Origin of the sequence: Rhizobium sp. BK049 (genome assembly GCF_014193135.1) — a bacterium.
In the GTDB taxonomy this organism is placed as follows: domain Bacteria; phylum Pseudomonadota; class Alphaproteobacteria; order Rhizobiales; family Rhizobiaceae; genus Rhizobium.
Genome location: NZ_JACHYV010000009.1, coordinates 54,698 through 111,807 on the forward strand (window position 1 = coordinate 54,698; position 57,110 = coordinate 111,807).

Sequence of the window (57,110 nt, forward strand, 5' to 3'; positions counted from 1 at the left end):
ATGGGTGACTGCTTCCACGACCTTGTCGAAGGGCATGCCGACGCTCAGCAGCTTCGACATCGTCGTCGCCAGGTCCCAGACCGGAAAGTTCATCGAATGGCCGTGCAGGTCGGTCGAGATCGAGAACGGCAGAAGCCCGCGCGCGATCGCCGCTTCGGCGACTTTGAAGGAGAAGGAGGCGCCGCCATGGCCGATGTCGAGGCGGATGCCTTCGGAGGCGCAGCGCTCGGCGAGATTGAAAAGATCCTCGTCCTCCATGATGCTCGAACCGGCCTTCCCGTTGAAGCAATGGGTGACGACGTCACCGGGGCCGAGAATTTCAAGCACTTCGTCATAAAGCGCCGGCGGCTCGCCGACATGGACCATCATCGGCACTTTCAGGATCTTGGCGATCTTCTTGCCGAGCTTGACGGGAGTGACACCCCAGGAGCCGGTGATGACGTGGCTGGCGCGCACCTTGATGCCGACGATGTGCTCGCTGTTTTCAGCGTAGACTTGGAGAATGCGGTCGAGATCGATATCTCTGATATCCCTGAGCTCGGCGACGCGGTTGCAGGCGACGAGACCGATCGAGCCCAGGTTCAGGAAGGCCTTGATGCGCTCGCGCGAGGACTCGATGATATACTCGCGGAAGCCATGGAAATTCGCCTCGCCGGCCGAACCGGCGTCGACCAGGGTGGTGACGCCGCGCTCGAGACCGCATTCGGACGGGCGGATGGAGATGTCGGTGCCGCCATGCCAGATGTGGACGTGCAGATCGATCCAGCCCGGCGAAATGAAAGCCCCCTTGCCGTCGATGCGTGTCACATCCTCAGCGGCTGGAAGCGATGGACCGATCCGGGCGATGCGGCCGTCGGCATTGACGAGAATGTCGATCACCCCCTCGGATGCGCCCGCACCGAAAGCCGTCGGCCTGACATTGGTGAGGAGAAGCGGCTTTTTCGCCTGGTCGCCCGACATGATCATATTTCAAATTCCATAGTTATGGTATAAGAAGCCTTATAATAGAATAAAGTCGAAGAGACTGCTGTCAAGAGAAATGAAGCGCAGCTAGCCGCACGGGAACGGCGGCAGGGCGCTCGTTCTCAGCCGCACTCGCCGTCAAGGAACGGCAAATTTTTCCAGCGATTTCAATCCCGCAGGATTGAATATTCAAGCCGTTCGAGGTGGTCTGGATCGGCGATAGCTTCGATTGCCGCAATCCTGTCGCCGGCGATGGTGAACGCCACCACGACGCGGATCTGACCCGCGATGCGCACGACGAAGCCAAGCTCGCCGTCGACGATGGCGATCTCTGCCGCCTGCGCCCGGCCCTTGAACAACTCTGCCACTTCGGATGCGCCGCGTCTTTCGCTGAAGGCGCCGAAACGCGCCGCCGTCGCATCCAGGCGAAACACAACATCTGGGGCGAGCACGGCAATCAGCGCCTGCAGATCGCCGTTGCGCGAAGCCGTCAGAAAGGCCTCCGCAATCGTTCGTTTCCGGCCGAGATCGACATCCGGCGTCTCGTCCGCGCCCTGCACCCGGCGGCGGGCACGGCTCGCGAGCTGACGGGCGGCGGCGGATGACCGGCCGATAATCGGCGCAATTTCGTCGAAGGGAAGATCGAACATGTCGTGCAGCACGAAGGCAACTCGTTCGGCAGGCGCCAGCGTCTGCAACACGACGAGCAGCGCCACGCCCACCGAATCGGCGAAGGCGGCGTCGCGTTCCGGATCCTTGGCCGGATCGGCGATCGCTGCATGGACCGATGTCTCCAGCCGCTCCTCGCGCCGGGTCTTGCGGGCACGCAGCATATCGAGGCAGATGCGCGCCACCACCGTCGTCAGCCAGCCGGCGAGATTGCCGACGTCAGTCCTATCCGCGCGGGTGAGCCGCAGCCAGGCCTCCTGAACCGCGTCTTCGGCCTCGCTGCGCGACCCCAGCATGCGATAGGCGGCAGCCTTCAGATGCGCCCGGTTGGCTTCGAATTGATCGGCCAGCCAATTATTCTCGTTCATCCGTCACATTCCTTCGCTGCGTTCCGTCACATCAATGACGAATGAAACCGGGCCGGTGTGACAGCGCCGGCGGATCGTCGCACCCTAAACCCATCAAGGAGACCTATCATGCCGGAGAGAATGGGAAATCCCGCCCTCGTGCTTCCAGAAGCCATGCAGGCGCTCAATGCGCTCAGCAAGGTGCCGACCGAAACAGGCCTTTCGCCAAGGCTGCTCGAACTCGTCAATCTGCGCGCCAGCCAGATCAACGGCTGCAGCGTCTGCATCGATGGTCATTGGCGCATTGCCCGCAAACACGGCGAAACGGATGAGCGGCTCTTTGCCGTCGCCGGCTGGCGCGACGCTCCCTATTATAGCGAGGCTGAACGCGCCGCTCTCGCCTTGACCGAGGCGGTGACCCGCACCAGCGACCGCGCCGACCCGGTGCCTGACGAGATCTGGGACGAGGCGACCCGGCATTATGACGGCCGCAGCCTTGCGGCTCTCGTCATCGCCATCGCCAACATCAATGTCTGGAACCGGCTGAACATCGCCACCCGCCAGCTCGCCGGCGCCTGGAAACCCTGAGCGATTGCCGGCAGCGTTTCACTCCACGTTGCCGGCGACCACACTTTTATTCAGCCCGGCAGCTCAGATGATGCCGCCGCCGCCGGCAACCGACGCCGGACGCTCGGCCGCCACCTTTTTGCGGTAGCCGCTGACGCGGTAGGCGGCAATCGGATCGATCGCGCCGCCGGCGCGGCGGCGGGCCTCGGCAAGGATCGGCTCGACATCGGCGCGATAGGCGCGCTTCAGCGTTTCTGACGCCATCAGCGCATCATTTTCCTGCTGATAGCCCTCGAGCGCCTTGCGGTCGACGATGAGCGCCTGCACATAGGCGCGGCGGATTTCGTTGGCGCTGTTGATCAGGCTTTCGATCGGGTCGGTGACATTGTGCGACTGGTCGATCATGTGGGCCGGATTGAAATCGTTGACGCCGCGCTGTTCGGCATCCACCAGCTCGTTGAACACCAGGAACAGCCGGTAGGGATCGATGACGCCGGCATCGAGATCATCGTCGCCATATTTCGAATCGTTGAAGTGGAAACCGCCGAGTTTGCCGAACTGGATCAGGCGGGCGACAATCATCTCGATATTGGTGTTGGGCGCATGGTGGCCGAGATCGACGAGGCACTGGGCTTTGGGGCCGAGGGTCTGGGCGATCAGATAATTGGTGCCCCAGTCCTGAACGATCGTCGAATAGAAGGCCGGCTCGTACATCTTGTGCTCGGAGAAAAGCTTCCAGTCGTCGGGCAGCGCCTTGTAAATGTCAGCCATCGAGGCGAGGTAACGCTCGAATGCCTTGATGAAATTGCTCTGGCCGGGGAAGTTCGACCCATCGCCGATCCAGACGGTCAGTGCCTTGGAGCCGATCGCTTTGCCGATCTCGATGCATTCGAGATTGTGCTCGACCGCCTGCGCGCGTGTTGCCGCGTCGGTGTGGCTAAGCGAGCCGTATTTGTAGGAATAACCCTGCCCGGGCGCGTCGGAAAAGGTGTTCGAATTCATTGCGTCGAAGCCGAGGCCGAGCGCATCACCCTTGGCCTTCAACTCCCGTGCATCCGCCTTGTCCCAGGGAATATGCAGCGACACATTCGGCGTTGCCTGCGTCAGCTGATTGATGACGGCGCAATCGTCGAGCTTGTCGAAGATGCCGCGCGGTTCGCCGGTGCCGGGAAAGCGGGCGAAACGCGTGCCGCCGGTGCCCACGCCCCAGGAAGGAACGGCGACGAAGAACTCCGCCACCTTGCGTGTCACCGCCTCTATATCGACGCCGCGGCGATCAAGCGTCGCCCCCAGTGCCCCGTAATCGGCTTTCAGCGCGGCTGCCCGCTTGTCGTTTTCGCTCGCGACCAGATCCTGCGCGATCCTGAACTCGGCCATTTTTTCCTCCCGGTTCTGCAATTTCTACATTGGAACTGCCGTGCGGCCGCCCCTCATCCGCCTGCCGGCACCTTCTCTCCGTTCAGACGGGGAGAAGGGGATATGCCGCGCCGTCTCCGTCTCACTCCGACATTTCGTTGGGCAAGTCCCCTCTCCCCGTCTGAACGGAGAGGGTTAGGGTGAGGGGCAGACGCATCCGCCCCCAGTCAAAAATCAGCGCGTAAAACTGTGAACGTTGCCGGCGTCGACGTTGATGATGTTGCCGGTCGATTTCGCCGATAGATCTGACGCCAGGAAGTAGACCGCCTCGGCGATATCTTCCGGGAAGACGTTGAGCTTCAGCATCGACCGCTTGCGGTAATGTTCCTCCAGCTCGTCGACCTCGATCTTCGAGGAGGCCGCACGCTGCTCGCGCCACTCGCCGCTCCAGATCTTCGAGCCACGCAGGACGGCATCGGGATTGACGGTGTTGACGCGGATGCCGGCATCGGCGCCTTCCAGCGCCAGGCAGCGGGCAAGATGGATTTCAGCCGCCTTCGCCGTGCAATAGGCGGACGCGTTCGGCGAAGCGGCAAGACCGTTCTTCGATGCAATGAAGACGATATTGCCGCCGAGCGCCTGACGGCGGAACAGCCGGAAGGCTTCACGCGAGACGAGGAAATAACCGGTCGCCAGAATGTCGATATTGCGGTTCCACGTCGACAGTTCCGTCGCTTCAATCGGCGCCGACGAGGCGATACCGGCATTCGAAATGAGGATGTCGATGCCGCCGAATTCCACGCAGGATTCGGCGAAGGACGCGATAACGGCATCTTCCTTGGTGACGTCGAGCTTGGTGGTGCGCACGGCGTCCGAGCCGTACTTCTTCACGAACTCGGCTTCAGTCGATTCAAGTGCCGCCTGATCGATATCGGCGAGCACCACACAGGCGCCCTCGCCGACGAGGCGCGCCGCCGTCGCCCGGCCGATGCCGCCGGCGCCGCCGGTGACGAAGGCGACCTTGCCGGCAAGGCTCTTCGGCTTCGGCATGCGCTGCAGCTTGGCCTCTTCGAGTAGCCAATATTCGATGTCAAAGGCTTCCTGCTCCGGCAGTCCCTGATATTCCGAGACCGTCGAGGCGCCGCGCATGACGTTGATGGCGTTGACGTAGAATTCGCTGGCGATGCGGGCCGTCGCCTTGTCGCGGGCGAAGGACAACATGCCGACACCCGGCACCAGGAAAATGACGGGATTGGCGTCGCGCATGGCGGGCGAATTGTCATGTTTGCAGTCGTTGTAATAGCGGGCATAGTCGGCGCGATAATCCTCCAGCGCCTGGTCGAGACCCGCGACGATCGCGTCGACATCCGGTTTGGCCGGGTCGAAATCGATGATCAGCGGCCGAATCTTGGTGCGCAGGAAATGATCGGGGCAGCTGGTGCCGAGCGCGCCGAGCGGCCGCAGGTCGCGGGAGTTGACGAATTCGAGCACGGCGTCCTGATCGTCGAAATGGCCGAGCTTGCGCTCCTGCTTGCCGATGCGACCGCGAATTTCGGGCATCAGGCGAGCGGCGATAGCCCGGCGTTCGGCAACCGGCAGACTCTGCACGACCGCGCCGCCGAAGATCGTCTTGCCCTCGGTCTGAGCGGCGAACCATTCGATCGCCTTGTTGATGATATCGAGCGTCAGCTCGTAGCAGGCCTTGGCTTCGTTGGCCCAGGTGAAGAGACCATGGCTTTCGAGTACGACGCCCTTGGCGTTCGGGTTCGCCTTGACGAAGGCTTCGAGATCGAGGCCGAGCTGGAAGCCCGGACGGCGCCAGGGCAGCCAGCCGATCTCGTCACCGAAGATTTGCTTGGTCAGCTCCCTGGAATTCTTCGACGCGGCGATTGCGATGATCGCGTCGGGATGCATATGGTCGACATGGGTAAAAGGCACGAAACCGTGCAGCGGCGTATCGATCGAGGCGGCGCGGCCATTCAGGTTGAAGGTGCAGTGCGGCAGGAACCCGACCATGCGGTCCTCGTCCTCGACACCTTTGTAGATGCCCTTCAGCGATTCCAGCTTGTCCTGGTAGAGTGTGGCGAAGCCGTCGAGCTTGATGGTGCCGACGTCGCCGCCCGAGCCCTTGACCCAGAGAACCTTGACCTTCTCGCCGGTCAGCGGATCGGTCTCCATGACCTTGGCCGAGGTATTGCCGCCACCGTAATTGGTGATGCGCTTGTCGGCGCCGAGCAGATTTGAGCGATAGAGCAGCTTGCCGGGCTCATTGAGACCTGCCGCGTAACCCTCGTCCCACCGGTTTTCCAGAAGCCGGACGTTCGCCGCCATGTCATCCTCCCATATGAAATCATTATCGGGACGCGATAGTTCGCGCCCCTTTTCGCTGACCGGTATCGCTCATGAAAATGGGGTTTGTCAATCGAAAACGATCAAATTCGATTATTGTGCAGCGCAATATGAAAATTTATGATCGTTTATGATTGACAGCTTTTAACGGATACGAAATAAATACGACAAGAGGAGGAGCCCAATGCACGAACGCGAACGTCATCGCATCATCTTGAGCGCCGTTCAGGAAAAATCCGTCGTCACGATCCAGGACATTTCCGAATTGACGGAAGCTTCTGAAGCGACAATCAGGCGCGACATTGCGGCTCTTCATGTGCAGGGCAAGATCCGTCGTGTCCGCGGCGGAGCGGAGGCGGTGCACCCGCCGCAGCTCGGCAATCTCGCCGGCCGCCCATTCCGGGTTTCAGAATCGGTCAACATCGATAAAAAACGCGCAATTGCACGCGCCGCGGTCGATCTCTGCGAGGCCGGCGACGCCATCATTATCAATGGTGGCACCACAACCTTCCAGATGGTGCACTACATGGCCGGCCATCGCATGCAGGTGATGACCAACTCTTTTGCCATCGCCGAACATCTGGTGAAGCATTCCAAGAACACGGTGACGGTGCCGGGCGGCGCGATCTATCGTGAACAGAGCCTCATCCTGTCGCCTTTCGACAATGACGCGATCCGCAATTTTTATGCGCGGCGGATGTTCATCGGCGCGCAGGGCGTCGGCCCGCTCGGCATCATGGAGGCGGATGCCCTCATCATCCAGAGCGAGCAGAAGCTGATGCACCAGGCCGACGAACTCGTCGTCATGGTGGATTCAAGCAAATTCAATCGCCGGTCGAGCCTCATTCTCTGCGCGCTCGACCGCGTTTCTGTGGTCATCACCGATGACGGGATTACCGACGAGGCGGCTCGCATGGTCGAGAATGCCGGCGTTCGGCTCGTCGTCGCCAGCCCGGTGACCCAGCTTGTGAAGGAGGATTCCTCGTCGGTCGCATGAGGCGCCGCCGAGGTGTGGAAGTCTAATCTTAATGGGAGGAAAGTGACATGAAATTCGCAAAGACACTGGCGCTCGGCGTAGCGCTCGCCGTCGCCATGATGGCCGGCACCGCCAGCGCCAAGGACATCAAGATCGGCCTCGTCGTCAAGTCGCTCGGCAACGGCTTCTTCGACGCCGCCAACAAGGGCGCGCAAGAAGCAGCCAAGGAACTCGGCGGCGTGGAGGTTATCTACACCGGCCCGACCTCGACGACGGCCGAGGGCCAGATCGAAGTCATCAATTCGCTGATCGCTCAGGGCGTCGACGCCATCGCCGTGTCGGCCAACGATCCGGACGCGCTCGTTCCGGCGCTGAAGAAGGCTACCCAGCGCGGCATCAAGGTGATTTCCTGGGATTCCGGCGTGGCACCAGAGGGCCGCATCCTGCAGCTTAACCCGTCCTCCAACGAGCTGATCGGCAAGATGTGCTTGACGCTCGCCAAGGACCACCTCGAAGGCGGCAAGGGCGACTTCGCCATCCTGTCGGCCACGACCACCTCGACCAACCAGAACATCTGGATCGACCAGATGAAGAAGCAGCTCAAGGATTTCCCGGGCCTCAACCTCGTCACCACGGTTTACGGCGACGACCTCTCGGACAAGTCCTATCGTGAAGCCGAAGGCCTGCTGAAGTCGTACCCGAACGTCAAGGTCATCGTCGCTCCGACGACGGTCGGCGTTCTCGCTGCTTCGAAGGTCGTCGAAGACAAGGGTCTGATTGGCAAGGTCTACGTCACCGGTCTCGGCCTGCCGTCCGAAATGGCCGGCGCCATCAAGTCGGGCGCCACGAAGGAATTCGCCATCTGGAACCCGATCGATCTCGGCTACTCCGCCACCCAGATCGCCTATCGCCTCGTCAAGGGTGAGACCGACGGCAAGCCGGGCAGCGAAATCGAAGCCGGCCGCATGGGCAAGATCAAGGTCGGCGACAACGGCGAAGCCGCCATGGCCGATCCCTTCGTCTACAATGCCTCGAACATCGACCAGTTCTCCAAGGTCTTCTGATCCGAAGCAGCCGTATAAAGCCCGGCGGCCTGATAGCCGCCGGGATTGCTCATTCGACATTGGTAGAAGCTGATGAACGCTGCCTTTCAACAACCCGCCACGGACAGCAAAACCCGCGAAGCGCCCGCCATTCTGGAAATGCGCGGCATCTCCCAGATCTTTCCCGGGGTGAAGGCGCTCGACAATGTCAGCATCGCGCTCCATCCCGGTACAGTGACGGCGCTGATCGGCGAAAACGGCGCCGGCAAATCGACGCTCGTCAAGATCCTGACCGGCATCTACAGGCCGAACGAGGGCGAGATCCTGGTCGACGGGCGGCCGACGAGCTTTGCCAGCGCCCAGGCCGCGATCGACGCCGGAGTCACCGCCATCCATCAGGAAACCGTGCTGTTCGACGAGCTGACCGTTGCCGAAAACATCTTCCTCGGCCATGCGCCGCGCACGCGCTTTCGCACCATCGACTGGCAGGTGATGAACAGCCGCTCGAAGACGCTGCTGACCGCACTTGAAAGCAATATCGACCCGACGATCCGGCTGAAGGACCTCTCGATCGCGCAGCGCCACCTGGTAGCGATTGCCCGCGCTTTGTCGATCGAGGCCCGCATCGTCATCATGGACGAGCCGACGGCCGCCCTTTCCCGCAAGGAGATCGACGATCTCTTCCGCATCATCAAGGGTCTGAAGGAACAGGGCAAGGCGATCCTGTTCATCAGCCATAAGTTCGACGAGCTTTACGAAATCGCCGACGATTTCGCTGTCTTCCGCGACGGCCGCGCCGTCGGCCAGGGGCGGCTGAAGGAAACGCCGCAGGACGAAATCGTCCGCATGATGGTCGGCCGCGACGTCAAAAACGTTTTTCCGAAGATCGAGGTTGCCATCGGCGGCCCGGTGCTCGAAGTCGAAAAATACAGCCACCGCACCGAGTTCCGCGACATTTCGCTGACGCTGCGCAAGGGCGAGATCCTCGGCATTTACGGCCTGATCGGCGCCGGCCGCTCGGAATTGGCGCAATCGCTCTTCGGCGTCACGAAGCCGCTCTCGGGGCGGCTGACGCTCGAGGGCCGGGAAATTTCGATCCATTCGCCGCATGATGCCATCAAGGCCGGCATCGTCTATGTGCCGGAGGAGCGCGGCCGCCACGGCCTGGCGCTGCCGATGCCGATCTACCAGAACATGACGCTGCCGTCGCTGACACGGACCTCGCGCAAAGGTTTCCTGCAGGCGGCGGAGGAATTCGCGCTCGCCCGCAAATATGCCGAGCGGCTGGATCTGCGCGCCGCAGCCCTCTCCGTCCCGGTCGGCACCTTGTCAGGCGGCAATCAGCAGAAGGTCGTCATCGGCAAGTGGCTCGCCACCATGCCCAAGGTCATCATCCTCGACGAGCCGACCAAAGGCATCGACATCGGCTCGAAGGCTGCCGTGCACGGCTTCATCAGCGAGCTTGCCGCAGAGGGCCTCTCGATCATCATGATCTCTTCCGAACTGCCCGAGATCATCGGCATGTCGGACCGGGTGCTTGTCATGAAGGAAGGTCTGTCCGCCGGGCTCTTCGAGCGCGATCAGCTTTCGCCGGAAGCGCTGGTGCGCGCGGCGACCGGAAATGCATGAGGTGATGAGCATGGCCAAACTGATCAAAAAACGCGAAAACCTGCTCTTTGCCATCATCGTGGTGATGATTGCCATCTTCTCGGCGCGGGCCGCCGATTTCGCCACACCGGACAATCTCGCCGGGATCTTCAACGACACCGCGATCCTCATTATCTTGGCGCTTGCCCAGATGACGGTGATCCTGACGAAATCAATCGATCTCTCGGTTGCCGCCAACCTTGCCTTTACCGGCATGGCAATCGCGATGATGAACGCGGCCTTTCCGGGCCTGCCGCTGATCGTGCTGATCCTTGCGGCGGTGGTGATCGGCGGGGCCCTCGGCACTATCAACGGCTTCCTCGTCTGGCGCCTCGAAATCCCGCCGATCGTCGTCACCCTCGGCACCCTCACCATCTATCGCGGCATGGCCTTCGTGCTGTCGGGCGGCGCCTGGGTGAACGCACACCAGATGACGCCGACCTTCCTCGCCGTTCCCCGCACGCCGGTCCTCGGCCTGCCGGTGCTGAGCTGGGTTGCGATCGTCATCGTCGCGCTGATGTATATGCTGCTGCGCTACAGCCAATTCGGCCGCGCGGCCTATGCGACCGGCGGCAATCCAACAGCGGCCGTCTATGCCGGCATCGATACCGGCCGGACGAAGTTCCTTGCCTTCGTGCTGTCGGGCGCGCTTGCCGGCCTCTCCAGCTATCTCTGGGTGTCGCGTTACGCGGTCGCCTATGTCGATATCGCCAACGGCTTCGAACTCGACAGCGTCGCGGCCTGCGTCATCGGCGGCATTTCGATTGCCGGCGGCGTCGGCTCGGTCGCCGGCACGGTGCTCGGCGCACTCTTCCTCGGCGTCATCAAGAACGCCCTGCCGGTCATCGGCATTTCGCCCTTCACGCAGATGGCGATCTCCGGCACCGTCATCATTCTCGCCGTCGCCTTCAACGCCCGGCGTGAGCGCAACCGGGGCCGCATCATCCTGCGCGACCGCGCCGCAGCCGAAATCAGAACGGAGGCCGCAGCATGAGCACCGTATCCACCCACGAAAAGCGCGTCATCCCCGACCGCCTCGGCACGCCCTTCCGCCGCATCGTCGCAAGCTGGGAAGTGCTGCTCTTCGGTGTCGCCGTCCTGATCTTCATCTTCAATTCCCTGGCCTCGCCCTATTTCCTCGATGCCTGGAACCTATCGGATGCCACCTTCAACTTCACCGAAAAGGCGATGATCGCCTTCGCCATGGCGCTGCTCGTCATCTCGGGCGAAATCGATCTTTCGGTCGCCGCCATCATCGCGCTCGCCTCAACGGCGATGGGCGCGGCAGCACAGGCCGGCGTCGGCACGCCGGGCCTGGTGCTGATCGGCATCGGCACCGGCCTTGCCTGCGGCATCTTCAACGGCGTGCTCGTTTCGGTGCTGAAACTGCCGTCGATCGTCGTCACCATCGGCACGATGAGCCTGTTCCGCGGCATTTCCTATATCGTGCTCGGCGACCAGGCCTACGGCAAGTATCCGGCCGACTTCGCCTATTTCGGCCAGGGTTATGTCGTCTGGGTGTTCTCGTTCGAATTCGTGCTGTTCATCGTGCTGGCGATCCTCTTCGCCATCCTGCTGCATGCGACGAATTTCGGCCGGCAGGTCTATGCGATCGGCAACAACGATTTCGCCGCCCGCTTCTCCGGCATTCCGGTCGAACGCGTCAAATTCATTCTCTTCCTGCTGACCGGCATCATGAGCGGCATTGCTGCCGTTTGCCTGACCTCGCGCCTCGGCTCGACCCGGCCGTCGATCGCGCAGGGCTGGGAACTCGAAGTCGTCACCATGGTCGTTCTCGGCGGCATCTCGATCCTCGGCGGCTCCGGCACGATCGGCGGCGTCGTCATCGCCGCCTTCGTCATGGGCCTCGTCACCTTCGGCCTCGGCCTGTTGAACGTGCCCGGCATCGTCATGTCGATTTTCATCGGCCTGCTTCTGATCATCACCATCGCCATCCCGATCCTCGCCCGCCGCATCAAGCTCATGAGCTCCCGATGACCCTGGAAAAACACGCCTTCAAGATGCAGCTCAATCCCGGAATGGAAGCCGAATACCGCAAGCGGCATGACGAGATCTGGCCGGAACTGGTCGATCTCCTGCATCAGTCGGGCGCCAGCGACTATTCCATCCATCTCGACCGCGAGACCAATACGCTGTTCGGCGTTCTGACACGGCCAACCGGTCACACGATGGCGAGCTTGCCGGACCATCCGGTCATGAAGAAATGGTGGGCTCATATGGCCGATATCATGGCGACCAATCCGGATAATTCGCCTGTTCAAAGCGACCTCGTCACCCTCTTCCATATGCCATGACCGCCAGCTCCTACCGCCGCATCGCCGTCCTCGACATCGGCAAGACCAATGCCAAGGTCGTCGTGCTCGACAGCGCGACCGGTGCCGAAATTGCCGTCCTGAAGCGGCCGAACATTGCGGTCAAGCAAGGTCCCTACCCGCATTACGACATAGAGGCGCTCTGGGCTTTCGCGCTCGATGCGCTGAAGAGCCTGGCGCGGGAACCCGGCTACGACGCCATTTCGATCACCACCCACGGCGCCGCCGCCGCACTGCTCGACTGCAATGGCGCGCTCGCCATGCCTGTGATCGATTACGAGCACGAATATCCTGAGGCGATCCGCGATGCCTATACCGCTTTGCGTCCCACCTTCGCCGAAACCTTCTCGCCGCGCCTGGCGATGGGCCTCAATGTCGGCGCGCAGTTGCACTATCAGAAGAGCGTCTTTCCGCAGCAGTTTGCCGCGGTCGAGACAATTCTCACCTATGCGCAATATTGGGCGGCGCGCTTGACGGGTGTCGCCGCAAATGAACTGACGTCGCTCGGCTGCCATACCGATCTCTGGAATCCGAGAAGCGGCACCTACTCTTCGCTCGTCGACCGGCTCGGCATCCGCGCGCTGATGGCGCCGATCCGCTCGGCCTTCGACGCGCTCGGCCCTGTTCTGCCCGAGGTCGCCGCCGAACTCGGCCTTTCAGCACCTGTCCCGGTCTATTGCGGCATTCACGATTCCAACGCCTCGCTGCTGCCGCACCTCCTACATCGGGAGGCCCCCTTCGCCGTCGTCTCCACCGGCACGTGGGTCATCAGTTTCGGCGTTGGCGGCGATCTCGATCATCTCGATGCGAACCGCGATACGCTTGCCAATGTCGACGCCTACGGCCGCGCCGTTCCATCGTCGCGCTTCATGGGCGGGCGGGAATTCGAAATTCTTTCGGCCGAGATCGGTCCGGTGGATGACGAGGCCGCCTGGGCTGCGATCGGTGCGGTAATCGGCAAGGGCATGATGCTGCTGCCCAACGTCGCCCCAGGCTCCGGACCCTTCCCGGGAAAGGCAAGCCGCTGGGTCGGCGCCGAGGCGGCGAGCCGCGAGAAGCGTTTTGCCGCCGTCTGCCTCTATCTCGCACTGATGACCGACGCATGCCTCGGACTGATCGGCGCCAAGGGTCCTGTCATCGTTGAAGGGCCGTTTGCCCTGAACGACACCTATCTTAAGCTGCTCGCCGCCCTCACCGGCCGTGTTGTCGTCGCCCATCCAGGCTCGACCGGCACCAGCCAGGGGGCTGCACTTCTGACTGGCATCCGGCCAGTCTCCGGTGCAGAGACACATGTTCCGCCGTCCGAAATTGCCGGGTTGAAGGTCTATCGGGATCGCTGGTTCGCGGAAATCGAATAGGAGCTTTTCCTGTAACGCCCCCTTGTTCCTCACCGGCTTGCGGTTAGTGTGACGCCTCGAAACGCAGGTCGGGGAGACAGCATGACAGAAGCATTCGATCCGCGCGCCCTCGCAGCCAAGCTTTACAGTCTGCGGCGGGCCGGCAGACAGGAGGCGACCAGCGCCTTCCTGTCGCCGGCCAATCTACATCAAGCGATGGAAGCGCAGCACTTTCTCGCCGCGGCCGACGGCATTTCCGGCAATGCATGGAAGGTGACGGTTTCGCCGCAGGGCCACGCCGTCAGCGGTCCGCTGCATCCCTATGCCGAAGCCGTCTCAGGTGCTGAAATCCCCTGGTATCCAGGGCTGAAATTCGAAACCGAGATCGCCGTGCGCCTCGGCAAGGACCTGCCGATCCGCGCGGGCAAGCCGTACAGCCGCGCCGACGTGGTCGAGGCGATCTCCGCCGTCCATCTCGGCGCCGAACTGCTGATCAGCGCCGTCAGGGAAAGCGGCAGCGTTTCCTTCCTGCTGTTTGCCGCCGACCGCCTCGGCAACAGCGGCTATGTGCTCGGCCCGAGGCTCGACAACAGCCTTGTTGATACCGCCGGCGGCACCCCGCTCAAGGTCACGCATGCCGGACGCACCATCTATGACGGCCCTGCCCAGCATCCGAAGGGCGACGTTCTCACTTGGCTCGTCGACTACGCCAATGACGGCTTGCGTCCGCAAACATCGCTTAAGGCAGGCGCGCTGATCACAACGGGCACGTTGAGCGGCGCGATCGAACTGGCCGAACCCGGTGAGATCGACATCCTTTTCGGCGATGCCAGGCTAAGTTTTTCGGTATCGAAGACATGATGAACGTTGGTTATACCCGCGGCCGCGGCAATTCCCCGCGGTCTCACCTTCTCCAGAGAAAAGGTAAGTTGACAATCCAGGTTTAGTTTTGCAGGAACCGGGTGTGGATGGGAGGCCGATGCATGTCAGAGGCACTCCCCAACCTGCAGCGCCGAACCCGGAGCAGACCATGCCGTCGTCTTTCCTTGCCCTGTCGGGAATCACCTATGCCATCGGCCCGAAGCCAATCCTCTGCGGCATCGACCTGACCCTTGAAGCAGGCCGCATCTACGGGCTGGTGGGGCCGAACGGGTCCGGCAAAAGCACGCTTTTGAAGATCATCGCCCGCCAGATCGGGCCGCAATCCGGCGCCATTGCCTTCGACGGCAGGGCGGCGGCTGACTGGGGGGCGCGGGAATTTGCCAGGCACGTCGCCTATATGCCGCAATTCACGCCGGCGACCGAGGGGATGACCGTGCGCGAACTCGTGGCACTCGGCCGTTTCCCCTGGCACGGCACGCTCGGCCGCTTCACCGCAGCGGACCGCGGCAAGGTCGAGGAGGCAATTGGCCGCACCCGTCTTGAGGATTTTGCCGATCGCCTCGTTGCCGACATGTCAGGCGGCGAACGCCAGCGCGCCTGGATTGCCATGATGCTCGCCCAGGATGCCCGCTGCCTGTTGCTCGATGAACCGACATCGGCGCTCGACCTCGCCCATCAGGCCAGCGTCCTCTCCCTGGTACAGCAACTCAGCCACGAACTCGGGCTGACCGTCATCATCGTGTTGCATGATATCAATCTCGCCGCCCGCTACTGCGACGCGATCGTCGCACTGAACCGCGGCCGGATCACGGCCGAAGGCACGCCCGGCGAGATCATGCAGGCCGAGAAGCTGCATTCGATTTTCGGCGTCGGCATGGGCGTCTTCGCGCATCCGGTGCGAAACGAGCCGGTCAGCTATCTCTTATAGGCCGCCGCCTCACACCTTTTCGCGGAACATCTCGATGATGGCGGAGAAATCCCGACCGCCGTTACCCTGCTTTTCGAAGAGCGAATAAAGCTGCGCTGCCTCCGCGCCGAGCGGCGTCGAGGCGCCGCTTGCCAGCGCCGCCTCCTGCGAGAGCTTGAGATCCTTTAGCATCAGCGCCGCGGCGAAACCCGGCTTGTAGCCGTTGTTGGCGGGCGAAGTCGGCACCGGCCCCGGCACTGGGCAATAGGTATTGATCGACCAGCACTGGCCTGATGAGGTCGAGGCGACGTCGAACAGAGCCTGGTGCGAGAGGCCGAGTTTTTCGGCCAGCACGAAGGCCTCGCAGACGCCGACCATCGAGATGCCGAGGATCATATTGTTGCAGATCTTCGCCGCCTGGCCAGCGCCGGCCTCGCCGCAATGGACGATCCTCTTCCCCATCGCCTCGAGGATCGGCTTCGCCCGCGCGAAGGCTTCGTCCGAGCCGCCCGCCATGAACGTCAGCGTGCCCGCGCTCGCCCCACCCGTACCGCCGGAGACGGGCGCGTCGAGCGACAGGCAGCCTGCGGCCTTGGCCATCTCATGCGCCTTGCGGCTGCTTTCCACATCGATTGTGGAGCAATCAATGACCAGCGTGCCCTGCGCAGCGGTCTGCAGGATGTCGGTCCACGCCGTCAGCACATGCCGGCCCTGCGGCAGCATCGTGATGATGATCTCCGCGTCCTTGACCGCTTGGCTGGCATGGCTTGCCGGCTTGACGCCGCTTGCCTCGGCCGCCTTCAGCACCGAAGCAGCAAGATCGAAGCCAAGGACCTCGTGGCCTGCCTTGACGAGATTGGCCGCCATCGGGCCGCCCATATTGCCGAGGCCGATGAATGCAATCTTTGCCATGGTCTCCTCCTATCGATTGTCTTCGAGGATCATCGCCGCCGCCTTTTCGGCGATCATGATGGTCGGCGAATTGGTGTTGCCCGAGGTGATCGACGGCATCACCGAGGCGTCCGCGATCCTGAGCTTGCCGAGCGCCCTTAGTTTCAGCCTGGGATCGACGACGCTGTCCCGGTCGGCGCCCATACGGCAGGTACCAACCGGATGAAAGATCGTCGTGCCGATATCGCCCGCCGCCCGCTCCAGATCGGCCTCCGTCCGGTAGTTCGGCCCGGGCTTGAATTCTTCCGGCCTAAAACGGGCGAAGGACGGCTGCGCCACGATCCTGCGCGTCAACCGTATTGAACGGACAGCTATGTCACGGTCGCGCTGCGTCGAGAGGTACTTCGGGCTGATGGTCGGCTGGGCGGCGAAATCCGGGCTCGACAGGTGCACCGAACCGCGGCTTTCGGGCCTCAGATTGCAGACGCTGGCGGTGATCGCCGGGAAAGGATGGACCGGATCGCCGAACTTCTCCAGCGACACCGGCTGCACATGATATTGCAGATCCGGCGTTTCCCGGTCCGGGCCTGACCGGGTGAAGATGCCGAGCTGGCTCGGCGCCATCGCCATCGGGCCGGAGCGGCGGACGAGATATTCGAGCCCGATCGCCGCCTTGCCGATCAGCTTCGTCGCCTTCTCATTCAGCGTCGGAACCCCGGTCACCTTATAAGCCAAGCGCAGTTGCAAATGATCCTGCAGGTTCTCGCCGACCGCCTTTACCTCGGTGACCACATCGACACCCGCCTGCCGCAGAACTTCGCCCCTGCCAATGCCCGATAGCTCGAGAATATGCGGCGAACCGATCGAGCCGGCCGAAAGCACTGTCTCTTTCGCCGCGTAGGCACGCTTGGCCACGCCTTGATGCTGAAATTCTACACCGGAGACCGCCCCCTCCTCGACCAGCAGCCGCCGCACCTGCGCCTTGGTCAGGACCGTCAGGTTGGAGCGCCGCATTGCCGGGCGCAGAAAGGCTTTCGACGTGTTCCAGCGAATGCCGGAGCGCTGATTGACGTCGAAATAGCCGGAGCCTTCGTTGTTGCCGCGGTTGAAATCCTCTGTCTCCGGAATGCCGGCTTCCCTCGCCGCCTGCTGAAAAGCGTCGAGCACGGCCCAGCGCACACGCGCCTTCTCGATGCGCCATTCGCCGCCAGCCCCATGCATCTCGTCTTCGCCGCGGTAAAAATCCTCTGACTTGCGGAAGAAGGGCAGAACATCGTCCCATCCCCAGCCGGTGCAGCCCATCTGCCGCCAGAGATCGTAATCGCGCGCCTGCCCGCGCATATAGATCATGCCATTGATCGAAGAGCAGCCGCCGAGCACTTTTCCGCGGGGATAGCTCAGCGCCCGGCCGTTCAGCCCGGCTTCCGGCGCGGTGGTGAAGCACCAGTCGGTGCGCGGATTGTTGATGCAATAGAGATAACCGACGGGAATATGGATCCAATGGTAATTGTCGCTGCCGCCGGCTTCCAATAGCAGCACGCGACTCCTGCCGTCGGCGGATAGACGATTGGCGAGCACGCAACCTGCGCTGCCTGCCCCGATGATGATGTAGTCGTAACGATCCATGTGCGCCCTGCACGAAATTCCAATGCCTGCCGCTTCCGCCGTCCGCTACGGAAGAGGAGCTAGCGGCGATAGACGAAGCCCAGCTTCCGCCCCAGTCGCGAAGCGTAGAATTCGCCGATAATGCCGCGGCGGAAGATCAGCACGCAGACCATGAAGACGACGCCGGTGATGATCGTGACCGGGAATTCCGATGTGGCGAGGTAGTTTTCCAGCGCCACCACCAACCCAGCACCGAAAAGCGGGCCGATCAACGTGCCGATACCGCCGAGCAGTGTCATCAGGATCACCTCGCCCGACATCTGCCAGGCAACGTCGGTGAGCGTCGCGAACTGGAAGACGATCGATTTCACCGCGCCCGCCAGCCCGGCCAGCGCCGCCGACATGACGAAAGCGCCGAGCTTGTAGCGCGCAACCGAATAGCCGAGCGAGATCGCCCTTTGCTCGTTTTCGCGGATCGATTTCAGGATCATGCCGAAGGGCGAATTGATGAAACGCCAGATAATCAGCACGCCGATAATGAACACGGCGAGCACGAAATAATACATGTTGGTCGAGCTGTTGAGATCGATGACGCCGAAGAGATGGCCGCGCGGCACCGACTGGATGCCGTCTTCGCCCTCGGTGAACTTCGCCTGCAGGCAGAAGAAGAAGAACATCTGCGACAGCGCCAGCGTGATCATCGCGAAATAGATGCCCTGGCGGCGGATGGCGAAGAAACCCATGACGAGGCCGAGAAAGGCCGCCCCCGCTACTCCGATCAGAATGCCGAGCTCCGGCGGCAGGCCCCATGATTTCACCGTATAGGCGGTGAAATAGGCCGCACCGCCGAAGAAGGTGGCATGGCCGAAGGAGAGTAGGCCGGTATAGCCGAGCAGCAGGTTGAAGGCGCAGGCAAACAGCGCGAAGCACAGGAGCTTCATCAGGAAGATCGGATAGAAGAAGAACGGCGCCAGCAGCAGGAGCAGCAGTCCCACGAGAAGGAAGCCGGCCTGGACCGAAAGGGCGGTCCGGCTTTTTTCCGTTCGGATGGTTTCGGTGAAGTCAGCCATGTCAAGCATCCCGGCCGAAGAGGCCCGCGGGCCTGATGAGAAGCACGATCGCCATGATGACGAAGATCACGATGTTGGAAGCCTCGGGATAGAAGACCTTGGTTAGGCCCTCGGCGATGCCAAGCACATAACCGGTGATGATCGCGCCCATGATCGATCCCATGCCGCCGACGACGACCACGGCGAAGACGACGATGATCATATTCGAGCCCATCAGCGGCGAGACCTGGTAGATCGGTGCGGCCAGGACGCCCGCAAAGGCTGCAAGTCCGGCGCCAAGCGCATAAGTGAGCGTCAGGAGCACTGGCACGTTCACACCGAAGACCTGCACCAGCACGGCATTTTCGGTCGCGGCGCGAAGATAGGCCCCGAGTTTGGTCTTCTCGATCAGAAGCCATGTGCCGAGACAGGCGACGAGCGAGACGACGACCACCCAGCCGCGATAGATGGGCAAGAACATGAAGCCGAGATTGGCGCCGCCGGCAAGGGCTGGGGGCGTCGCATAGGGCTGGCCGGACGAGCCATAGAGATAGCGGAAGGTGCCCTCGACGGCGAGCGCCAGCCCGAAAGTGAAAAGCAGGCCGTAGAGCGGATCGAGATCGTAGAGCCGGCGCAGAAACAGCCGCTCGATGATCGCGCCGGCAAGTCCGACGATGATGGGCGCCAGGATCAGCGACGGCCAGTAGCCGATGCCGGCATAGGTCAACAACAGATAGGCGACGAAGGCGCCGAGCATATATTGGGCGCCATGGGCGAAGTTGATCACCCTTAGAAGGCCGAAAATGATCGCGAGGCCGAGGCTGAGCAGCGCATAAAACGAGCCGTTGATCAGGCCGATCAGAAGCTGGCCGAGCAGCGCCTGCAGGGGAATGCCGAAGATCATCGTCATCTGGTCACACTCCCAGAACCTTGTGCAGCGTATCCATGCGCTGCGGCAGTTCGCCGACCGGGAATTCCGACACCATCTGCCCATGATCCATCAGATAGAAGCGATCGGCAATACGGCTGGCGAAGCGGAAGTTCTGCTCGACCAGCAGGATCGTCATGCCGCGCTCCTTGAGTTTCTTCAGCACCTCGCCGATGCGCTGGACGATGACCGGAGCAAGCCCTTCCGTCGGTTCGTCGAGGATCAGCAGCCGCACACCGGTGCGCAGGATACGCGCGATCGCCAGCATCTGCTGCTCGCCGCCTGATAGTTTGGTGCCCGGGCTGCCGCGGCGCTCGTAGAGATTGGGGAAGAGCTCGTAGATCTCCTCGAGCGTCATGCCACCGCTGGCAACGACCGGCGGCAGCAGCAGATTTTCCGAAACGGTGAGCGTCGAAAAGATACCGCGCTCCTCCGGCACGAAGCCGATGCCGCGGTGCGCCGTCTTGTGCAGCGGCACATGCATCATGTCGCTGCCGGCAAAGCTGATCCTTCCCTTGCGGGTTCGCACGATGCCGGTGATGGTGCGCAGCGTCGTCGTCTTTCCGACGCCGTTGCGGCCGAGAATCGTGATCGTCTCGCCCTCGCCGACATGCATGTCGACGCCGTGCAATATATGGCTTTCGCCGTACCAGGCGTTGAGGCCCTGAACCTCGAGGAGAGCGGCCATCAGTGCTCCTCCGTGCCCATGTAGGCCTCGCGCACGCGCTCATCCTGACTGACCGTGGCATAATCGCCCTCGGCAAGGATCTCGCCGCGCTGAAGCACGGTGACGTGCTGGCAGATATTGGCGACGACGGAGAGATTGTGCTCCACCATCAGCACCGCCCGGTCGCGGGCGACATCGCGGATGATCGCCGAGACGACGCCGACATCCTCATACCCCATGCCGGCCATCGGCTCGTCGAGTAGCAGCACTTTCGGCTCCAGCGCCAGCGTCGTGGCGATCTCCAGCACGCGCTTGCGGCCATAGGAAAGATCGGCGGCGAAATGGTCGCGCTCCTTGGAAAGGCCGACGCTCGCAAGCAGCTGTTCGGCGCGTTCGTTCAGCCGGTCGAGTGCCGACAGCGGCCGCCAGAATTGCGTCGACAGATGGTTCGGCCGCTGCAGCGCCACACGCACATTGTCGAGGACGGAAAGGTGCGGGAAGACCGCCGAAATCTGGAAGGAGCGCACCAGCCCCATGCGCGCCACCCTGTCGGGCGGCGTGTCGGTGATATCGGTGTCCAACAGGGTGATGGTGCCAGCCGTCGGCTGCAGGAACTTCGTCAGCAGGTTGAAGACCGTGGTCTTGCCGGCGCCGTTCGGGCCGATCAGCGCATGCACGCTTGCGTCGTGCACGTCGAGATCGACATTCTTGACGGCGGTGAAGCCGCCGAAATCGCGGCGCAGGCCGCGGGCGGACAATACCACCCGCGGCTTTTCCTGAGTTTCAATCGCGGAAACCGCCATCGTGCTTACTTCACCAGATCGCAGCCGCTCTTGGCGGGATCGATATAGGCGTCCTTGCCGGGAATGGTCGCGAGAACGTTGAAGTAATCCCACGGCTCCTTGCTGTCGGCCGGCTTCTTGACCTGCAGCAGATACATGTCGTGAATCATGCGCCCGTTGGCGCCGACCGTGCCGCCGCGGCCGAAGACGTCGTCAACAGGCATCTCATGCAACTGCTTGGCGACGGCTTCTGTCTCGTCGGTGCCGGCTTTCTGCACCGCCTTCAGATACTGCGTCACCGCCGAATAGGTGCCAGTATGGACCATGTTCGGCATCTTGCCGGTGCGGTCGAAGAACTTCTTGGCGAAGGCGCGGCTTTCGTCGTCGCGGTTCCAGTAAAAGCCCTCTGTCAGCGTCAGCCCCTGCGCCGCCTCAAGGCCGAGACCATGGACTTCGGCGAGTGTGAAGAGCAGCGCCGCCAGATGCTGGCCACCCTGGGTGATGCCGAACTCGGCCGCCTGCTTGATGGCGTTCGAAGTGTCCAGGCCGGCATTGGCAAGACCGATCACCTTGGCGCCGGATGATTGCGCCTGCAGCAGGAAGGAGGAGAAGTCCTGGCTCGACAGCGGATGGCGGACGGCGCCGACGACCGTACCGCCACTCGCCTTGACATATTCACTGGTCTGCTGCTCCAGCGAGTAACCGAAGGCGTAGTCGGCGGTCAGGAAGAACCAGCTGTCGCCGCCCTGCTTGACGAGCGCACCGCCGGTGCCGACAGCGAGCGCGTGGGTGTCATACGCCCAGTGGAAGCCGTAGGGCGAGCAGGCCTTGCCGGTGAGATCCGTCGTCGCAGCACCGGTGACGATATCGATCTTCTTCTTCTCCTTGGCGATCGCCTGCACGGCGAGCGCTACGGACGAGGTCGTCAGTTCCATGATCGCATCCACCTGCTCGGTGTCATACCATTGGCGGGCGATGTTGGAGGCGATATCCGGCTTGTTCTGGTGGTCGGCATCGACGATCTCGACCGGAACGCCGAGCACCTTGCCGCCGAAATCCTCGACCGCCATCTTGGCGGCCTCGACGGAAGACTTGCCGCCGAAGTCGGCATAGACGCCCGATTGGTCGTTCAGGATGCCGATCTTGACCTTGCCGTCAGTCGCGCTCTGCGCGAGCACCGCCGTGCTGCTCGCAAGCAGAAATGCTACCGATGCAACGAGATTCTTACGCATATTCTCTCCTCCCAGAGATGAGCCAGATTGCGGGTCTGTTCAGATTTGGCCAGCCGCACTCCTCAGAGCGGCCGAGCCTTGGCCTACGATCACGGAAATTCCGCATTGAAGCAACGGGTGGTTTACAACTAATTCCAAACAGTATCTGTTCGTTTTTGAACAGATAGGGACGGCGATGACCAATCCACCGCAGTTTACTTGGGATGATCTTCAGTTTTTTCTAGCGGTCGCCCGTACCGGACAGCTCTCGACGGCGGCCCGGCAGTTGCGCTCCAGCCATGCCACCGTTTCGCGACGTATCGACCGGCTGGAATTTACCCTCAAGGTCAAGCTGTTCGAGCGCAATCCGCGCGGTTACGTGCTGACTGCCATGGGCACGCGTTTCATCGAGACGGCCGAGCGGATGGAGCAGGAGACCGAGCGGCTGCGCGCCGACCTTGCCGATGGCTCGATGGCGCAGCGCGGCCTGGTGCGCCTCAGCGCGCCCGAGGGCTTTGCCAATTTCTTCTTCGCCACCGTGCTGCCGCGCTTTGCCGCCCAGCATCCGCATCTTTCGCTCGAGCTGGTGACAATCCAGCAGATCATGTCGCTGTCGCGCAAGGAGGCCGATCTTTCCGTTGTGCTCGACGAGCCGAAAGGCGGGCCTTATTACGCTGAAAAGCTGACCGACTATCACCTGCAGATCTACGGCTCGCGCGACTATCTGGCAAAGGCGGCTGATATCACCAGCCGCGAAGATCTGCTTCAGCATCCCTTCGTTAGCTATATCGAGGAAATGATTTTTGCGCCGGGGCTGGATTATCTCAGCGATGTGCATCCGCGCATCAAACCGCAGTTCCAGAGCTCCAGCATTTTCGCGCAGCTCACCGCCACCCGAAACGGCCTCGGCCTGTGCATCCTGCCCTATTTCTTCGCCAGCCGTTATCCCGAACTCGTGCGCGTGCTGCCCGAGGAGATCGACCTCAAGCGCCATTACTGGATTACCTGCCATCGCGACCTGAAACAGGCGCCGCGTGTGCGGGCCGTTATCGACTTTCTGCGAGAGGCCGTGCGCGGCGAAGATGCGCGCTTCGTGCCGCCTTTTGTCGCCAACGCCCCGCGCCAACCAGAATCCGAAACGTGATTACTTGAGAAACTCTGCCCGGTGCGGCGTGAAGGTATCGATCAGCCGGCCCTTTTCCAGTGCCTTGACGCCATGGACGAGATTGGGCGGCACGATGAAGCTGCCACCCTGCCGCAGCAGTTCAGTGCGGCCATCGATCGTCACCTCGAAGCTGCCTTCGGCGACATAGCTTGCCTGGATGTGCGGATGCGAATGGGCAGCTCCGATGGCGCCGCTTTCGAACGCCACTTCCACCATCATCATCTCGGGCAGATAGGTCATGATGCGCCTGGTGACGCCGGGCTCCGGATTGACCCATTGGGCACCTTCGGCCGATACGAACAGATCGCTTGACGACATTTCCGCCTCCTCATTCCAGAATCGAACGCGGGCAAAGTGGATCATGCCGCGGCGTTTGAAAAGATGGCGCGGATCGCCTTTTCGACGCGAGCGCCCGCTGTTGACGCCATCGGCCGGGGGGTCTATGGCCAGTTTGAAGGCAAGCCTGATGAATGGTGAGGAGACGCCGCCATGCAGCATACGCGCGAGGTTTTCGACTGGGCGGACCCATTCCGGCTGGTGGAGCAGCTGACCAACGAGGAGCGCATGGTGCAGGACACCGCCCATGCCTATGCGCAGCAAAAACTCGCTCCCCGCGTTCTCGACGCCTTTCGCAATGAAAAGACCGATCCAGCCATCTTCCGGGAGATGGGCGAACTCGGCCTGCTCGGCCCGACGATTTCGCCCGATTATGGCGGCGCAGGCTTAGGTTATGTGGCCTACGGCCTGATCGCTCGCGAGGTCGAAAGGGTCGACAGCGGCTACCGTTCGATGATGAGCGTGCAGTCCTCGCTGGTCATGGTGCCGATCGAAACCTTCGGCTCAGAGGCACAGAAACTAAAATACCTGCCGAAGCTAGCGGCCGGCGAATGGATCGGCTGCTTCGGCTTGACCGAGCCCGATCATGGCTCCGACCCCGGCTCGATGGCGACGCGCGCCAAGAAGGTCGACGGCGGCTACAGCCTGACCGGCTCGAAGACCTGGATCTCGAATGCGCCGATCGCCGATGTCTTCGTCGTCTGGGCAAAGACCGAGGACGGCCTCATCCGTGGCTTCATCCTCGAAAAGGGCTGGAAAGGGCTTTCGGCGCCTGCCATCCATGGCAAGGTCGGGTTGCGCGCCTCGATCACGGGCGAAGTGGTGATGGATGGGGTCTTCGTGCCCGAGGAAAACCTGCTGCCCGGCGTCACCGGCCTCAAGGGGCCGTTCACCTGCCTGAACTCGGCCCGCTTCGGCATTGCCTGGGGCGCACTTGGTGCGGCCGAGGATTGTTATGCAAGGGCCCGGCAATATACGCTGGAGCGCAAGCAGTTCGGCCGGCCGCTCGCCGCCAACCAGCTGATCCAGAAGAAACTCGCCGACATGGCGGCGGAAATCGCGCTCGGCCTTCAGGGCTGCCTGCGGCTCGGCCGGATGAAGGAGGAAGGCCATCCGCCGGTGGAGCTGACCTCGATCCTCAAGCGCAACAGCTGCGGCAAGGCGCTGGAGATCGCGCGTGCTTCCCGCGACATGCTCGGCGGCAACGGCATCTCCGACGAATTCGGCATCGCCCGCCATCTCGTCAACCTCGAAGTCGTCAACACCTATGAGGGCACGCACGACATCCACGCGCTGATCATTGGTCGGGCAATTACCGGCATCGCCGCCTTTGCGAACTAAGTTGCCCGGCGCCGGTCAGCGCAGGCGAATTGCCACGCGCCTGACAATGTGCGACCTTCCCTGGCTGCGGCACACGGCCGGCAATGAGGGGATCGCGCATGTTTCTGCTTCTTGCATTGGTGATCGGTGTCATCTCTGGCCTTCGCGCCATGACCGCGCCCGCTGCCGTCGCCTGGGGCGCCGCGCTCGGCTGGTTCGACGTGTCGCAGACGCCGCTTGCCTTCATGGGCTACCGGTGGACGCCTTGGATTTTCACCCTTCTCGCGATCGTTGAACTCATCACCGACCAGCTGCCGTCGACGCCGTCGCGCAAGGTACCGGTGCAGTTCTCCGCCCGCATCGTCACCGGAGCACTTGCCGGCGCCACCATCGGCGCGGCGAGCAGCCTGCTTTTCGGCGGGCTGATCGCCGGGGTGATCGGCGCCGTCATCGGCACCTATGGCGGCGCCGCCCTGCGCAAAAGGCTTGCCGCCGCCTTCGGCAAGGATCTGCCGGCCGCCCTCATCGAGGATGCCGTTGCCGTTGTCGGCGCTCTATTAATCGTGGGAGCCGTGTCATGAAGAGCTTCGACGCCATCGTTATCGGCGCCGGCCAGGCCGGCCCGTTCCTCGCCGCCCGCATGGTCGAAAAGGGCATGAAGGTAGCGCTGATCGAACGCAAATTTCTGGGCGGCACCTGCGTCAATGCCGGCTGCATGCCGACCAAGACGCTGGTCGCCAGCGCCCGCGCTGCCCATGTCGCAAGAAGTGGCGCCGCCTACGGTGTCAATATCCCCGGCGAAATCGCTATCGACATGAACGTGGTGAGAGCCCGGGCGGAAACGGTGACGATGAATGCCCGCAACGGCCTGATCGGCTGGTTTGACAGCATGGAGGGCATGAGCGTGATCTACGGCCATGCCCGTTTCGAGGATGCGAAAACCATCCGCGTCAATGGCGAGACACTGACGGCGCCGCGCATTTTCCTCAATGTCGGCGCGCGGCCCGTCATCCCCGAACTGCCAGGTATCGACGATATCGACTATCTCACCAGCACGTCGATCATTCATCTTGACACGCTGCCGCGGCACCTTGCGGTGATCGGCGGCAGCTATATCGGGCTGGAATTCGCGCAGATGTATCGCCGCTTCGGCGCCGAAGTCAGCGTCGTCGAGCACGGCCCGAAGCTCGCATCACGCGAGGACGAGGATATATCGGACGCGATCGCCGACATCCTCCGTTCCGAAGGCATTGCAGTCCACACCGACGCCGGCGACATCGCCTTTGCCCGAAACGGCAGCGGAGTGAGCGTCACCGCCGGCGCGGCGAAGATTGAAGCAAGCCATGTTCTGATCGCCACCGGCCGCCAACCGAATACCGACGACCTCGGCCTCGGTGCCGCCGGCGTGGCGACCGACAAGCGCGGCTATATCACCGTCGACGACAAGCTAGCCACCAATGTCGAGGGCATCTTCGCGCTCGGCGACTGCAATGGTCGCGGCGCCTTTACGCATACGTCCTATAATGATTTCGAGATTGCCGCCGCCAATCTGCTTGACGGTGAGGACCGCAAGGTCTCGAGCCGCATCCCGGCCTATGCGCTCTATATCGACCCGCCGCTCGGTCGCGTCGGCATGACGGAGAAGCAGGCGCGCGCCTCCGGCCGCAGGATCATGGTCTCGACCCGGCCGATGAGCCGCGTCGGACGCGCCAATGAACGCGGCGAGACCAAGGGCTTCATGAAGGTGATTGCCGATGCCGAGACCAAAGAGATCCTCGGCGCGGCGATCCTCGGCATCGAAGGCGACGAGGTGATCCACGGCCTGATCGATGCAATGAATGCCGGAACCACCTATCCCGCGCTGAAATGGTCGGTGCCGATCCATCCGACAGTGTCGGAGCTGATTCCGACACTGCTTGGGGATTTGAAGCCGGTTTAAGGCCAGGAACGCGTGTCCATCGAACTGCTGATCGAAAATTATGGCCTGCTGGCGATCTTTCTGGGCGCCGCCTTCGAGGGCGAAACCGCGGCTTTTCTCGGCGGCGTGATTTCCCACCGCGGGCTGCTGTCCTATTGGTCGGCGTCGCTCGCGGCCGTCGCAGGCTCCTTCGCCGGCGATCAGTTCTGGTTCTTCGCCGGCCGCTATGCTGGGCAATGGGCTCCCGTCCGCCGGCTGATGGAACGACCCGCGCTCGCCCGTGCGACACGGCTGCTGGAAAAATATCAGACCGGCTTCATCCTGGCGTTCCGTTTTCTCGTCGGCTTGCGCACGATCAGCCCGATCGTCATTGGCACGACGCGGATAACAACCGGTAAATTCGTCATCCTGAATGCGGTAGCCGCTCTGGTGTGGGGGCAGCTCTTCACAGCACTCGGTTATCTGTTCGGCAACGGCATCCAGCAGATACTGGGCCACCTTCCCCTGCACCGGCATCTGCTGATCGCCGTCGCGGCCGCCGCTGTCGTCGCAGCCGCGGCTCTATTCTTTCGCAGGATGAAACCAAGCGGCAGGCATCCGTAAAGGCGCTGCGGCGGCTATTCCATAACGATCTGCAGCTTCACGTCGCTCGGCCGGGCCTCGACGGCGCGGTCGAATGCCTTGACCGAATCTTCGAACTTGAACGTCTCGGAGATCAGCGGCTTCAGATCGACCCGGCCCGAACCGAGCAATGCGATCGACCGCTCATATTGGTGAGCATAGCGGAACACCGTTTCGATGCGGATTTCCTTGGTGGAGGCCATCGAGACGTCGAAGCCGATCGGGTTCACCGGCAGGCCGACGGCGACGATGACACCGCCCGGGCGCGGCAGCGCCACGATCGTCTCCCAGGCCTTCGGCGACCCGGAGCATTCGAAGACGACATCCGCACCCCAGCCGTCGGTCAGCCGACCGACCTCTTCGGCCAGGTTCTTCTCGCGGATGTTGACCGGGATGACACCCTGATATTGCGCGGATATATCGAGCTTCGGCTGGGCGAGATCGGCAACGATCGCGCGAGCGCAGCCGCCGGCAAGAGCGGCAATCGCGACCATCGTGCCGATCGGCCCGGCGCCGAGCACGACGGCAGTATCGCCGGGCGCAATCTTCGCCTTGGCTGCCGCCTGCATGCCGACGGCAAAGGGTTCAACCATCGCGCCTTCCGCGAAGCTGACATTGTCGGGCAGCTTGAAAGTATAATTGGCCGGATGCACCACTTCGGGCGTCAGTACGCCATGGATTGGCGGTGTCGCCCAGAAGCTGACGGCAGGATCGATATTGTACATGCCGAGCCTGCTCGCCTTCGAGTTCGGATCGGGAATGCCGGGCTCCATGCAGACACGGTCGCCGATTTTCAGATGTGTCACACCGGCCCCGACCTCGACCACCGTGCCGGCCGCCTCATGGCCGAGCACCATCGGCGCGTTGACGACGAACGGGCCGATCTTGCCGTGGGTGTAATAATGAACGTCCGAACCGCAGACGCCGACAGTATGAATCTTGATCCTCACCTGCCCTGGCCCTGTCTCCAGCGGCAGATCGATATCGCGCAACGCAAGCTCATGCTGGCGCTCCAGCACCAGCGCACGGACTTTGGTCATTGTCGGTTTCCTTCCCTATGGCCCTGAAGATTCAGAGGTGCCGTTGAGGCGACTATAAGACCGCAGGGCGCTTCGATTCAACCGCTGAGTAAGCTTTTGCCCACCACGCGACGAAATGCTCATATGCGTAGCCCGAAAGATAAGCGCCGATAAACCTCCGTATGATTCCGGAAGAGCACAGCGCGCGGTACAGTCTTACTCGTGAGCCACGGCAAGGCGGGAAGGCGACAAGTGATGAAGCATGATAACGACAATGTCGGCGGAAGCCGGCTTTCCCAGAGGATGCTTAGACCGCTTCGAAAATTCTGGCGCAGACTGGTGGCCGATTTGAACGCCGCCCTTCGCAGAGACAACCCGGGGCAGCCAATGCGTGTCATTCTGCGGACGCGGGATCGAAATCGCCCCCGGCAGCGTTGATAGCATGCAGCCCGCACGGCGTGGCGGGAGCATGACGGCTCCCGGCGCCAATGGCTCGGCAATATAGGAAGGCCATCATGAAGTCGGTCGTGTCATTCTGCCTGTTCGCATCCCTTCTTTTCGCCGGCAACCAGGCGGCCGCGGCCCTCGAACAAGCATCACTGCCCTCGCAGCAGCAGGAAGAAGAACTCGTGCCGGCCAATGTCGAGCTTACCTTCAGCGGTCCCGTCGATCTTGCCCGCTCGACCGCCACCTTGCTCGATGCCCAAGGCAGGGCGCTCCCCCTCGGCAAGCCGTTCCTCTCCGGCCCCGAAGGATCCATATTCAAGATCCCTCTCGATCCCGCAATGGCGCCCGGCCTCTATACCCTCGACTGGCGCGTCCTCTCGATGGACGGCCGCAGCGCCGAAGGCCGCTACCAGTTCCGGGTCGACCCTTGAATTTCAAGATCGCGCCCTGCTCTCGTTCCCGCTGCAGCCGCCTGAAAGCATTTATAAGATTTTTATATTGATGCGGTTTCGGCCGTCTCGAACCTTTATGCGCTCCGGCTCCATATTGGTGCCCGAGAGATCGAAGGATCCTCTCCACGCCAGAAAGCATAAAAGGCAGTCTCCAACGGCAGCGGCCCTTTGTCTTGTCTGACTCCAACAAGAACAACATGAGTCACGATCATGATGGATACCATTCTGCTCGGCACAGCGATCCTATTCTTCTCGCTGTGCTTTGCCTATGTCGCAGCCTGCGACAAGCTCTAAGGAGAAGCGACGATGACCCTCGATTATGTCCTGAGCGGCGCCGTAACCGTGTTTCTCACCGTTTACCTCACCTACGCTCTCTTACGCCCAGAACGCTTCTGAACCGGCGCTTGCGAGGCCGCGCTGCGCGACCGAGAACCAGCCGGGTATTGAAAGTTTTAGCTCCATGACCCTCAACGGATGGCTTCAGATCCTGCTCTATTGCGGGATCGTCCTTTTGCTCGTCAAACCGCTCGGCGGCTATATGACGCGCGTCTATAATGGCGAGCGAACGTTCCTCTCGCGCGTCCTCGTCCCGATCGAACGCGGACTTTACCGTATGGCCGGCACCGGCGAAGGCGAGGAGCAGCATTGGACCTCCTATGCCTTGGCGATGCTAATGTTCAACCTTCTCGGCGTCCTCCTCCTCTACGCGTTGATGCGCCTGCAGGGCGTTCTGCCCTATAATCCGGCCGGCATGGCCGCTGTTCCGCCCGACCTTTCCTTCAACACCGCCGTCAGCTTTCCCACCAATACCAACTGGCAGAACTACGGCGGCGAAAGCACCATGTCGTATCTGACGCAGATGGCCGGCTTCACGGTGCAGAATTTCCTTTCCGCCGCCACCGGCATGGCCATCGCCGTCGCCTTCATCCGTGCCTTCGCACGGGCGTCTGGCAAGGCGATCGGCAATTTCTGGGTCGATATGATCCGCGGCACGCTCTACATCCTGCTGCCGATCTGCATCGTGCTGACGCTCGTCTTCGTCTATCTCGGCGTACCGCAGACGCTCGGGCCCTATGTCGACGCGACGACTCTCGAAGGCGGCGAGCAGACGATCGCGCTCGGCCCGGTCGCCTCGCAGCTCGCCATCAAGATGCTCGGCACCAATGGCGGCGGTTTCTTCAACGCCAATTCGGCCCATCCGTTCGAAAATCCCGATGCGATTTCCAACCTCATCCAGATGGTTTCGATCTTCGCGATCGGTGCGGCTCTGACCAACGTCTTCGGCCGCATGGTTGGCAACCAGCGCCAAGGCTGGGCGATTCTGGCCTCGATGGGCGCGCTGTTCGTCGTCGGCGTCGGCATCACGTATTGGGCCGAAGCGGCCGGCAATCCGCTGATGCATGGCTTTGGCCTCGCCGGCGGCAATATGGAGGGGAAAGAAGTCCGCTTCGGCGTCGCGCTGTCCTCGCTCTTCGCCGTCATCACCACCGCCGCCTCCTGTGGCGCCGTCAACGCCATGCATGGCAGCTTCACCGCGCTCGGCGGCCTCATTCCGCTGATCAACATGCAGCTCGGCGAAATCATTGTCGGCGGTGTCGGCGCCGGCTTCTATGGCATCCTGGTGTTCATCATCGTCGCCGTCTTCGTCGCCGGGCTGATGGTCGGGCGTACGCCGGAATATCTCGGCAAGAAGATCGAGGCGAAAGAAATGAAGATGGCCGTTCTCGCCATCCTCTGCCTGCCGCTCGCCATGCTTGTTTTTACCGCCATGGCCACGGTGCTGCCCTCCGCTGTCGCCTCGGTCGGCACCCCCGGACCGCACGGCTTCTCCGAGATCCTCTATGCCTATACCTCGGCTGCGGCCAATAACGGCTCGGCCTTCGGCGGTCTTACAGGCAACACGCCCTGGTACAATGTGACACTCGGCATCGGCATGCTTGCCGGCCGGTTCCTGGTCATCATCCCGGCGCTCGCCATTGCCGGTTCGCTCACCGCCAAGAAGACAGTTCCGGCCTCGGCAGGCACCTTTCCGACCGACGGTCCGCTCTTCGTCGGCCTGCTGATCGGCACGATTCTGATCGTCGGCGGCCTGACCTTCTTCCCGGCGCTGGCCCTCGGTCCAATCGTCGAACACCTCGTCGCGATCGCCGGACAGACCTTCTGAGGCGATGCCGTAACCCACATCCCCAGGTTTCCTCGTCGTCCTCGTTTCAAAGCTGGAGTCTCTTATGAGCCAGGCAAAATCCGCGAGCATCATCGATTCTCGCATCCTTATTCCGGCCGTCGGCGCCGCCTTCAAGAAGCTCGACCCACGCGCCCTTGCCAGAAATCCCGTCATGTTTGTCGTGGCCACTGTTTCAGTGCTGACCACCGTGCTCTTCCTGCGCGATCTCATGGCGGGCAACGGCAATCTCGGTTTCTCGTTCCAGATCAATCTCTGGCTCTGGTTCACCGTGCTCTTTGCCAATTTCGCCGAGGCCGTCGCCGAAGGCCGTGGCAAGGCGCAGGCAGATTCGCTGCGCAAGGCGCGCACCGAAACCCAGGCCAAGCTGCTGACAGCCAACGGCGGCGATTACCGCATGGTGCCGGGCACCAGCCTCAAGGTCGGCGATATCGTGCTCGTCGAGGCCGGCGACATCATTCCCTCGGACGGCGAAGTCATCGAAGGTGTCGCCTCCGTCAACGAAGCGGCGATCACAGGTGAATCCGCTCCTGTCATCCGCGAATCCGGCGGCGACCGTTCGGCGGTGACAGGCGGCACGCAGGTGCTCTCCGACTGGATCCGCGTGCGCATCACCGCGGCGGCCGGCTCCACCTTCCTCGACCGGATGATCTCGCTGGTCGAGGGCGCGCAGCGCCAGAAGACGCCGAACGAGATCGCGCTCAACATCCTGCTCGCCGGCATGACGCTGATCTTCGTGCTGGCGACGGCGACGATCCCGAGCTTTGCCATCTATGCCGGCGGCTCGATCCCGATCATCGTGCTCGTCGCCCTCTTCGTCACCCTGATCCCGACGACGATCGGTGCGCTCCTGTCGGCGATCGGCATCGCCGGCATGGACCGGCTCGTCCGCTTCAACGTGCTTGCGATGTCCGGCCGTGCCGTCGAAGCGGCCGGCGACGTCGACACGCTGCTGCTCGATAAAACCGGCACGATCACGCTCGGCAATCGCCAGGCGACGGCCTTCCACCCGGTGCGCGGCGTTTCCGAACAGGAGCTCGCTGATGCCGCGCAACTCGCCTCGCTTGCCGACGAAACGCCGGAAGGCCGTTCGATCGTCGTGCTCGCCAAGGAGAAATATGCGATCCGCGGCCGCGACATGGCGAGTCTCAAGGCCAGCTTCGTGCCTTTCACCGCCCAGACCCGCATGAGCGGCGTCGATCTCGAAGGCGCTTCGATCCGCAAAGGCGCGGTCGATACGGTGCTCGCCTATGTCAAAGGCGACGCCCCCTCGAAGAATGGCAACGAGCTGTTGCGCGAGCTGCAGTCGATATCGGACGAGGTCGCCAAGTCAGGCGGCACGCCGCTCGCCGTTGCTCGCGACGGCAGGTTGCTCGGGATCATCCAGCTGAAGGACATCGTCAAGGGCGGCATCCGCGAACGCTTCACCGAGCTTCGCCGCATGGGCATCCGCACCGTCATGATAACAGGCGACAATCCGCTGACAGCAGCGGCCATCGCCGCCGAAGCCGGCGTCGACGACTTCCTTGCCCAGGCAACACCCGAGATGAAGCTGGCGCTGATGCGCGAGGAACAGGCCAAGGGCAAGCTCGTCGCCATGTGCGGCGACGGAACCAACGATGCCCCGGCGCTGGCCCAGGCCGACGTCGGCGTTGCCATGAACACCGGCACCGTCGCCGCCCGCGAGGCCGGCAACATGGTCGATCTCGACTCCGACCCGACGAAGCTCATCGAGATCGTCGAAATCGGCAAGCAACTGTTAATGACACGCGGCGCGCTGACGACCTTCTCGATCGCCAACGACATCGCCAAGTATTTCGCCATCATCCCGGCGATGTTCCTGACCTTCTACCCGCAGCTCGGCATCCTCAACATCATGGGGCTTTCGACTCCGCAGAGCGCCATCCTTTCGGCGATCATCTTCAACGCGTTGATCATCATCGCGCTGATCCCGCTGTCGCTGAAGGGTGTGCGTTACCGTCCGATCGGCGCTGGCGCGCTTCTGTCACGCAACCTGCTGATCTACGGCCTCGGCGGCATTGTGGTTCCCTTCATCGGCATCAAGGCGATCGACATGGCCGTCGCGGCCCTCCGTCTCGCCTGACATCTCTAGGAGCTAAGAACAATGTTGAAAGAACTTCGCCCGGCCGTCGTTATGATCGTTGCCACTGCAGCCATCACGGGCCTGCTTTATCCGCTCGCCATGACGGGAGCGGCCCAGGCGCTCTTCCCGACCCAGGCGAATGGCAGCCTGATCGAGAAGAACGGTCAGGTGATCGGCTCCAGGCTGATCGGCCAGGCGTTCACCAGCGACAAGTATTTCCACGGCCGTCCCTCAGCCGCCGGCGATGGCTACAATGCCGCCGCCTCCGGCGGCTCGAACCTCGGCCCGACCAGCCAGAAACTGATCGACCGCGTAAAGCGCGACTACGAAACAGCCAAGGCGGCAAACCCAAACGCCAAGGTGCCGGCCGACCTCGTCACCGCGTCCGGCAGCGGGCTCGATCCTGATATTTCGCCGGAGGCCGCCTACTTCCAGGTGGCGCGCGTCGCCAAGGCACGTAACATCGACGAGGCGAAGATCAAGGCGTTGGTCGACGGCGCCGTCCGGGACCGCGAACTCGGATTTTTGGGAGAACCTACCGTCAATGTTCTGGCGTTGAACCAGAGCCTTGATGCTTCTATGACTGAGTGAGTTTGGCAGGTTAGATGCTGTGGTTTGGCGACAAGGCCAACCCCACTCTCCGCCATCCTCGGGCTTGACTCACTGATGTCCGGTTGGCGCTAACGGCTGCCCCTCACCCTAAAACTCCCCCCGTTCTGACGGGGAGAGGGGACGTGCCAAGCGAGAGCTAGGCGAGGGACGGAGAGGTCGCGGCGCGTCCCCTTCGCCCCGTTTACCGGGAGAAGGTGGCGGCAGCCGGATGAGGGGCTGATCTCGCCGCGTAAACATCGGGAATGCCATCCGCCAACCTCGATTGCAGCCATTCGCAGAAAGACAACACGCATGCCAGACGACAACCGCGACCAGGCCGGCAGGCCCTCGCCCGATGCGCTTCTCGAAAAAGCCCGGGCGGAGATGCGCGGCCGTCTGAAGATCTTTCTGGGCGCCGCCCCAGGTGTCGGCAAGACCTATGAAATGCTGGTCTCCGGTCGTGCCAAACTCGCCGACGGCCTCGACGTTGTCATCGGCGTCGTCGAGACTCACGGCCGCAAGGAGACCGAGGCACTGCTCGCCGGTTTCGAGATCATTCCTCGCGTCAAAATCGACTATAAGGGCCGTCCGCTCGAGGAAATGGACCTCGACGGCATCCTCGCCCGCAGGCCCGATCTCGTTCTGGTCGACGAACTCGCCCATACCAATGCCGAAGGCAGCCGCCATCCGAAGCGCTACCTCGACGTCAAGGAATTGCTGGGCCGCGGCATCGACGTCTACACGACGCTCAACATCCAGCATGTCGAAAGCCTGAACGACGTCGTCTCGCAGATCACCCGCATCCGTGTGCGCGAGACGGTGCCGGATTCGATCATCGACCTGGCCGACGACGTCGAGATCATCGATCTGACGCCGGACGATCTGATCAAGCGCCTGCATGACGGCAAGGTCTATGTGCCCCGCACCGCCGAGCGGGCATTGGCAAACTATTTCACCCCGGGCAACCTGACGGCGCTGAGAGAACTTGCGCTGCGTAAGACCGCCCAGCGCGTCGACGATCAGTTGCTCACCCATATGCAGGCTCACGCGATCTCCGGCCCTTGGGCGGCGGGCGAACGTGTCCTCGTCTCGATTGACCATCACCCGCGCTCCGCCTCGCTGGTGCGATATGCAGCTCGTATGGCCTCGCGCCTGCGCGCGCCCTGGGCCGCCGTCTATGTCGAGACCAACCGTTCGGTCAATCTGACCGAAGCCGAGCGCGACACTGTTGCCGCAACGCTGCGTCTTGCCGAACAGCTCGGCGGCGAGGCGATCACAATTCCGGGCCGCGAGGTCGCCGAAGAGCTCGTCCGTCACGCCACGGCAAACAATGTCACCCACATCGTCATCGGCGCCCCCAAAATGGCGACGTGGCGCGACTGGTGGAGCCGTTCAATCACCGACGAACTGATCCGCAAGACCGGCGAGATCAGCGTCCATGTCATTTCCGGCAATGAGAAGGACGGCACCACCGCGCGCGGCATCCGGGCGGCGGCCACGGCCCCTGAATTCGATTTCAGAGCCTATCTGCTGGCGACCGTCTATGTTGTCATCGCGCTTGGCGTCAGCATCGTGCTCGATCAGGTGCTCGACGTGCGTAACCTTGCCCTCGTGTTCCTGATGGCGGTGCTGACCTCTGCCGTGCTGCATGGGTTACGGCCGGCGCTCTACAGCTGCATTCTCGGCGCGCTGTCCTTCAACTTCTTCTTCCTGCCGCCGCGCTATACGCTGACGATCAGCGATCCGGAAAGCGTGCTGGCCCTGTTCTTCTTCCTCGGCGTCGCCATCATCGCCAGCAATCTGACCGCGACCGTGCAGCGGCAGGCGGCCGCCGCCAGGCAGCGGGCCCGCACGACGGAAGATCTCTATCTTTTCTCAAAGAAGCTCGCCGGCACCGGTACGCTCGACGACGTGCTCTGGGCGACCGCCTTCCAGCTCGCCTCCATGCTGAAGGTCCGTGTCGTGCTGCTCTTGCCGGAAGAGGGCACCATCGCCGTCAAGGCCGGTTATCCGCCCGACGACACGCTCGACGATGCCGATATCGCCGCCGCCCGCTGGGCCTGGGAGCACAATCACGCCGCCGGCCGCGGCGCCGATACCCTGCCCGGCGCCAAGCGGCTCTATGTGCCGCTGAGGACCGGGCGCACCGCCGTCGGCGTCATCGGCCTCGACAGCGACCGCCGCGACGGGCCGCTGCTGACGCCGGAGCAGCAGCGGCTGCTCGATGCGCTGGCCGATCAGGCGGCTCTTGCGATCGAACGCGTCCAGCTCGTCGCCGATGTCGACCGGGCAAAGCTTGCGGCCGAAGCCGACAGGCTGCGTTCGGCCCTGCTCACCTCGATTTCGCATGATCTGAAAACGCCGCTTGCGGCTATCCTCGGCGCCACCGGCACGCTGCGCGACTATTTCGCCTCCATGCCGGAGGAGGACCGCGCCGATCTGCTTTCCACCGTCGTCGACGAATCCGAGCGCCTCAATCGTTTCATCGCCAACCTGCTCGACATGACCAAGATCGAATCCGGTGCGATGGAGCCGAATTTTGCGCTGCATTATGCCGGCGATATCGTCGGCAGCGCGCTGCGCCGCGCCGCAAAGATCCTCGAGCGCCACAAGACCGAGACGAGCATTCCCGCCGACCTGCCGATGGTGCGCGTCGATCCTGTCCTGTTCGAGCAGGTGATCTTCAACCTCCTCGACAATGCCGCGAAATATGCGCCCGAGGGATCGGTGGTCCATATTGAGGGCTGGGCCGATGCCGACAACGTCGTCCTGCAGGTCTCGGACGAAGGCCCAGGCATTCCACCCGCCGACCTTACCCGCGTCTTCGACACCTTCTATCGCGTGCGCAAGGGCGATCAGGTGCGCGCCGGCACCGGCCTCGGCCTTTCCATCTGCCGCGGTTTCGTCGAGGCGATGGGCGGCACGATCACCGCCGCCAACCGAAAGGGCCGCCCGGGCGCCGTCTTCACCATCCGCCTGCCGAAACCCAACGACATACCGAAACTGGATGAACTCAGATGACCGGTTCAGCCGTCAAGATCCTCGTCGTCGACGACGAGCCTCCAATCCGCAAGCTTCTTCGCGTCGGCCTTACCGCGCAGGGGTACGAGGTGCAGGAGGCGCCGAATGCGGCAATCGCCCGCCAATCGGTTGCCGACGGCAGGCCCGATCTCATCCTGCTCGATCTCGGCCTGCCCGACACGCCTGGCCATGACCTCTTGCAGGAGTGGCGCGACGAAGGCCTGTCCCTACCCGTCGTCATCCTCTCCAGCCGCACCGACGAGGCCGGCATCGTCAAGGCGCTGGAAAGCGGCGCCGACGATTATGTCACCAAGCCCTTCGGCATCAACGAACTTGGCGCCCGCATCCGCGTGGCGCTGCGCCATCGCTTGCAGCAGCAGGGCGAAAAGGCGATCTTCCAGACCGGCGGGCTGTCGGTCGACCTCGTCAAACGCATCGTCAAGGTCGACGGCGAGGAAATGAAATTGTCGCCTAAGGAATATGACATCTTGCGCGTGCTCGCCCAGCATGCCGGCAAGGTGCTGACACACCAGTTTCTTTTGAAGCAGGTATGGGGGCCGGCGGCTGACGTGCAATATCTGCGCGTCTATATCAGGCAGCTCAGGCAAAAGATCGAGCAGAGCCCCGACCAGCCACACTATATCACCACCGAAACCGGCGTCGGCTATCGGCTCAGGGAACCGGACTGACATCTCCTCCCTCCCGATGCCGACCACATCGAGCCGCCCACATCGAGAATCACATGAACCTTCCCAACATCATCCGGCCGGAGCACACTTTCATCGGTGTCTCGGCACCGACGAAATGGCGCGCGCTGCAGATCATCGCCGATAAGGCGGCGAAGGCCTTCTCCGTCGACGGCCAGACCATCCTGAAGGCGCTCGAAGCGCGTGAGAGGCTCGGCTCTACGGGGATCGGCAATGGCATTGCCATCCCGCATGCCGCCATAGACGGCATGACGAGCCTTGGCGGCCTTCTCATTCGTTTCGCGCAGCCGCTGGATTTCGAGGCGATCGACGATATCCCGACCGATATCGCCTTCGTGCTCATTTTCGGGGCGAACAATCGCGGCGAATATCTGAATGTGCTCTCGGCCATCGCCGGCGGCTGCAATCGGACGGCGTGCTTGCCGCCGTGCGCAAGGCAAGGACGGCGGACGAATTCTATTCCGATTTCATCGCTGATTCTCGGAAATAAAAAGGCGCGGCCCGAAGGCCGCGCCCGCTCGTCTGAAATCAAACTGACTTAGAAATCGCGCTGGAAGCGCAGGAAGCCGAAGACTTCGTCGTCGCCTTCGTCCTCATCGTGGTACTGCACGCTGAGCTTCGTCCTGAGGTCGTCGACGATGCGGTAGTCGATCGTCACCCCGGTCGTGTAGGCGCTGCCGCCAGTGAAGCCGTTACCGTCAGCCTCGAGGGCGATGTTTTCGAAGTACTGGAACCCCGGCGTTACCGTCCACTTGTCGTTGACCTTCAAGGCGTATTCTGCTGCGATCGTCCATTCGGACTCTTCGTAGTAGTAGTTGGCGCCGCTTGCCCAGACGCCGGCGATGCCGAGCGTGCCCGGACCGATGTCGGCGTAGACGATGCCGCGGACGGCGACTTCGCTGGTGTCGGTGTCATAACCGGCAAGCAGGTAAGCGCTGATGGCGCCGGCCTTGTAGGAAACCTGGCCTGCGACACCGAAGTTGTTCGGGCCTTCGCCCGGCTTGGTGGCATAGTCTTCTTCCAGCTCGTCGACCGAGAGGCCGGCGGCGAAAGCGCCATTCTCGTACTGATAACGGATCGAGTTGTGGGTCGTCTCGTTGCTGGCGAGCGTATCGGTCTCGCCGCTCATGTCGTCGTCCCACCAGCTATAGAGCTTACCGACGCGGAAACCGGCGATATCGATGTAGCCCTCGTCCAGCAGCGCTTCCTGATCGGAGGCGTTGTCGGCATTGTAACGCAGCGTCAGGACGCCGGTCAGCGTGCCGTACTCGGTGTCGTTCTTGGCCTGGAAGGTGACCTGACCGCGAGTCCAGAAGTTTACGTCGGAATCTCCGGCAATGTTGTCACCGAAGCGCACTTCGGTACGGATGTAACCGCCGATCGACAGGCATGTTTCCGTTCCCGGAATATAAAAATAGCCGGTACCGTAAGCGTCGCAAACGCGAACATATTCCACGGGCTCGGGTTCCGCCGCCACGATGGCGTCGGCTGCGCGTGCTCCGGAGGCCGCGGCAAGGGCGGCAACGGAGGCAAAAAGGATAGTTCTGATATTCATTTTGAATGGCCCTAACAGGTTTGAATTGTGAGGCGCATTTCAAGGGATGCCCCCACGTAGCGGCCGGTGAACACGACCGCACGGAGGCCCATATAGGAATCCGCAAGTGTCATCGCGGCAAAACCATCGCAAAAATCGGTTTCACCATGGCGCTTTCGTGGAAGAACTGTGGCTAAAAAAACACGGTCTGCCCCAATTGGCCGCGGCCAACTTCGGCACGCTCATTTCCAAATCAGCCCCGAAATGGAATGACATTCTAAGGCCAAGCCCGGAACCGGAAGAACCTTTGTTTCATTATACGACTGACTTGATAGAGTTAAGACATAACAGGAGAGGGTTCCTCAATGCAGACACAACGGTTCACCCGGCTCATCGCAGCCGCGGTCATGGCAGGCAGCTTTGCGATCGGGGGCATCGCTCCGGCATTCGCCGATCAAACGCTTCTCAACGTTTCCTATGATCCGACTCGCGAATTGTATAAGGATTTCAACGCCGCCTTTGCCGCCAAGTGGCAGAAAGATACGGGTGAAACCGTGACGATCCAGGCCTCGCATGGCGGCTCCGGCGCTCAGGCCCGCTCGGTCATCGACGGTCTCGACGCAGACGTGGTCACCCTGGCCCTCGAAGGCGATATCGACGCCATCGCCAAGAAGACCGGCAAGATCCCGGCCGATTGGAAGACCAAGTTGCCCAACAATTCGACGCCCTATACGTCGACGGTCGTCTTCCTCGTCCGCAAGGGCAACCCGAAGGGCATCAAGGACTGGGGCGACCTGGTCAAGGATGACGTGCAGGTCATCACCCCCAACCCCAAGACCTCGGGCGGCGCACGGTGGAACTTCCTGGCAGCCTGGGCATGGGCCAAGCAGGCAAATGGCGGTGACGATGCCAAAGCGCAGGAATATGTGACGACACTGCTGCAGCATGTTCCTGTTCTCGACACCGGCGCCCGCGGCGCCACGACCACCTTCGTCCAGCGCGGCCTCGGCGACGTGCTGCTCGCCTGGGAAAACGAAGCCTATCTTTCGCTCGAAGAGCTCGGTCCTGACCAGTTCGAGATCGTGACGCCAAGCTTCTCTATCCGCGCCGACCCGCCAGTCGCCGTCGTCGACGGCAATGTCGACAAGAAGGGCACGCGCAAGGTCGCCGAAGCCTATCTCAACTACCTCTATTCGGATGAAGGCCAGAAGATCGCCGCAAAGCACTACTACCGGCCGATCAAGCCTGAAGCCGCCGATCCGGCCGATATCGCCCGCTTCCCGAAGCTGCAGCTCGCCACCATCGACGACTTCGGCGGCTGGAAGGAAGCCCAGCCGAAATTCTTCGGCGATGGCGGGGTATTTGACCAAATCTACAAGCCGGCCCAATAATAGACTTCATGAAAGCACATAGCCCCACGCGGTGGCGGTTCAAGCGGCCGAGCGTCATTCCGGGTTTCGGAATGGCGCTCGGTCTTACATTGACCTGGCTCACCCTTCTGATCCTCATCCCGCTCTCCGGCCTTGCCGTCCGGTCGAGCGCGCTCGGCTGGGAGAAATTCTGGTCGATCGCGTTCGATCCGCGCATATTGAACGCGCTACGCATCAGCTTCGGCAGCGCTTTCATCGCTGCGATTATCAACGCCGTCTTCGGCATCATCCTCGCCTGGGTGCTGGTACGCTACCGTTTCCCCGGCAAGCGCGTCATCGACGCCATGGTCGACCTGCCCTTCGCGCTGCCGACGGCCGTCGCCGGCATTGCATTGGCGGCGCTCTACGCGCCGAACGGCTGGGTCGGCCAGTTGCTGACACCGCTCGGCATCAAGATTGCCTTTACCCCGGCCGGCATCGTCGTGGCGCTGATCTTCGTCGGCCTGCCCTTCGTGGTGCGCACCGTGCAGCCTGTCATGGAGGAAATCGACAAGGAGGTCGAAGAGGCCGCGGCTACGCTCGGCGCCAACCGCTTCCAGACGATTTTCCGCGTGCTGCTGCCGGGGCTGGCGCCGGCCGTGCTGACCGGCTTCGCGCTCGCCTTTGCCCGCGGCGTCGGCGAATACGGCTCGGTCATCTTCATCGCCGGCAACCTGCCGTTCAAATCGGAAATCGCGCCGCTGCTGATCGTCATCAAACTCGAAGAGTATAATTATGCGGCAGCGACCGGCATCGCGGCGATCATGCTGGTGATCTCGTTCGCCTTGTTGCTCGTCATCAATCTCATCCAGAGCTGGAGCAGGCGGAGGTACGGCTATGGCGCTTGATGCGACCGTTCAACCGACGAAACTGCGTTCGGTGACCACCGAACACAGAATGGCGCGATACACGCTGATCGCCGTTTCGCTGCTTTTCCTGCTGCTAATCCTGCTGTTGCCGCTCGCCGCCGTGTTCGTCGAAGCTTTTCGCAAAGGTGCCGGCCCCTTCATCGAGGCGCTTGGCGATGCAGAGACCTTCTCGGCGATCCGCCTGACGCTCGTCGTCGCCGGCATCAGCGTACCGCTGAACCTCGCCTTCGGGGTCGCCGCCGCCTGGGCGATCGCCAAGTTCGAGTTCAAGGGCAAGGCATTCCTCACGACGCTAATCGACCTGCCCTTCTCGGTTTCACCCGTGATTTCGGGCCTGGTCTTCGTGCTCTTGTTCGGCGCCAACACGTGGCTCGGCCATTGGCTCAGCGCAAACGACATCAAGATCCTCTTCGCAGTGCCGGGGCTGATCCTGGCGACGATGTTCGTCACCTTCCCGTTCGTCGCCCGCGAGCTGATCCCGCTGATGCAGGAGCAGGGAACGGCCGACGAGGAGGCAGCCCTGTCGCTCGGCGCCAGCGGCTGGCAGACCTTCTGGCACGTGACGCTGCCGAACATCAAATGGGGCCTGCTCTACGGCGTGCTGCTTTGCAATGCCCGCGCCATGGGCGAATTCGGCGCGGTCTCTGTCGTCTCCGGCCACATCCGCGGCCAGACGAACACCATGCCGCTGCAGGTCGAAATTCTTTATAACGAATATAATTTCACCGGCGCTTTTGCCGTCGCCACGCTTTTGGCCTTGCTCGCGCTCGTGACTCTTGTTTTGAAGACGCTGCTGGAAATGCGCTACAGCGCTGAAATCTCCGCCAGCCGGCGGCACTGAAGGATCTGGAATGGAAGTACGCGTTCAAAACATCCGCAAGGAATTCGATCGTTTTCCGGCGCTCCACGATGTCTCGCTCGACATCCGCTCCGGCGAGCTGATCGCACTGCTCGGCCCTTCGGGCTCCGGCAAGACGACATTACTGCGTCTGATTGCCGGCCTGGAAAGCCCGACCGAGGGACAGATCTTCTTCGGTGAAGAGGATGCCTCGAAAAAATCGGTGCAGCAGCGCAATATCGGCTTCGTCTTCCAGCATTACGCCCTCTTCCGCTACATGACGGTGCTCGACAACGTCTCCTTCGGCCTGAGGGTCAGAAAGGGTGCCCGGCGTCCCGCGAAGGCCGACATCCGCCGTCGGGCGCTGGAGTTGCTCGACCTCGTGCAGCTTTCCGGCCTCGAAAAACGCTATCCCGCCCAGCTTTCCGGCGGCCAGCGTCAGCGCGTGGCGCTCGCCCGCGCCATGGCCGTCGAGCCGAATGTGCTCTTGCTCGACGAACCCTTCGGGGCGCTCGATGCTCAGGTGCGCAAGGACCTGCGCAAATGGCTGCGCGAGATCCACGACCGTACCGGCCACACCACCGTCTTCGTCACCCACGACCAGGATGAGGCGCTGGAGCTTGCCGACCGCGTCGTCGTGATGAGCCAGGGTGCGATCGAGCAGGTCGGGACGCCCGACGAAGTCTATGATTATCCGAACTCGCCCTTCGTCTTCGGCTTCATCGGCCAATCCAACTGCCTGCAGGTCGAGATTTCGGGCGGCGATATTCTCTTCGAAGGCCGCTCGCTCGGCCTCAATGCCGATGGCGAGCCGGATGGACCGGCGCAGCTCTACTTCCGCCCGCATGATGTCAGGCTCTGCGAATCAGCCGAAAACTGCATTGGCGGCCAGCCGGTCTCCAGCCGCCGCGTCGCCGGTACGCGCCATATCGAACTCGATATCGGCAATGACCGGCCAAATATCGAAATCGAGCTGCCGCCGAGCGAGGCTGACCGGCTCGACCGTCACCGCGTGGCGTTCAAGCCGACCCGCTGGAAGCTGTTCCGCGGCTGATCTCGATTGCGCGCGTCTTTTCTGACGCGCTCACGGCGCCTTGCTTAATAATTCGTTAACCCTGCGCGTTTATCCAGCAGCTGGTCGCAGGCATCGGCCGGAATCGCCCTTGACGGGAGTCCATCCGGCCTTTTGTGATCTCAGGTTGTTTGTGTTTCAGTCATATGACGAGTAAAAGATTTTGCGCGTTAATCATAAAGGGCTGGACTAATCCCATAGGAGGCACCTGGCGTTGAGGGCGGAGATTTCCTTTGGAAAATCCCTGATCGGGATTTTATTCGTAGGACTGGCGGCTGCAAGCTGCACCACAACACCGAAGCCGGCGACGACGCCGGCAAAGACAAAACAGGCTCAAGCGGCGAAAGTCACTTTCAATTATACCGCCAAGGATCGCGACTGCCTGAAGCGCGCGATGTATTTCGAATCGCAGCATTCCGACGAGGATGGTTATCTGGCCGTCGGCACCGTCGTCATGAACAGGCTGACGTCAGGCGCCTACCCCCCATCGATCTGCGGTGTCGTCGCCCAGGAGAAGCAGTTTGCGCCCGGGGTCATGACGCGCGAAGTCAAGGCTCAGGCGGAACCGGAACTTGCCACCGCGGCTGATGCGATCCTGCTGAAGGGGGCCCGCCATCCGGCCGTGAAGGATGCAATGTTCTTCCACACCGATGGTCTGAAATTCCCCTACGACAACATGCATTATGTGACGGTCGCCGGCGGCAACGCCTTCTACGAGAAGCGCGATTCGAACGGCATGCTGGAAACGCCGCCGCCGCTGCCGTCCTATGAGGTGGCGATGAATTATGTGCCCGGCGAAAGCATGCTGCCACCGCAATTCGAGGCGCTGATACCCTCGGCCGTTCCCGTTCCTCTGCCGGCGCCCGATCCGATGGCGACGGCGAGCACGGCGCCAATGCAGATAACGGCTCCGGTGACCCAACCGGAAACCGCGCCTGCGCCCGAGCCGGCGATGCGGATCGCAATCCCGACCCCCCGTCCCGCCTATGACAGCGTGATGCTGCGCGGCGAGATCCCGGTAAATGGCGGCTGATGCCGTTTCGGTTTGCGTTTATAAAAGCGCGCCCTAAACTCGCTCAGTTTGTTGAGAAGGTCTAGTCATGCTCGGTCTTACCAGCCTTGCGCCGAGCATCTGATCACTGCAATTGCTTGACAGGAAATCATTTATTTTCGGACACTTAATTGACCGGCGCAGATCCTCGGCACAAGGCCGAGGATGACGTCGCGGGTCATTTGTCGGTAGCCTGAGTGCGCCTTAGGCGCGCTCTTCCCAGATCTTTGCAAGCTCCACGATCGTTGCGACCGCCTTTTCCATATCCTGGCGGCTCACCCATTCGAGCGGCGAGTGGAAGGCATGGCCGCCGGCAAAAATGTTCGGGCACGGCAGCCCCATGAAGGAGAGGCGGGAGCCGTCCGTACCGCCGCGGATGCTGCCGCGCACCGGCGTCATGCCGGCACGACGCACCGCTTCAAGCGCGTTCTCGACAATCTCCGGATGGCGGTCGAGCACCGTCTTCATGTTGCGATATTGCTCCGTCACCTGGAAATGGTAGGTCGAGCCTGGATAGGCAGACATCACCTGCTTGACGATAGTTTCGAGCATCGCCTCCTTCTCAGCTAGCCCCTCCTCCGTGAAGTCGCGGATGATGAAGCTCAGCGACGCCTTTTCCATCGAGCCGGTCACGCCGACCGGGTGGATGAAGCCCTGCCGGCCTTCCGTCGTCTCCGGCGCCAAATCCTTCGGCAGCCGGTCGATGATGGCGCCGGCGATCTTGATAGCGTTCTCCATACGGTCCTTGGCGAAGCCCGGATGGATCGCCACGCCTGTTATGGCGATCTCGACGCCGTCGGCCGAGAAGGTTTCGTCCTCGATGTGACCCGCCGTCTCGCCGTCCATCGTATAGGCGAAGTCCGCTCCGAGTTTATCCAGGTCGACCTTGTTGACACCGCGTCCGACTTCCTCGTCGGGCGTGAACAGGATCTTGATCGTTCCGTGCCGGATATCGGGATTGTCGACCAGAATCCCGGCCGCGGTCATGATTTCCGCCAGTCCCGCCTTATCATCGGCGCCGAGTAATGTCGTTCCATCGGTCGTGACGATGTCGTTGCCGATCTGGTTTTTCAGCTCCGGATGCTCGGCGACACGGATCACCCGGCTCGAATCGCCGACAAGCCGGATATCTCCGCCGGCATAACTCCTGACGATCTGCGGCTTGACATCCGTGCCGCTGAAATCGGGCGCCGTGTCCATATGCGAGCAGAAACAGATGACCGGCACCGCCTTGTCGCTATTGGCCGGAATGGTGGCATAGACATAGCCATGTTCATCGAGATGGGCATCGGAAAGCCCGATCTCCAGCAGTTCGTCGACCAGAATCCGGCCGAGATCCTTCTGCTTCTCGGTGGTCGGCTGCGTCGACGAGGAGGGATCGGATTGAGTGTCGATAACGACATAACGGAGGAAGCGGTCGAGAACAGTGTCAGTCATTTCAATCCAATCCAATGAGATCACCAGAGGATATAGCCCTTCCGGGCGAAGCAACAAAGAATTTTCCGCTCGGCGCATGGTTCTATGACGACGGCCCCTACTGAGGAGCGGGGATGATCTGGCTCGCCCGGGCGCGTCTAGCCGAGGAGCTGTAGCAATCGTTCTCTCGCATCCAACAGCGGCAGGCGGAATTTGTCCTGTAGGCATACCCATTAACGGATTATCGCTGCGGTCTTGAACTACCGGCAGCCATTTCCAATATTTTACGGGATCAAGCTGGCATCGAAAGGAGGAAGAAGAAAATGCCGCTGAACGATGTGCTCTGGACTCGTCCAGTGACGGTCCGGCTGCAGTGCGGCCTGGAACGAACTTTTACGGGCGTCTATGACGCCTTGGATTTCCTGGAAAACGAATGGCCGCTGGGCCACGGAGAGCGCCACAAGCGCGCGGTCAAGACCTGTCGGGGCGCTCTTAACCGGGTTATTGCCCCTTTGATTGCGCGGGAGGCTTTCATGGCCGCGTGCGTCGAAGCCGGCATGCCCGCGGTCGTGGCTCCCTGGCAGGTGCAGGCTACCAGCCGCCCGGTGCGACCCACGCGTGTTGCTGCTCTTGGCTAAGGGCCAGGCGTGCGCAGTTCACGTCGGGACCCTGATTTCAAGATACCTGTCGCGCGGCCCCGGGAGGAGCCGCGCCAGATCAAAACCCAAGGCATCTCGATCTCCTTTGCCGTCTGGGCTTCGGAGCTGAAATTGTAGTTGTTTCCCCGTAGAACCGTCGCTGTCGTGCCTACTCAAACGGGGAACGCTGCCGCGGCTGGAACAACGATCACCAATATTTCGTTTGAGGACCGAATGCCCGGGAACAGCCATGGCCAGCGACAAGCTATCAAGCTATCGATCAAAACGCGACTTTCAGAAGACTGCTGAGCCCAGCGGCGAGCGGCCCCTCAAACGGAGCAACCGCCGCCGCTTTGTCATTCAGAAGCACGATGCGACACGTCTGCACTACGACCTGCGGCTTGAGCTCGACGGCGTGTTCAAGAGCTGGGCCGTTACGAAAGGTCCGTCGCTCGATCCGCAAGACAAGCGGCTGGCCGTCGAGGTCGAGGACCATCCGCTCGATTATGGCGATTTCGAAGGGACGATTCCGAAAGGTCAGTATGGCGGCGGCACGGTCATGCTGTGGGATCGCGGCTATTGGGAGCCGGAGGGGCGGAAGAGCCCTGAGCAGGCGCTTGCCAAGGGCGATTTCAAGTTCACGCTCGAGGGCGAGCGCTTGCACGGCAGCTTCGTGCTTGTGCGCATGCGCAACGATCGCGACCGCAGCAAGCGTACCAACTGGCTGCTGATCAAGCATCACGACGAGTTCTCCGTGGAGGAAGACGGTGCTGCCATTCTGGAAGAGAACGTCACCTCGGTCGCCTCGGGCCGCAGCATGGAAATGATCGAGGCCGGCAAGGGGCGCAAGCCGAAACCCTTCATGGTGGAGGGCGGCAAGATCCAGGCCGACGCCGTCTGGGACAGCAATCACGGACTGGCCGCCGAGGAGCGGCAGGAGGCGAGAGGCGGAAAGCGCGCCAGCACCGCAACGGCGGTTGATCTTCCGGATTTCATCGCGCCGCAGCTTTGCGAGAAGCTGGAGCGGCCACCCGGCGGGAACGACTGGATCCACGAGATCAAGTTCGATGGCTACCGCATCCAGATGCGTGTGCTCGACGGCGAAGCGACGCTGAAAACCAGAAAAGGTCTCGACTGGACGGCCAAATACCTCGAAATCGCCGAGGCGGCGTCAGCGCTTCCAGACTGCATAATCGATGGTGAAATCTGCGCTCTCGATGAGCACGGCGCGCCCGACTTCGCCGCGCTTCAGGCGGCACTGTCGGAAGGCAAGACCGGCAGCCTCGTCTACTTCGCCTTCGACCTCCTCTATGACGGCGGTGAGGATCTCCGCCTCAAGCCCATCATTGAACGAAAGACGCGACTGCAGGAGCTTCTCGCGGAGGCTGGCAACGACCCTCGCATCCGCTACGTCGAACATTTCACAGGCGGCGGCGACGCCGTGCTCAGGTCGGCATGCAAGCTATCGTTGGAAGGCATTGTATCGAAAAAGGCAGATGCCCCCTATCAATCCGGTCGAACGGCAAGCTGGGCGAAGTCGAAATGCCGGGCGGGGCACGAGGTGGTCATCGGCGCCTATGCCAAGACCAACGGCAAGTTTCGTTCCCTTCTCGTCGGCGTTTTCGGCGACGATCACTTTGTCTATGTCGGCCGTGTCGGGACCGGCTACGGCGCCAAGAAAGTCGAAACGCTGTTTCCGAAACTGAAGGCGCTGGAGACGGCGAAGTCGCCGTTCACCGGTATCGGCGCGCCGAAGAAGCAGGCTGACGTCGTCTGGGTGAAGCCCGAGCTTGTCGCCGAGATCGAATTCGAGGGCTGGACCGCGGACGGTCTCGTCCGGCAGGCGGCCTTCAAGGGCTTGCGTGAAGATAAGCCGGCCAAGGAAGTCGAGGCGGAGCGACCGCTAAGATCCTCCAAGGCCGAGATTGCGGAACCGGCTCCGCGGGCCGAACCAAAATCGACGCGCCGCAGGGGTCAGAAGGCCGATGTCATGGGTGTGCTGATTTCAAGCCCGGACAAACCATTGTGGCCGGATGCCAATGATGGTGAGCCGGTAACCAAGGAAGACCTTGCCCGCTATTACGAGGCGGTCGGCGACTGGATGATCGAGCACCTCAAGGGCAGGCCCTGCTCCATCATCCGCGCGCCGGATGGAGTTGGTGGCGAGCAGTTCTTCCAGCGTCATGCCATGCCTGGACAATCCAAACTGCTCGAATTGGTCAAGGTATTCGGCGACAAGAAGCCATACCTCCAGATCGACCGCATCGAAGGGCTTGCCGCAGTCGCCCAAATCGCGGCGGTCGAGCTCCATCCGTGGAACTGTGAACCCGGGCAACCGGAAGTTCCCGGCCGCCTGGTATTCGATCTTGATCCCGGTCCCGATGTTCCCTTTTCCACGGTTGTTGCCGCTGCCCGCGAGATGCGCGACCGGCTGGAAGACCTCGGATTGATCAGCTTCTGCAAGACGACGGGCGGCAAGGGCTTGCATGTCGTGACCCCGCTTGCAGTCAACAAACGAAAACCGATGTCATGGCCCGAGGCAAAGGCCTTCGCGCATGACGTCTGCCAGCAGATGGCCCGAAACAACCCCGATCTCTACCTTATCAAGATGACCAAGAGCCTGCGGGGCGGTCGCATTTTCCTCGATTACCTGCGCAATGATCGCATGGCGACGGCCGTGGCGCCGCTCTCCCCTCGAGCCCGCCCAGGGGCGACCGTGTCAATGCCTCTGACGTGGACGCAGGTGAAATCGGACCTCGATCCTAAAAGGTTTACGATCCGAACCGTGCCTGCTTTGCTATCGAAGTCATCCGCCTGGAAGGATTATTGCGAGGGGCAGCGTCCCCTGGAGCAGGCGATCAAGAGGCTCGGCCGCACCGGCAAACATGCCGCCTGACAGGGCGAGGATTGGGCACAGGTCGCAGTTGGCCCTTGCAAGATTTCGATCGCAGTGCCGGAGTTCATGGGATCGCGGGGGCATCAGTCATATCGAAGACCGCGGCGTTATCCTGGATCTCGCGGAGGCCTTTATATGAGGGGTGGCGGAGGCTGCCCTCACGCGTCCAGCCGCGAAACTCGATCTCGGCAATCAAGGTCGGTTGGGAAAAGACGAGGCGCTTTCCTTTGAGCGGCACAACAGGTTTTTTTGTCTGGAGGCGGTTCAACGTCTTGCGCAGATACTCCGCCTCCGTTCGGTTGAATCCTGTGCCGACGGAGCCGACATAGATCCAGTCGTGAGCCTTTCGACCCGCAAGCAAAAGACTACCGAGCCCACCGCGGTTGCTGACCGACTCCTCGTACCCGACGATCATGAAACTTTCGCTCTGAACGCACTTGATCTTCTGCCAGTCCCCCAGACGACCACTGCGGTAAGGGCTATCCCTGCGCTTTGCAATGATGCCTTCCAAACCCCGATGGCATGCGTGCTCAAGCAGTTCCTCGCCACCTAGATCCAGGTCTTGCGAGAACCGAATAGCGCCATCGTCGGTCTCAGGGATCAGATCTTCGAGAAGATGGCGGCGGACCGAGAGCTCGGTGCGCGTCAGGTCGTGACCGTCGAGATACAATAGATCGAAGGCGTAGAAGATGGATTCGGTCGAGATCCGTTTGCCGCCGCGTCCGCCGAGCGAGCGCTGCAACGCCCCAAAGTCGGAGCGACCCTCGTCATCAAGGACGACCGCTTCTCCGTCGAGAATGCAGGTCGATACACCGAGTTCTCTTGCCCCCGCGGCGATATTAGGAAATCGGTGGGTCCAGTCATGTCCGCCACGGGTGAGAACGCGGATGCCCTTTGGCTCGATGTGGAGCGCCAATCGGTAACCGTCCCACTTCACCTCATAAAGCCAATCCGGCCCTTGCGGCACCGTCTGCTTCAGCAAGGCCAGGCACGGCTCCACTCTCGACGGCATCGCATCGAACGGCAGGTTTGGCTGGTCGGGATCACGCCGACGGAGAGGTCGTGATTGTATGGAGGAATTCGAGTCGCGAAGAAGCGGAGCGGAGGGGCCGCGCGGTCTGGTCATCGCTCAATGCCTGTCGGGTCGGTTCTCGGCGTCGACGGATTTACGCAGGGCGTCCATGATGTTGATGACGTTGCTGGGCACCGGCTCCGCCTTCTCCTTGCCCTTGGATTTTGCTCTGACGGGCTTCTTCATTTGTTTCTTCTTGGCCTCGATGATATCGAGCAGCCTATCCTGCACCGGGTCGGAGACCATCTTCGGGTTCCAGTGCTGCGTCTGCTTCTTGATGAGCTGCTGGACCAGCGGCATCATCTCACTGTCCGCCGGTTGATCGTCCACCCGCTCGAAATAGCTCTCCGCGTCGCGCACCTCGTCCCCGTAACGCAGGGTCCAAAGAACGATGCCTTTGCCGCGTGGCTCCAGCATCACGGCGCGCTCGCGGCGCGCAATCACCAGTCGCGAGATGCCGACCATGTCCTCGGCGGCCATCGCATCGCGGATCACCGAGAACGCCTCCTGGCCGACCGGATCGTCCGGTGAAAGATAGTAGGGCGTGTCGAGCCAGATCCATTCGACGCCGTTGCGCGGCGTAAAGACCTCGATATCGATCGTCTTGGTGCTTTCAAGCGCAACGTTCTCCAACTCCTCGTCTTCAAGCAAGACATATTCGTTCTCGCCACGCTGATAGGCTTTCACCTCGTCTTCATCTTTCACGTCCTTGCCGGTGACGGCATCAACATAGTGGCTAACGACGCGGTTTTGGGTGGCGCGATTGAGCGTATGAAAACGCACTTTCTCATTTTCGGAAGTGGCCGGCATCATCTGCACCGGGCAGGTGACGAGCGACAGTTTGAGGTAGCCTTTCCAGTAAGGCCGGATCGCCATGGAAACCTCCGATCACCCGGCGCGGCGCTGGTGAGCGCCGGCTGGGCTGCGTGATTTCGTCGTCGACGCGCGCGCGGCCTTCTGTCTGCTCTTTCCGGCATTGGCATTTGCAGCGGTGCGCTTCGTCTTGGCCGGCGTCGCCATGCCGGCGCTTTCGCGTAGAGCCTGTAGCAGGTCGCTCGGTTTGGGAGCCGGCGGCGCCTTTTTCTTCGGAAGGGTGCGGCCTTCGATCTTGGCCTTCACCAGTTCGGCGACGGCCGCTTCGTAACGGTCGTCGAACTGCTTCGGGTCGAACTCGCCCTTCTTGGTGTTGATGATGTGCTTGGCAAGATCCAGCATCTCGCCTTGGATCTTGAGATCCGGCATCTCCTCGAATGCCTTCTCGGAGGAGCGAACCTCATAATCGAAGTTCAAGGTTGAGCCGACCAGCCCTTTTCCATGGGGACGGATGAGGAGCGTTCGCAGGCGCCGGAACAGCACCGTTCGGGCAATGGCCGCGACCTTGGCTTTCTTCATACCATCCCTCAGGAGTTTGAAAGCGTCGCTGCCCATCTTGTCGGGAGCCAGATAATAAGGTTTGTCGAAATAGACGTCATCGACCTCGTCAAAAGGAATAAAGGCCTCCACCTTCAGCGTCTTGTCGCTTTCGGGAATGGCGGCCGCGACTTCCTCGGGCTCGAGCACGACATAGCGGCCGTCCTCAATCTCAAAACCCTTGACCTGGTCCTCCCGCTCGACCGGATCGCCGGTCTCGCCGTCCACGAATTCTCGGCGCACCCGGTTGCCGGTCTTCCTGTTCAGCGTATGAAACGCGATCCGCTCGGATGTGGAGGCGGCGGTATAGAGCGCCACCGGGAAAGCCACCTCTCCGAACTTGATAAAACCCTTCCAATTCGCCCTCGGGGCAACCATCTCGCTCGCGCTCCTGACGCAACCTGTGCGAGTCAACCGAATCAGTTTACGATTGGTTCCGAGTCAAAACGAATCAAATTTCAATAGCTTAATCAGAATTACCCACGCTTTTTCCGAGTCTCTTTCATCTCCTTGAATCTGATAGGTGTTTTTCTTGGCCAAGTGCTTTTAAGGTGGAAACAACCAGGAGATAAAACCGCTGCGGACCGATTTCCCTGGCGTGACTGCTCATTCGATGCGTTGTCCCTCGCCGTCGAACACATGCAGATATTGGGGCGGGAAGGCGACATTGACTTTCGGCCCCGCCTTCAGCGCTTCGCGGTCCAGAGTGAAGATCTTGAAGGGCAGGCCATGCAGGGCGAGGTGGAGGATAATGCCGAAGCCGGTGGGTTCGACGAGTTCCACGTCGGTGGCAAGTCCGCTCCCGTCATTCGTGATCAGCACATGCTCCGGCCGAATGCCGAGCGTCACCTTGGTGCCGTCTGCAAGCGGCAACGGCTTTGCCAGCGGCACGATCGTTCCATCCTTCAGCTTGACGCCGCCTGCGGTATAGCTGGCCTCGAGGAAATTCATTCCGGGCGAGCCGATGAAACCGGCGACGAAGAGATTGGCGGGGCGATCATAGAGTTCCAGCGGACTGCCGACCTGCTGCACCACGCCGCCATGCATGGCGACGATCCGGTCCGCCAGCGTCATCGCCTCGATCTGGTCGTGGGTGACGTAGATCGAGGTCGCCCTCAGCTCGCCGTGCAGTTTCTTGATTTCGGCGCGCATCTGTTCGCGCAGGCGCGCATCGAGGTTGGAGAGCGGTTCGTCGAACAGGAACGCTTTCGGCTGGCGGACGATGGCGCGGCCCATGGCGACACGCTGGCGCTGGCCGCCGGAGAGCGCTTTGGGCCGCCGTTCAAGCAACGGGTCGAGGCCGAGCTTGGCGGCGGCCGCGGAGACCGCGCTCGCGATCTTCTCCTTCGCCGTTTTCCGCAGCCTCAGGCTGTAGCTCATATTGCCGGCGACATTCATATGCGGATATAGCGCATAGGACTGGAACACCATGGCGATGTCGCGGTCCTTGGGATGCAGTTCGTTCACCCGGGCGCCTGCAATACGGATCTCACCTGATGTGACTTCCTCCAGCCCGGCAATCATCCGCAACAGCGTTGACTTGCCGCAGCCGGAGGGACCGACGAGCACGACGAATTCGCCATCTCTGATGTCTAGGTCGACGCCGTGCAGCACCTGCACGTGGCCATAGGCTTTGCGGATATTCTGGATATCGATCGATGCCATTCTGTTTAACCCTTGACCGCGCCGGCCGTCAGGCCCTGGACGAGATAACGCTGGATGAGCAGGAAGAAGAGGCCGGCAGGAATGAGCGCCATGACGCCCGCCGCCATCATCTGCCCGAAATCAACCGAGAATTTCGAAACGAAGGTGAGAAGCCCGACGGGGAAGGTCGCCGCGTCGTTGCCGTTGATCAGCATCAGCGCGAAGAGCAGTTCGCTCCAGGCGGCGGTAAAGACGAAGCCGAGCGTCGCGGCGATGCCGGGCAGCGTTAGCGGCAGGATGATCTGGCGAAACGCGGTGAACTGCGTCGCCCCGTCGATCATCGCCGCCTCTTCGAGATCCTTGGGAATGCCGTCGAAGAAGGACTGCATCAGGAAGGTGGCGAAAGGCACGTTGAAAGCGGTGTAGACGATGACGAGGCCGGTCAGGCTGTTGGTCAGATGCAGAGGCGACAGGATCTTGAAGATCGGCGCGACCAGCATGACGAGCGGGAACATCTGGGTCAGCAGCATCAGCGCGACGATCCAGTATTTCGCCCGAAAATTGAAGCGCGACAGCGCATAGCCGGAAAGCGAGGCGCAGATCGTCACCGTCACGGCCGTCGAGGCCGAGACGATCAGGCTGTTCTTGAAGAAGGTCGGAAAGGCGCTGTGCTGCAGCACGAAAGCATAGTGATCCCAGCTGGTGCGCGACGGCCACATCCGCACGCCCTCGGTATAGAGCAGATCGTTCGGCGTCACCGAGACCTTGAGCAGCCAGAACAGCGGGAAGAGCGCGAAAGCGATATAGCAGAGGATCGCCAGACGGTGCGCGATCGTTGGGATGAGCGATCGTTTCATGGCCTCAATCCTTGTTCAGCAGCGTCTGCCGCAGCAGGATGATCAGCATCGAATAGGCAAGCAGCAGTGCCAGCAACACCAGCGCGATCGCCGAGGCGTAACCGAAATCGAGCCGCTTGAAGGCCGTGGTGAAGATGTAGCTCGCGACGATCTGCGTCCGGTCGGCCGGCCCGCCATTGGTCATGACGACGATGAGATCGGCGAAGTTGGAGATCCACACGGTGCGCAAGAGCACGGTGATAGCGATCGTCGGCGCGAGAAACGGCAGGGTGATCGAGCGGAAACGCTGGAACCAGCCGGCGCCGTCGATCGAGGCTGCCTCGTAGAGATCGCGCGGGATGGCCTGCAGGGCGGCAAGCAGCGTGATGGCAAAAAACGGAATGCCCCACCAGACATTGGCGACGATCGGCCCCCACATCGCATGATCGGGATCGGAGAGAATGTTGCCCGGCTCATGCATCAGCCCGAGTGCGAAGAGCCAGTGCGGGATCGGCCCGATGACCGGATTGAACAGCCAGGCCCAGTTGAGACCGGCGAGAAAGGACGGCACCGCCCAGGGCAGGAAGACCAGCGCCTGTGCGATCGCCCGGCCCGGGAACGGCTTGTCGAGCAGCAACGCCAGAATGAGGCCGAAGATGAATTGCAAGACGACGGAGGCGCCGGTCCACCACAGCGTGTTCCTCAGCGCACCGTAAAAAGCCGCGTCGCTCGACAACTCGCGGAAATGCTCGAGCCCGATGAAGCCGCCGGAAAAGGGATTGAGCAGCTGGATATCGCGGAAGGCATAGGACAGCCCGAGCGTCAGCGGCACCAGCATCACCGCAATGATCAGGATCAGCGACGGCGCGCTGTAGAGATAGGGCTCCGAAGCATCGGCAAGACGGCGCAGCCACGGCCTGCGGTCGCGACGCATGTCGAGCATATCGGCGGAAATGGTCATCGTATTGCGGTTTCCATTGTCTTGATCAGCGGAGTCTCGCCCGGGTGATACTTCTGAAGCAGGAGGTCGAGGCCCCCTCATCCGCCTGCCGGCACCTTCTCCCCGCTGGGGAGAAGGGAATATGCCAGCGACGTCTCCGTTCTCTTCTCCCCAGCGGGGAGAAGGTGGCCCGAAGGGTCGGATGAGGGGGCTCCGCACTCAGAGCCCACCAATTACTTTTTGGCCAGGAACTTCTGCTGCGCCTTGGTCAGATAATCCGCCCACTGGTCGGCCAGGTCCTTCGCCGAGATATCGCCGAGCAAGGCCTGTTGCGAGGTCTTGATCGCGAGCGAATCCTTGAAGAAGGCGAACTCCTCCAGATAGGTCGGCATCACGGTCGGCACCGTGTTCGGATCCGCCAGTTCCTCGAACCAGCCCTTGAACTGGTCACCGGCATAGAAGGGATCCTTCTCGGCCGCCGTATAGGCCGGCAGGGCGCCGATGCGCTTGTTCCACTCGATATTGCCTTCCGGCCCTTCGAGGGTGGCGATCAGCTTCCAGGAGAGATCCTTGTTGGCGCTCGTCGAAAACATCGACCAGCCGCCATAACCGATGGTCGGAAAGGACTTGCCGTCGGGCCCCTTCGGCAGCGGCGCAACGCCGAAATCGTCCTTCTTCATGCGTTCGGCAATGGCGATCAGCGCATCCGGATCCTGGTCGAGGAAGGCGCAGGTGCCGGAATAGAAGCCGGCGACGACTTCGTTGAAGCCCCAGTTGACGCTGTCCTTCGGCGCATAGCCCTTCTTGTAGAGATCGACCATCCACTCGATGCCCTTTGCCCAGCCGGGGCTGTTCATGGTCGAGGTGCCGTCTTCCTTGAAGTACTTGTTGTCGCCGGCCATCGTGGCGGCAAAGATCATCCAGCCATTGAGGCCGCCCGGGCCGCCGCGCATGCAGTAGCCGTATTTGCCCGGCAGCTTGGAGACCTTTTCGGACGCGGCAGTAAACTCCTCGAGCGTCTTCGGCGGCGCGGCGACACCAGCCTCCGAAAGCAGCTTCTTGTTGTAGAACATTGCCCTGAGATAGAAGCCAT

At 61.9% G+C, this 57,110-nt stretch carries 51 protein-coding genes and 1 pseudogene (2 of these 52 running past the window's edge); 30 read left to right on the forward strand and 22 right to left on the reverse strand.

Annotated features, from left to right (window positions below; all coding sequences use genetic code 11):
* Together FHT70_RS11855 and FHT70_RS11860 are read right to left on the reverse strand one after the other, a co-directional pair.
* Positions 1-960 carry the 5' portion of an amidohydrolase/deacetylase family metallohydrolase gene (locus tag FHT70_RS11855; RefSeq protein WP_183701484.1) on the reverse strand. The gene continues 249 nt to the left of window position 1, outside the view, so only the first 960 of its 1,209 coding nucleotides appear in the window; its start codon is at positions 958-960; its stop codon lies off the left edge, out of view.
* A gap of 170 nt (positions 961-1,130) precedes the next feature.
* Positions 1,131-2,000: a sigma-70 family RNA polymerase sigma factor gene (locus FHT70_RS11860; RefSeq protein ID WP_183701175.1), complete on the reverse strand. Its 870-nt coding sequence runs from the start codon at positions 1,998-2,000 to the stop codon at positions 1,131-1,133.
* A 108-nt stretch (positions 2,001-2,108) separates the two neighbouring features.
* Between FHT70_RS11860 and FHT70_RS11865 the strand changes: the two genes are divergently transcribed.
* Positions 2,109-2,567, forward strand: coding sequence for a carboxymuconolactone decarboxylase family protein (locus tag FHT70_RS11865; RefSeq protein ID WP_183701177.1), 459 nt, complete (start codon positions 2,109-2,111; stop codon positions 2,565-2,567).
* 63 nt (positions 2,568-2,630) lie between these two features.
* Here the strand turns inward: FHT70_RS11865 and rhaI are convergent, their stop codons facing one another.
* Both rhaI and FHT70_RS11875 read right to left on the reverse strand, forming a co-directional pair.
* Positions 2,631-3,923: an L-rhamnose catabolism isomerase gene (rhaI, locus tag FHT70_RS11870; RefSeq protein ID WP_183701178.1), complete on the reverse strand. Its 1,293-nt coding sequence runs from the start codon at positions 3,921-3,923 to the stop codon at positions 2,631-2,633.
* Between the two features lie 213 nt (positions 3,924-4,136).
* The gene (locus FHT70_RS11875; RefSeq protein WP_183701180.1) at positions 4,137-6,233 is read right to left on the reverse strand and encodes a bifunctional rhamnulose-1-phosphate aldolase/short-chain dehydrogenase; all 2,097 of its coding nucleotides are present in this window, start codon (positions 6,231-6,233) and stop codon (positions 4,137-4,139) included.
* Between the two features lie 202 nt (positions 6,234-6,435).
* On the opposite strand from FHT70_RS11875, the gene FHT70_RS11880 reads away from it, so the two are divergent.
* From FHT70_RS11880 to FHT70_RS11920, 9 genes are all read left to right on the forward strand, one after another.
* A complete protein-coding gene (locus FHT70_RS11880; RefSeq protein WP_183701181.1) occupies positions 6,436-7,248 on the forward strand; it encodes a DeoR/GlpR family DNA-binding transcription regulator in 813 nt (270 codons plus the stop codon).
* Positions 7,249-7,295: 47 nt separating this feature from the next.
* Entirely contained in the window at positions 7,296-8,291 is a 996-nt protein-coding gene (rhaS, locus tag FHT70_RS11885; RefSeq protein WP_097600808.1) for a rhamnose ABC transporter substrate-binding protein, read from the forward strand.
* A gap of 72 nt (positions 8,292-8,363) precedes the next feature.
* Positions 8,364-9,899, forward strand: a complete 1,536-nt coding sequence (locus tag FHT70_RS11890; protein ID WP_183701184.1) for a sugar ABC transporter ATP-binding protein — start codon at positions 8,364-8,366, stop codon at positions 9,897-9,899.
* A 10-nt stretch (positions 9,900-9,909) separates the two neighbouring features.
* A complete protein-coding gene (locus FHT70_RS11895) occupies positions 9,910-10,911 on the forward strand; it encodes an ABC transporter permease (RefSeq protein ID WP_183701187.1) in 1,002 nt (333 codons plus the stop codon).
* The gene (locus tag FHT70_RS11900) at positions 10,908-11,915 is read left to right on the forward strand and encodes an ABC transporter permease (RefSeq protein ID WP_183701190.1); all 1,008 of its coding nucleotides are present in this window, start codon (positions 10,908-10,910) and stop codon (positions 11,913-11,915) included. The genes FHT70_RS11895 and FHT70_RS11900 overlap by 4 nt, the downstream gene beginning before the upstream one ends.
* Positions 11,912-12,232, forward strand: a complete 321-nt coding sequence (gene rhaM, locus FHT70_RS11905) for an L-rhamnose mutarotase (RefSeq protein ID WP_183701193.1) — start codon at positions 11,912-11,914, stop codon at positions 12,230-12,232. Before FHT70_RS11900 ends, rhaM begins: the two co-directional genes overlap by 4 nt.
* The gene (locus tag FHT70_RS11910; protein ID WP_183701195.1) at positions 12,229-13,608 is read left to right on the forward strand and encodes an FGGY-family carbohydrate kinase; all 1,380 of its coding nucleotides are present in this window, start codon (positions 12,229-12,231) and stop codon (positions 13,606-13,608) included. The genes rhaM and FHT70_RS11910 overlap by 4 nt, the downstream gene beginning before the upstream one ends.
* Positions 13,609-13,689: 81 nt before the next feature.
* A complete protein-coding gene (locus FHT70_RS11915) occupies positions 13,690-14,448 on the forward strand; it encodes a fumarylacetoacetate hydrolase family protein (protein ID WP_183701210.1) in 759 nt (252 codons plus the stop codon).
* 169 nt (positions 14,449-14,617) lie between these two features.
* Positions 14,618-15,397 carry an ATP-binding cassette domain-containing protein gene (locus tag FHT70_RS11920; RefSeq protein WP_183701213.1) on the forward strand — a complete coding sequence of 260 codons (780 nt, stop codon included), beginning with the start codon at positions 14,618-14,620 and terminating at the stop codon, positions 15,395-15,397.
* A gap of 9 nt (positions 15,398-15,406) precedes the next feature.
* Here the strand turns inward: FHT70_RS11920 and mmsB are convergent, their stop codons facing one another.
* The 7 genes from mmsB to FHT70_RS11955 are packed head-to-tail and all read right to left on the reverse strand — an operon-like array spanning position 15,407 to position 22,530.
* Complete coding sequence (gene mmsB, locus FHT70_RS11925) at positions 15,407-16,288, reverse strand: 3-hydroxyisobutyrate dehydrogenase (protein ID WP_183701216.1); 882 nt, start codon at positions 16,286-16,288, stop codon at positions 15,407-15,409.
* Between the two features lie 9 nt (positions 16,289-16,297).
* A complete protein-coding gene (locus tag FHT70_RS11930; protein WP_183701219.1) occupies positions 16,298-17,893 on the reverse strand; it encodes a GMC family oxidoreductase N-terminal domain-containing protein in 1,596 nt (531 codons plus the stop codon).
* Between the two features lie 59 nt (positions 17,894-17,952).
* Entirely contained in the window at positions 17,953-18,942 is a 990-nt protein-coding gene (locus FHT70_RS11935) for a branched-chain amino acid ABC transporter permease (RefSeq protein WP_183701222.1), read from the reverse strand.
* Between the two features lies 1 nt (position 18,943).
* Positions 18,944-19,831 (reverse strand): branched-chain amino acid ABC transporter permease, encoded by an 888-nt coding sequence (locus tag FHT70_RS11940; RefSeq protein ID WP_183701225.1) that lies wholly within the window; start codon positions 19,829-19,831, stop codon positions 18,944-18,946.
* Positions 19,832-19,835: 4 nt separating this feature from the next.
* Positions 19,836-20,537 (reverse strand): ABC transporter ATP-binding protein, encoded by a 702-nt coding sequence (locus FHT70_RS11945; protein ID WP_085781076.1) that lies wholly within the window; start codon positions 20,535-20,537, stop codon positions 19,836-19,838.
* Positions 20,537-21,319: an ABC transporter ATP-binding protein gene (locus FHT70_RS11950; RefSeq protein WP_183701228.1), complete on the reverse strand. Its 783-nt coding sequence runs from the start codon at positions 21,317-21,319 to the stop codon at positions 20,537-20,539. Before FHT70_RS11950 ends, FHT70_RS11945 begins: the two co-directional genes overlap by 1 nt.
* A 5-nt stretch (positions 21,320-21,324) precedes the next feature.
* On the reverse strand, positions 21,325-22,530 hold the full coding sequence (locus tag FHT70_RS11955; RefSeq protein ID WP_183701231.1) for an ABC transporter substrate-binding protein: 1,206 nt from the start codon (positions 22,528-22,530) through the stop codon (positions 21,325-21,327).
* 175 nt (positions 22,531-22,705) lie between these two features.
* Here FHT70_RS11955 and FHT70_RS11960 point away from each other — a divergent pair, with 175 nt between their 5' ends.
* Positions 22,706-23,653: a LysR family transcriptional regulator gene (locus FHT70_RS11960; protein ID WP_183701234.1), complete on the forward strand. Its 948-nt coding sequence runs from the start codon at positions 22,706-22,708 to the stop codon at positions 23,651-23,653.
* Here FHT70_RS11960 and FHT70_RS11965 read toward each other — a convergent pair whose 3' ends face one another.
* Entirely contained in the window at positions 23,654-23,992 is a 339-nt protein-coding gene (locus FHT70_RS11965) for a cupin domain-containing protein (RefSeq protein WP_183701237.1), read from the reverse strand.
* A gap of 171 nt (positions 23,993-24,163) precedes the next feature.
* Between FHT70_RS11965 and FHT70_RS11970 the strand changes: the two genes are divergently transcribed.
* The 4 genes from FHT70_RS11970 (at position 24,164) to FHT70_RS11985 (ending at position 27,851) form a co-directional block, all read left to right on the forward strand.
* Positions 24,164-25,351 (forward strand): acyl-CoA dehydrogenase, encoded by a 1,188-nt coding sequence (locus FHT70_RS11970; RefSeq protein WP_183701240.1) that lies wholly within the window; start codon positions 24,164-24,166, stop codon positions 25,349-25,351.
* A 98-nt stretch (positions 25,352-25,449) separates the two neighbouring features.
* A complete protein-coding gene (locus tag FHT70_RS11975; protein ID WP_183701243.1) occupies positions 25,450-25,911 on the forward strand; it encodes a DUF4126 family protein in 462 nt (153 codons plus the stop codon).
* Positions 25,908-27,269, forward strand: coding sequence for an FAD-containing oxidoreductase (locus tag FHT70_RS11980; RefSeq protein WP_183701246.1), 1,362 nt, complete (start codon positions 25,908-25,910; stop codon positions 27,267-27,269). Before FHT70_RS11975 ends, FHT70_RS11980 begins: the two co-directional genes overlap by 4 nt.
* A 12-nt stretch (positions 27,270-27,281) precedes the next feature.
* Entirely contained in the window at positions 27,282-27,851 is a 570-nt protein-coding gene (locus FHT70_RS11985; RefSeq protein ID WP_183701248.1) for a DedA family protein, read from the forward strand.
* A 14-nt stretch (positions 27,852-27,865) separates the two neighbouring features.
* On the opposite strand, the gene FHT70_RS11990 is transcribed toward FHT70_RS11985, so the two are convergent.
* On the reverse strand, positions 27,866-28,909 hold the full coding sequence (locus FHT70_RS11990; protein ID WP_183701250.1) for an NAD(P)-dependent alcohol dehydrogenase: 1,044 nt from the start codon (positions 28,907-28,909) through the stop codon (positions 27,866-27,868).
* Between the two features lie 494 nt (positions 28,910-29,403).
* Here FHT70_RS11990 and FHT70_RS11995 point away from each other — a divergent pair, with 494 nt between their 5' ends.
* The 8 genes and pseudogenes from FHT70_RS11995 to FHT70_RS12030 all read left to right on the forward strand — a co-directional run bounded on the left by FHT70_RS11995 (position 29,404) and on the right by FHT70_RS12030 (position 38,882).
* Positions 29,404-29,766: a copper resistance protein CopC gene (locus FHT70_RS11995; RefSeq protein ID WP_085781067.1), complete on the forward strand. Its 363-nt coding sequence runs from the start codon at positions 29,404-29,406 to the stop codon at positions 29,764-29,766.
* A 327-nt stretch (positions 29,767-30,093) separates the two neighbouring features.
* Positions 30,094-30,183 (forward strand): K(+)-transporting ATPase subunit F, encoded by a 90-nt coding sequence (locus FHT70_RS12000; RefSeq protein ID WP_003547774.1) that lies wholly within the window; start codon positions 30,094-30,096, stop codon positions 30,181-30,183.
* A gap of 64 nt (positions 30,184-30,247) precedes the next feature.
* The gene (gene kdpA / locus FHT70_RS12005; RefSeq protein ID WP_183701253.1) at positions 30,248-31,951 is read left to right on the forward strand and encodes a potassium-transporting ATPase subunit KdpA; all 1,704 of its coding nucleotides are present in this window, start codon (positions 30,248-30,250) and stop codon (positions 31,949-31,951) included.
* 64 nt (positions 31,952-32,015) lie between these two features.
* A complete protein-coding gene (kdpB, locus tag FHT70_RS12010; RefSeq protein WP_097600834.1) occupies positions 32,016-34,073 on the forward strand; it encodes a potassium-transporting ATPase subunit KdpB in 2,058 nt (685 codons plus the stop codon).
* 21 nt (positions 34,074-34,094) lie between these two features.
* Complete coding sequence (gene kdpC / locus FHT70_RS12015) at positions 34,095-34,664, forward strand: potassium-transporting ATPase subunit KdpC (RefSeq protein WP_183701256.1); 570 nt, start codon at positions 34,095-34,097, stop codon at positions 34,662-34,664.
* 312 nt (positions 34,665-34,976) lie between these two features.
* A complete protein-coding gene (locus tag FHT70_RS12020; protein ID WP_183701258.1) occupies positions 34,977-37,685 on the forward strand; it encodes a sensor histidine kinase KdpD in 2,709 nt (902 codons plus the stop codon).
* Positions 37,682-38,374, forward strand: coding sequence for a response regulator transcription factor (locus FHT70_RS12025; protein WP_097600837.1), 693 nt, complete (start codon positions 37,682-37,684; stop codon positions 38,372-38,374). The genes FHT70_RS12020 and FHT70_RS12025 overlap by 4 nt, the downstream gene beginning before the upstream one ends.
* Before the next feature lie 53 nt (positions 38,375-38,427).
* Positions 38,428-38,882: pseudogene (locus FHT70_RS12030) on the forward strand (PTS sugar transporter subunit IIA).
* 48 nt (positions 38,883-38,930) lie between these two features.
* On the opposite strand, the gene FHT70_RS12035 reads toward FHT70_RS12030, so the two are convergent.
* Positions 38,931-39,947, reverse strand: coding sequence for a porin (locus FHT70_RS12035; protein ID WP_097600840.1), 1,017 nt, complete (start codon positions 39,945-39,947; stop codon positions 38,931-38,933).
* A gap of 344 nt (positions 39,948-40,291) precedes the next feature.
* Between FHT70_RS12035 and FHT70_RS12040 the strand changes: the two genes are divergently transcribed.
* From FHT70_RS12040 to FHT70_RS12060, 5 genes are all read left to right on the forward strand, one after another.
* Positions 40,292-41,317 carry a sulfate ABC transporter substrate-binding protein gene (locus FHT70_RS12040; protein WP_183701261.1) on the forward strand — a complete coding sequence of 342 codons (1,026 nt, stop codon included), beginning with the start codon at positions 40,292-40,294 and terminating at the stop codon, positions 41,315-41,317.
* A gap of 8 nt (positions 41,318-41,325) precedes the next feature.
* Positions 41,326-42,183, forward strand: coding sequence for a sulfate ABC transporter permease subunit CysT (gene cysT / locus FHT70_RS12045; protein WP_011428112.1), 858 nt, complete (start codon positions 41,326-41,328; stop codon positions 42,181-42,183).
* Positions 42,173-43,045, forward strand: coding sequence for a sulfate ABC transporter permease subunit CysW (gene cysW / locus FHT70_RS12050; protein WP_097600842.1), 873 nt, complete (start codon positions 42,173-42,175; stop codon positions 43,043-43,045). The genes cysT and cysW overlap by 11 nt, the downstream gene beginning before the upstream one ends.
* Positions 43,046-43,055: 10 nt before the next feature.
* Complete coding sequence (locus FHT70_RS12055) at positions 43,056-44,096, forward strand: sulfate/molybdate ABC transporter ATP-binding protein (protein ID WP_097600843.1); 1,041 nt, start codon at positions 43,056-43,058, stop codon at positions 44,094-44,096.
* Positions 44,097-44,328: 232 nt separating this feature from the next.
* On the forward strand, positions 44,329-45,147 hold the full coding sequence (locus FHT70_RS12060; protein WP_183701264.1) for a cell wall hydrolase: 819 nt from the start codon (positions 44,329-44,331) through the stop codon (positions 45,145-45,147).
* 222 nt (positions 45,148-45,369) lie between these two features.
* Here FHT70_RS12060 and pepT read toward each other — a convergent pair whose 3' ends face one another.
* On the reverse strand, positions 45,370-46,602 hold the full coding sequence (pepT, locus tag FHT70_RS12065; RefSeq protein ID WP_183701267.1) for a peptidase T: 1,233 nt from the start codon (positions 46,600-46,602) through the stop codon (positions 45,370-45,372).
* Positions 46,603-46,904: 302 nt separating this feature from the next.
* Between pepT and FHT70_RS12070 the strand changes: the two genes are divergently transcribed.
* Positions 46,905-47,219 (forward strand): DUF982 domain-containing protein, encoded by a 315-nt coding sequence (locus tag FHT70_RS12070; protein ID WP_085781055.1) that lies wholly within the window; start codon positions 46,905-46,907, stop codon positions 47,217-47,219.
* A gap of 250 nt (positions 47,220-47,469) precedes the next feature.
* Entirely contained in the window at positions 47,470-50,115 is a 2,646-nt protein-coding gene (ligD, locus tag FHT70_RS12075; protein WP_183701270.1) for a DNA ligase D, read from the forward strand.
* Between the two features lie 64 nt (positions 50,116-50,179).
* On the opposite strand, the gene ligD (FHT70_RS12080) is transcribed toward ligD (FHT70_RS12075), so the two are convergent.
* The 7 genes from ligD (FHT70_RS12080) to FHT70_RS12110 form a co-directional block, all read right to left on the reverse strand.
* Complete coding sequence (gene ligD, locus FHT70_RS12080; protein ID WP_183701272.1) at positions 50,180-51,241, reverse strand: non-homologous end-joining DNA ligase; 1,062 nt, start codon at positions 51,239-51,241, stop codon at positions 50,180-50,182.
* Positions 51,242-51,244: 3 nt separating this feature from the next.
* Positions 51,245-52,063, reverse strand: a complete 819-nt coding sequence (locus FHT70_RS12085) for a Ku protein (RefSeq protein WP_183701275.1) — start codon at positions 52,061-52,063, stop codon at positions 51,245-51,247.
* Positions 52,064-52,075: 12 nt separating this feature from the next.
* On the reverse strand, positions 52,076-52,975 hold the full coding sequence (locus FHT70_RS12090) for a Ku protein (protein WP_183701278.1): 900 nt from the start codon (positions 52,973-52,975) through the stop codon (positions 52,076-52,078).
* Positions 52,976-53,203: 228 nt separating this feature from the next.
* Complete coding sequence (ugpC, locus tag FHT70_RS12095; protein ID WP_097600849.1) at positions 53,204-54,262, reverse strand: sn-glycerol-3-phosphate ABC transporter ATP-binding protein UgpC; 1,059 nt, start codon at positions 54,260-54,262, stop codon at positions 53,204-53,206.
* A gap of 5 nt (positions 54,263-54,267) precedes the next feature.
* Positions 54,268-55,098, reverse strand: coding sequence for a carbohydrate ABC transporter permease (locus FHT70_RS12100; protein ID WP_085781049.1), 831 nt, complete (start codon positions 55,096-55,098; stop codon positions 54,268-54,270).
* Positions 55,099-55,102: 4 nt separating this feature from the next.
* A complete protein-coding gene (locus tag FHT70_RS12105) occupies positions 55,103-56,038 on the reverse strand; it encodes a sugar ABC transporter permease (RefSeq protein ID WP_085781048.1) in 936 nt (311 codons plus the stop codon).
* Between the two features lie 212 nt (positions 56,039-56,250).
* Positions 56,251-57,110 carry the 3' portion of a sugar ABC transporter substrate-binding protein gene (locus FHT70_RS12110; RefSeq protein ID WP_085781046.1) on the reverse strand. The gene runs 400 nt beyond the window's last position, so 860 of the gene's 1,260 nt are visible here — the last part of the coding sequence; the start codon falls outside the window, past its right edge; its stop codon occupies positions 56,251-56,253.

Coding starts and splice junctions, on each gene's coding strand:
- FHT70_RS11940 (WP_183701225.1), bottom strand. CDS start 19,831: ATGACGATGATCTTCGGCATTCCCCTGCAGGCGCTGCTCGGCCAGCTT.
- FHT70_RS11950 (WP_183701228.1), bottom strand. CDS start 21,319: ATGGCGGTTTCCGCGATTGAAACTCAGGAAAAGCCGCGGGTGGTATTG.
- FHT70_RS12085 (WP_183701275.1), bottom strand. CDS start 52,063: ATGGCGATCCGGCCTTACTGGAAAGGCTACCTCAAACTGTCGCTCGTC.
- pepT (WP_183701267.1), bottom strand. CDS start 46,602: ATGACTGACACTGTTCTCGACCGCTTCCTCCGTTATGTCGTTATCGAC.
- FHT70_RS11860 (WP_183701175.1), bottom strand. CDS start 2,000: ATGAACGAGAATAATTGGCTGGCCGATCAATTCGAAGCCAACCGGGCG.
- FHT70_RS11865 (WP_183701177.1), top strand. CDS start 2,109: ATGCCGGAGAGAATGGGAAATCCCGCCCTCGTGCTTCCAGAAGCCATG.
- FHT70_RS11935 (WP_183701222.1), bottom strand. CDS start 18,942: ATGGCTGACTTCACCGAAACCATCCGAACGGAAAAAAGCCGGACCGCC.
- FHT70_RS12040 (WP_183701261.1), top strand. CDS start 40,292: ATGCAGACACAACGGTTCACCCGGCTCATCGCAGCCGCGGTCATGGCA.
- FHT70_RS12020 (WP_183701258.1), top strand. CDS start 34,977: ATGCCAGACGACAACCGCGACCAGGCCGGCAGGCCCTCGCCCGATGCG.
- FHT70_RS11970 (WP_183701240.1), top strand. CDS start 24,164: ATGCAGCATACGCGCGAGGTTTTCGACTGGGCGGACCCATTCCGGCTG.
- FHT70_RS11875 (WP_183701180.1), bottom strand. CDS start 6,233: ATGGCGGCGAACGTCCGGCTTCTGGAAAACCGGTGGGACGAGGGTTAC.
- rhaI (WP_183701178.1), bottom strand. CDS start 3,923: ATGGCCGAGTTCAGGATCGCGCAGGATCTGGTCGCGAGCGAAAACGAC.
- cysW (WP_097600842.1), top strand. CDS start 42,173: ATGGCGCTTGATGCGACCGTTCAACCGACGAAACTGCGTTCGGTGACC.
- FHT70_RS12070 (WP_085781055.1), top strand. CDS start 46,905: ATGCCGCTGAACGATGTGCTCTGGACTCGTCCAGTGACGGTCCGGCTG.
- FHT70_RS11890 (WP_183701184.1), top strand. CDS start 8,364: ATGAACGCTGCCTTTCAACAACCCGCCACGGACAGCAAAACCCGCGAA.
- FHT70_RS12035 (WP_097600840.1), bottom strand. CDS start 39,947: ATGAATATCAGAACTATCCTTTTTGCCTCCGTTGCCGCCCTTGCCGCG.
- rhaM (WP_183701193.1), top strand. CDS start 11,912: ATGACCCTGGAAAAACACGCCTTCAAGATGCAGCTCAATCCCGGAATG.
- ligD (WP_183701272.1), bottom strand. CDS start 51,241: ATGACCAGACCGCGCGGCCCCTCCGCTCCGCTTCTTCGCGACTCGAAT.
- FHT70_RS11880 (WP_183701181.1), top strand. CDS start 6,436: ATGCACGAACGCGAACGTCATCGCATCATCTTGAGCGCCGTTCAGGAA.
- FHT70_RS11900 (WP_183701190.1), top strand. CDS start 10,908: ATGAGCACCGTATCCACCCACGAAAAGCGCGTCATCCCCGACCGCCTC.
- FHT70_RS12100 (WP_085781049.1), bottom strand. CDS start 55,098: ATGAAACGATCGCTCATCCCAACGATCGCGCACCGTCTGGCGATCCTC.
- cysT (WP_011428112.1), top strand. CDS start 41,326: ATGAAAGCACATAGCCCCACGCGGTGGCGGTTCAAGCGGCCGAGCGTC.
- FHT70_RS12025 (WP_097600837.1), top strand. CDS start 37,682: ATGACCGGTTCAGCCGTCAAGATCCTCGTCGTCGACGACGAGCCTCCA.
- FHT70_RS11995 (WP_085781067.1), top strand. CDS start 29,404: ATGAAGTCGGTCGTGTCATTCTGCCTGTTCGCATCCCTTCTTTTCGCC.
- FHT70_RS11990 (WP_183701250.1), bottom strand. CDS start 28,909: ATGACCAAAGTCCGTGCGCTGGTGCTGGAGCGCCAGCATGAGCTTGCG.
- ugpC (WP_097600849.1), bottom strand. CDS start 54,262: ATGGCATCGATCGATATCCAGAATATCCGCAAAGCCTATGGCCACGTG.
- FHT70_RS11910 (WP_183701195.1), top strand. CDS start 12,229: ATGACCGCCAGCTCCTACCGCCGCATCGCCGTCCTCGACATCGGCAAG.
- FHT70_RS11915 (WP_183701210.1), top strand. CDS start 13,690: ATGACAGAAGCATTCGATCCGCGCGCCCTCGCAGCCAAGCTTTACAGT.
- kdpB (WP_097600834.1), top strand. CDS start 32,016: ATGAGCCAGGCAAAATCCGCGAGCATCATCGATTCTCGCATCCTTATT.
- FHT70_RS11980 (WP_183701246.1), top strand. CDS start 25,908: ATGAAGAGCTTCGACGCCATCGTTATCGGCGCCGGCCAGGCCGGCCCG.
- FHT70_RS11920 (WP_183701213.1), top strand. CDS start 14,618: ATGCCGTCGTCTTTCCTTGCCCTGTCGGGAATCACCTATGCCATCGGC.
- FHT70_RS11895 (WP_183701187.1), top strand. CDS start 9,910: ATGGCCAAACTGATCAAAAAACGCGAAAACCTGCTCTTTGCCATCATC.
- rhaS (WP_097600808.1), top strand. CDS start 7,296: ATGAAATTCGCAAAGACACTGGCGCTCGGCGTAGCGCTCGCCGTCGCC.
- kdpA (WP_183701253.1), top strand. CDS start 30,248: ATGACCCTCAACGGATGGCTTCAGATCCTGCTCTATTGCGGGATCGTC.
- FHT70_RS11975 (WP_183701243.1), top strand. CDS start 25,450: ATGTTTCTGCTTCTTGCATTGGTGATCGGTGTCATCTCTGGCCTTCGC.
- FHT70_RS12105 (WP_085781048.1), bottom strand. CDS start 56,038: ATGACCATTTCCGCCGATATGCTCGACATGCGTCGCGACCGCAGGCCG.
- FHT70_RS12055 (WP_097600843.1), top strand. CDS start 43,056: ATGGAAGTACGCGTTCAAAACATCCGCAAGGAATTCGATCGTTTTCCG.
- kdpC (WP_183701256.1), top strand. CDS start 34,095: ATGTTGAAAGAACTTCGCCCGGCCGTCGTTATGATCGTTGCCACTGCA.
- FHT70_RS11955 (WP_183701231.1), bottom strand. CDS start 22,530: ATGCGTAAGAATCTCGTTGCATCGGTAGCATTTCTGCTTGCGAGCAGC.
- FHT70_RS11930 (WP_183701219.1), bottom strand. CDS start 17,893: ATGGATCGTTACGACTACATCATCATCGGGGCAGGCAGCGCAGGTTGC.
- FHT70_RS12090 (WP_183701278.1), bottom strand. CDS start 52,975: ATGGTTGCCCCGAGGGCGAATTGGAAGGGTTTTATCAAGTTCGGAGAG.
- FHT70_RS11965 (WP_183701237.1), bottom strand. CDS start 23,992: ATGTCGTCAAGCGATCTGTTCGTATCGGCCGAAGGTGCCCAATGGGTC.
- mmsB (WP_183701216.1), bottom strand. CDS start 16,288: ATGGCAAAGATTGCATTCATCGGCCTCGGCAATATGGGCGGCCCGATG.
- FHT70_RS12000 (WP_003547774.1), top strand. CDS start 30,094: ATGACCCTCGATTATGTCCTGAGCGGCGCCGTAACCGTGTTTCTCACC.
- ligD (WP_183701270.1), top strand. CDS start 47,470: ATGGCCAGCGACAAGCTATCAAGCTATCGATCAAAACGCGACTTTCAG.
- FHT70_RS11960 (WP_183701234.1), top strand. CDS start 22,706: ATGACCAATCCACCGCAGTTTACTTGGGATGATCTTCAGTTTTTTCTA.
- FHT70_RS11945 (WP_085781076.1), bottom strand. CDS start 20,537: ATGGCCGCTCTCCTCGAGGTTCAGGGCCTCAACGCCTGGTACGGCGAA.